Origin of the sequence: Microbulbifer salipaludis (genome assembly GCF_017303155.1) — a bacterium.
Taxonomy (GTDB): Bacteria; Pseudomonadota; Gammaproteobacteria; order Pseudomonadales; family Cellvibrionaceae; genus Microbulbifer; species Microbulbifer salipaludis.
The window spans coordinates 865,071-922,741 of the sequence record NZ_JAEKJR010000002.1; the positions used below are offsets into that span (position 1 = coordinate 865,071).

At 59.7% G+C, this 57,671-nt stretch carries 53 protein-coding genes and 2 pseudogenes (2 of these 55 cut by a window edge); 34 read left to right on the top strand and 21 right to left on the bottom strand.

Annotated elements, in window-relative coordinates:
- From JF535_RS09265 to JF535_RS09335, 15 genes are all read left to right on the top strand, one after another.
- Positions 1 to 347, top strand: the final stretch of a protein-coding gene (locus tag JF535_RS09265) for a motility hub landmark protein FimV (protein ID WP_207001437.1). The gene continues 2,872 nt to the left of window position 1, outside the view; 347 of the gene's 3,219 nt are visible here — the last part of the coding sequence; the start codon falls outside the window, past its left edge; its stop codon occupies positions 345 to 347.
- Positions 348 to 456: 109 nt separating this feature from the next.
- A complete protein-coding gene (gene truA, locus JF535_RS09270; protein ID WP_207001439.1) occupies positions 457 to 1,347 on the top strand; it encodes a tRNA pseudouridine(38-40) synthase TruA in 891 nt (296 codons plus the stop codon).
- A gap of 191 nt (positions 1,348 to 1,538) precedes the next feature.
- On the top strand, positions 1,539 to 2,192 hold the full coding sequence (locus JF535_RS09275) for a phosphoribosylanthranilate isomerase (RefSeq protein WP_207001441.1): 654 nt from the start codon (positions 1,539 to 1,541) through the stop codon (positions 2,190 to 2,192).
- Between the two features lie 3 nt (positions 2,193 to 2,195).
- A complete protein-coding gene (trpB, locus tag JF535_RS09280) occupies positions 2,196 to 3,416 on the top strand; it encodes a tryptophan synthase subunit beta (protein WP_207001443.1) in 1,221 nt (406 codons plus the stop codon).
- An 11-nt stretch (positions 3,417 to 3,427) separates the two neighbouring features.
- Positions 3,428 to 4,240: a tryptophan synthase subunit alpha gene (gene trpA, locus JF535_RS09285; RefSeq protein WP_207001445.1), complete on the top strand. Its 813-nt coding sequence runs from the start codon at positions 3,428 to 3,430 to the stop codon at positions 4,238 to 4,240.
- A 189-nt stretch (positions 4,241 to 4,429) separates the two neighbouring features.
- A complete protein-coding gene (gene accD / locus JF535_RS09290) occupies positions 4,430 to 5,284 on the top strand; it encodes an acetyl-CoA carboxylase, carboxyltransferase subunit beta (protein WP_207001447.1) in 855 nt (284 codons plus the stop codon).
- A gap of 141 nt (positions 5,285 to 5,425) precedes the next feature.
- Positions 5,426 to 6,697, top strand: a complete 1,272-nt coding sequence (folC, locus tag JF535_RS09295) for a bifunctional tetrahydrofolate synthase/dihydrofolate synthase (protein ID WP_207001450.1) — start codon at positions 5,426 to 5,428, stop codon at positions 6,695 to 6,697.
- Positions 6,678 to 7,382: an SPOR domain-containing protein gene (locus JF535_RS09300; protein WP_207001452.1), complete on the top strand. Its 705-nt coding sequence runs from the start codon at positions 6,678 to 6,680 to the stop codon at positions 7,380 to 7,382. The genes folC and JF535_RS09300 overlap by 20 nt, the downstream gene beginning before the upstream one ends.
- 130 nt (positions 7,383 to 7,512) lie before the next feature.
- On the top strand, positions 7,513 to 8,010 hold the full coding sequence (locus JF535_RS09305; protein WP_066965593.1) for a CvpA family protein: 498 nt from the start codon (positions 7,513 to 7,515) through the stop codon (positions 8,008 to 8,010).
- 68 nt (positions 8,011 to 8,078) lie between these two features.
- Positions 8,079 to 9,563 (top strand): amidophosphoribosyltransferase, encoded by a 1,485-nt coding sequence (purF, locus tag JF535_RS09310; RefSeq protein ID WP_207001453.1) that lies wholly within the window; start codon positions 8,079 to 8,081, stop codon positions 9,561 to 9,563.
- 303 nt (positions 9,564 to 9,866) lie between these two features.
- Positions 9,867 to 11,051, top strand: a complete 1,185-nt coding sequence (locus JF535_RS09315; protein ID WP_207001455.1) for an O-succinylhomoserine sulfhydrylase — start codon at positions 9,867 to 9,869, stop codon at positions 11,049 to 11,051.
- Between the two features lie 104 nt (positions 11,052 to 11,155).
- Positions 11,156 to 12,067 carry an AAA family ATPase gene (locus tag JF535_RS09320; protein ID WP_207001457.1) on the top strand — a complete coding sequence of 304 codons (912 nt, stop codon included), beginning with the start codon at positions 11,156 to 11,158 and terminating at the stop codon, positions 12,065 to 12,067.
- Positions 12,068 to 12,074: 7 nt separating this feature from the next.
- Positions 12,075 to 13,109: a DUF58 domain-containing protein gene (locus tag JF535_RS09325; RefSeq protein WP_207001459.1), complete on the top strand. Its 1,035-nt coding sequence runs from the start codon at positions 12,075 to 12,077 to the stop codon at positions 13,107 to 13,109.
- Positions 13,106 to 15,166, top strand: a complete 2,061-nt coding sequence (locus JF535_RS09330) for a transglutaminaseTgpA domain-containing protein (RefSeq protein WP_207001461.1) — start codon at positions 13,106 to 13,108, stop codon at positions 15,164 to 15,166. The genes JF535_RS09325 and JF535_RS09330 overlap by 4 nt, the downstream gene beginning before the upstream one ends.
- A gap of 142 nt (positions 15,167 to 15,308) precedes the next feature.
- Positions 15,309 to 16,571 (top strand): MFS transporter, encoded by a 1,263-nt coding sequence (locus JF535_RS09335; RefSeq protein ID WP_207001463.1) that lies wholly within the window; start codon positions 15,309 to 15,311, stop codon positions 16,569 to 16,571.
- Positions 16,572 to 16,589: 18 nt separating this feature from the next.
- On the opposite strand, the gene JF535_RS09340 is transcribed toward JF535_RS09335, so the two are convergent.
- The 7 genes from JF535_RS09340 to arsC all read right to left on the bottom strand — a co-directional run bounded on the left by JF535_RS09340 (position 16,590) and on the right by arsC (position 24,143).
- Entirely contained in the window at positions 16,590 to 18,344 is a 1,755-nt protein-coding gene (locus JF535_RS09340; protein WP_340674155.1) for an alpha-amylase family glycosyl hydrolase, read from the bottom strand.
- Between the two features lie 66 nt (positions 18,345 to 18,410).
- Entirely contained in the window at positions 18,411 to 19,634 is a 1,224-nt protein-coding gene (locus JF535_RS09345; RefSeq protein WP_207001465.1) for a glycosyltransferase family protein, read from the bottom strand.
- 25 nt (positions 19,635 to 19,659) lie between these two features.
- Positions 19,660 to 20,538, bottom strand: a complete 879-nt coding sequence (locus JF535_RS09350; protein WP_207001467.1) for an HAD-IIB family hydrolase — start codon at positions 20,536 to 20,538, stop codon at positions 19,660 to 19,662.
- A 376-nt stretch (positions 20,539 to 20,914) separates the two neighbouring features.
- Entirely contained in the window at positions 20,915 to 22,783 is a 1,869-nt protein-coding gene (sppA, locus tag JF535_RS09355) for a signal peptide peptidase SppA (RefSeq protein WP_207001469.1), read from the bottom strand.
- Positions 22,784 to 22,817: 34 nt separating this feature from the next.
- Positions 22,818 to 23,201 (bottom strand): DUF2069 domain-containing protein, encoded by a 384-nt coding sequence (locus tag JF535_RS09360; protein ID WP_207001471.1) that lies wholly within the window; start codon positions 23,199 to 23,201, stop codon positions 22,818 to 22,820.
- Positions 23,194 to 23,799, bottom strand: coding sequence for an NAD(P)H:quinone oxidoreductase (gene wrbA / locus JF535_RS09365; protein WP_207001473.1), 606 nt, complete (start codon positions 23,797 to 23,799; stop codon positions 23,194 to 23,196). The genes JF535_RS09360 and wrbA overlap by 8 nt, the downstream gene beginning before the upstream one ends.
- Positions 23,799 to 24,143, bottom strand: a complete 345-nt coding sequence (gene arsC / locus JF535_RS09370) for an arsenate reductase (glutaredoxin) (RefSeq protein ID WP_207001475.1) — start codon at positions 24,141 to 24,143, stop codon at positions 23,799 to 23,801. Before arsC ends, wrbA begins: the two co-directional genes overlap by 1 nt.
- A 183-nt stretch (positions 24,144 to 24,326) precedes the next feature.
- On the opposite strand from arsC, the gene JF535_RS09375 reads away from it, so the two are divergent.
- The 12 genes and pseudogenes from JF535_RS09375 to JF535_RS09430 all read left to right on the top strand — a co-directional run bounded on the left by JF535_RS09375 (position 24,327) and on the right by JF535_RS09430 (position 33,186).
- Positions 24,327 to 25,688 carry a YihY family inner membrane protein gene (locus tag JF535_RS09375; protein WP_207001477.1) on the top strand — a complete coding sequence of 454 codons (1,362 nt, stop codon included), beginning with the start codon at positions 24,327 to 24,329 and terminating at the stop codon, positions 25,686 to 25,688.
- Positions 25,689 to 25,710: 22 nt separating this feature from the next.
- Positions 25,711 to 26,148 carry a TlpA family protein disulfide reductase gene (locus tag JF535_RS09380; protein ID WP_207001479.1) on the top strand — a complete coding sequence of 146 codons (438 nt, stop codon included), beginning with the start codon at positions 25,711 to 25,713 and terminating at the stop codon, positions 26,146 to 26,148.
- A 124-nt stretch (positions 26,149 to 26,272) separates the two neighbouring features.
- Entirely contained in the window at positions 26,273 to 27,646 is a 1,374-nt protein-coding gene (locus JF535_RS09385) for an L-cystine transporter (RefSeq protein ID WP_207001481.1), read from the top strand.
- A gap of 106 nt (positions 27,647 to 27,752) precedes the next feature.
- Positions 27,753 to 28,133 carry a hypothetical protein gene (locus JF535_RS09390; RefSeq protein ID WP_207001483.1) on the top strand — a complete coding sequence of 127 codons (381 nt, stop codon included), beginning with the start codon at positions 27,753 to 27,755 and terminating at the stop codon, positions 28,131 to 28,133.
- A gap of 78 nt (positions 28,134 to 28,211) precedes the next feature.
- Positions 28,212 to 28,748, top strand: a pseudogene (locus JF535_RS09395) (RNA polymerase sigma factor); the annotation flags it as partial.
- Positions 28,745 to 29,170, top strand: a complete 426-nt coding sequence (locus JF535_RS09400) for a hypothetical protein (protein ID WP_207001487.1) — start codon at positions 28,745 to 28,747, stop codon at positions 29,168 to 29,170. The pseudogene JF535_RS09395 and the gene JF535_RS09400, both read left to right, overlap by 4 nt.
- Entirely contained in the window at positions 29,154 to 29,423 is a 270-nt protein-coding gene (locus tag JF535_RS09405; RefSeq protein WP_207001488.1) for a hypothetical protein, read from the top strand. The genes JF535_RS09400 and JF535_RS09405 overlap by 17 nt, the downstream gene beginning before the upstream one ends.
- Before the next feature lie 19 nt (positions 29,424 to 29,442).
- Complete coding sequence (locus JF535_RS09410; RefSeq protein WP_207001491.1) at positions 29,443 to 29,931, top strand: DUF3106 domain-containing protein; 489 nt, start codon at positions 29,443 to 29,445, stop codon at positions 29,929 to 29,931.
- A gap of 131 nt (positions 29,932 to 30,062) precedes the next feature.
- The gene (locus tag JF535_RS09415; protein ID WP_066965536.1) at positions 30,063 to 30,647 is read left to right on the top strand and encodes a glycine zipper 2TM domain-containing protein; all 585 of its coding nucleotides are present in this window, start codon (positions 30,063 to 30,065) and stop codon (positions 30,645 to 30,647) included.
- A gap of 36 nt (positions 30,648 to 30,683) precedes the next feature.
- Positions 30,684 to 31,043: a PepSY domain-containing protein gene (locus tag JF535_RS16945; protein WP_207001493.1), complete on the top strand. Its 360-nt coding sequence runs from the start codon at positions 30,684 to 30,686 to the stop codon at positions 31,041 to 31,043.
- Positions 31,044 to 31,091: 48 nt separating this feature from the next.
- Positions 31,092 to 31,769: a response regulator transcription factor gene (locus JF535_RS09425; RefSeq protein WP_207001495.1), complete on the top strand. Its 678-nt coding sequence runs from the start codon at positions 31,092 to 31,094 to the stop codon at positions 31,767 to 31,769.
- A gap of 16 nt (positions 31,770 to 31,785) precedes the next feature.
- Positions 31,786 to 33,186, top strand: coding sequence for an ATP-binding protein (locus JF535_RS09430; protein ID WP_340674156.1), 1,401 nt, complete (start codon positions 31,786 to 31,788; stop codon positions 33,184 to 33,186).
- Between the two features lie 56 nt (positions 33,187 to 33,242).
- Here JF535_RS09430 and JF535_RS09435 read toward each other — a convergent pair whose 3' ends face one another.
- The 5 genes from JF535_RS09435 to JF535_RS09455 form a co-directional block, all read right to left on the bottom strand.
- Positions 33,243 to 34,367: an MJ1255/VC2487 family glycosyltransferase gene (locus JF535_RS09435; RefSeq protein WP_207001497.1), complete on the bottom strand. Its 1,125-nt coding sequence runs from the start codon at positions 34,365 to 34,367 to the stop codon at positions 33,243 to 33,245.
- A 26-nt stretch (positions 34,368 to 34,393) separates the two neighbouring features.
- Positions 34,394 to 34,921 (bottom strand): phosphatase PAP2 family protein, encoded by a 528-nt coding sequence (locus JF535_RS09440; protein ID WP_207001499.1) that lies wholly within the window; start codon positions 34,919 to 34,921, stop codon positions 34,394 to 34,396.
- A gap of 115 nt (positions 34,922 to 35,036) precedes the next feature.
- Positions 35,037 to 36,104: a saccharopine dehydrogenase NADP-binding domain-containing protein gene (locus tag JF535_RS09445; protein ID WP_207001501.1), complete on the bottom strand. Its 1,068-nt coding sequence runs from the start codon at positions 36,102 to 36,104 to the stop codon at positions 35,037 to 35,039.
- 95 nt (positions 36,105 to 36,199) lie between these two features.
- On the bottom strand, positions 36,200 to 36,424 hold the full coding sequence (locus JF535_RS09450) for a DUF1653 domain-containing protein (RefSeq protein WP_207001503.1): 225 nt from the start codon (positions 36,422 to 36,424) through the stop codon (positions 36,200 to 36,202).
- Positions 36,425 to 36,478: 54 nt separating this feature from the next.
- Positions 36,479 to 36,799: a DUF3301 domain-containing protein gene (locus JF535_RS09455; protein ID WP_242523777.1), complete on the bottom strand. Its 321-nt coding sequence runs from the start codon at positions 36,797 to 36,799 to the stop codon at positions 36,479 to 36,481.
- Between the two features lie 55 nt (positions 36,800 to 36,854).
- On the opposite strand from JF535_RS09455, the gene JF535_RS09460 reads away from it, so the two are divergent.
- Positions 36,855 to 37,550: an SDR family oxidoreductase gene (locus tag JF535_RS09460; protein ID WP_207001507.1), complete on the top strand. Its 696-nt coding sequence runs from the start codon at positions 36,855 to 36,857 to the stop codon at positions 37,548 to 37,550.
- Here the strand turns inward: JF535_RS09460 and JF535_RS09465 are convergent.
- Complete coding sequence (locus JF535_RS09465) at positions 37,523 to 37,834, bottom strand: GIY-YIG nuclease family protein (protein WP_207001509.1); 312 nt, start codon at positions 37,832 to 37,834, stop codon at positions 37,523 to 37,525. The two genes, JF535_RS09460 and JF535_RS09465, sit on opposite strands and share 28 nt — an antisense overlap.
- Positions 37,835 to 37,849: 15 nt before the next feature.
- A complete protein-coding gene (locus JF535_RS09470; protein WP_207001511.1) occupies positions 37,850 to 38,938 on the bottom strand; it encodes a PA0069 family radical SAM protein in 1,089 nt (362 codons plus the stop codon).
- 159 nt (positions 38,939 to 39,097) lie between these two features.
- On the opposite strand from JF535_RS09470, the gene JF535_RS09475 reads away from it, so the two are divergent.
- The 3 genes from JF535_RS09475 to JF535_RS09485 all read left to right on the top strand — a co-directional run bounded on the left by JF535_RS09475 (position 39,098) and on the right by JF535_RS09485 (position 43,124).
- Positions 39,098 to 40,639, top strand: coding sequence for an FMN-binding glutamate synthase family protein (locus JF535_RS09475; RefSeq protein ID WP_207001513.1), 1,542 nt, complete (start codon positions 39,098 to 39,100; stop codon positions 40,637 to 40,639).
- A 45-nt stretch (positions 40,640 to 40,684) separates the two neighbouring features.
- On the top strand, positions 40,685 to 41,929 hold the full coding sequence (locus JF535_RS09480; protein ID WP_207001515.1) for a cation:proton antiporter: 1,245 nt from the start codon (positions 40,685 to 40,687) through the stop codon (positions 41,927 to 41,929).
- 472 nt (positions 41,930 to 42,401) lie between these two features.
- Positions 42,402 to 43,124: an esterase/lipase family protein gene (locus tag JF535_RS09485; protein ID WP_242523778.1), complete on the top strand. Its 723-nt coding sequence runs from the start codon at positions 42,402 to 42,404 to the stop codon at positions 43,122 to 43,124.
- Between the two features lie 45 nt (positions 43,125 to 43,169).
- Here JF535_RS09485 and tdh read toward each other — a convergent pair whose 3' ends face one another.
- The 5 genes from tdh to JF535_RS09510 form a co-directional block, all read right to left on the bottom strand.
- Positions 43,170 to 44,195 (bottom strand): L-threonine 3-dehydrogenase, encoded by a 1,026-nt coding sequence (gene tdh / locus JF535_RS09490; RefSeq protein WP_207003687.1) that lies wholly within the window; start codon positions 44,193 to 44,195, stop codon positions 43,170 to 43,172.
- A 103-nt stretch (positions 44,196 to 44,298) separates the two neighbouring features.
- Positions 44,299 to 45,498: a glycine C-acetyltransferase gene (gene kbl, locus JF535_RS09495; protein WP_207001517.1), complete on the bottom strand. Its 1,200-nt coding sequence runs from the start codon at positions 45,496 to 45,498 to the stop codon at positions 44,299 to 44,301.
- A gap of 263 nt (positions 45,499 to 45,761) precedes the next feature.
- On the bottom strand, positions 45,762 to 45,977 hold the full coding sequence (locus tag JF535_RS09500) for a hypothetical protein (RefSeq protein WP_066965494.1): 216 nt from the start codon (positions 45,975 to 45,977) through the stop codon (positions 45,762 to 45,764).
- Between the two features lie 282 nt (positions 45,978 to 46,259).
- Positions 46,260 to 47,690: an aldehyde dehydrogenase family protein gene (locus JF535_RS09505; RefSeq protein WP_207001519.1), complete on the bottom strand. Its 1,431-nt coding sequence runs from the start codon at positions 47,688 to 47,690 to the stop codon at positions 46,260 to 46,262.
- 102 nt (positions 47,691 to 47,792) lie between these two features.
- Positions 47,793 to 49,442, bottom strand: coding sequence for a 5-guanidino-2-oxopentanoate decarboxylase (locus JF535_RS09510; protein ID WP_207001520.1), 1,650 nt, complete (start codon positions 49,440 to 49,442; stop codon positions 47,793 to 47,795).
- Between the two features lie 239 nt (positions 49,443 to 49,681).
- Between JF535_RS09510 and pdxH the strand changes: the two genes are divergently transcribed.
- The 3 genes from pdxH (at position 49,682) to JF535_RS16740 (ending at position 54,259) form a co-directional block, all read left to right on the top strand.
- On the top strand, positions 49,682 to 50,320 hold the full coding sequence (gene pdxH / locus JF535_RS09515) for a pyridoxamine 5'-phosphate oxidase (RefSeq protein WP_207003689.1): 639 nt from the start codon (positions 49,682 to 49,684) through the stop codon (positions 50,318 to 50,320).
- A gap of 545 nt (positions 50,321 to 50,865) precedes the next feature.
- The gene (locus tag JF535_RS09520; protein ID WP_207001522.1) at positions 50,866 to 53,166 is read left to right on the top strand and encodes a TonB-dependent receptor; all 2,301 of its coding nucleotides are present in this window, start codon (positions 50,866 to 50,868) and stop codon (positions 53,164 to 53,166) included.
- 115 nt (positions 53,167 to 53,281) lie between these two features.
- A complete protein-coding gene (locus JF535_RS16740; RefSeq protein WP_242523937.1) occupies positions 53,282 to 54,259 on the top strand; it encodes an NAD(P)H-quinone oxidoreductase in 978 nt (325 codons plus the stop codon).
- Positions 54,260 to 54,497: 238 nt separating this feature from the next.
- Here JF535_RS16740 and JF535_RS09525 read toward each other — a convergent pair.
- Both JF535_RS09525 and xseA read right to left on the bottom strand, forming a co-directional pair.
- Positions 54,498 to 56,489 (bottom strand): annotated as a pseudogene (locus tag JF535_RS09525) (transporter substrate-binding domain-containing protein); the annotation flags it as partial.
- A gap of 113 nt (positions 56,490 to 56,602) precedes the next feature.
- Positions 56,603 to 57,671 carry the 3' portion of an exodeoxyribonuclease VII large subunit gene (gene xseA / locus JF535_RS09530; protein WP_207001526.1) on the bottom strand. It continues 287 nt past the right edge of the window, so the window shows 1,069 of its 1,356 coding nt (coding positions 288-1,356); its start codon lies beyond the right edge, outside the window; the stop codon is at positions 56,603 to 56,605.

A 57,671-nucleotide genomic window follows, 5' to 3' on the forward strand; every position in this document is an offset into this window, starting at 1 on the left:
AGGCCGACCCCTCGTCAGCCGAATTTGAGCTGGAGAGTGAGCTGGACGGCGACCTGGATATTGCGGTTGCCGAAGAATCTGTTGCGCAGCCGGCGCAGTCTGGTACCCAGCCTGCTACCGAAGAGGCGGAACTCAGTGACCTGAGTTTCAACCTGGAGAGCGATCTGGACTCGGAGTTGAACCTGCTGGAAGGCAGCGATGAAGTCAGCACCAAGCTCGAGCTGGCACAGGCTTACCTGGATATGGGCGATAAAGAAGGCGCTCGCGAAATCCTGGGTGAAGTCGTCGAAGAAGCGGCGGGCGAGCACCAGCAGCGCGCCAAAGACATGCTGGAACGCATGAGCTGATACCGATTTTCCACGCTATCTACAGCGACAACACTTTGACCCCGCCTTGTGCGGGGTCTTTCTTTTATGGGGATCGCTCTTTTTTGATCGAGGTGTAAAATTCCTGCGCATGACCAGCACAACTTATCAGTACAAGCCAAACGGTGAAGTCCCCCCGGGAGAGAGTTTGCCCGAGGGGCTGCGGCGAATTGCGCTTGGTGTGGAGTACTGCGGTACCCGCCTGCGCGGTTTTCAGAAGCAGAAACATGACCCACTGACGGTGCAGGAAACCCTGGAAAAGGCCATTTCCACCGTGGCCGCGGAGCCGGTAACTCTGGTGTGCGCCGGGCGCACCGATGCCGGGGTACACGCCACCGGTCAGGTGGTGCATTTTGACACCCGTGCCCAGCGCCCCACCAAGGCCTGGATACAGGGCGTGAACACCCAGATGCCATTTGATGTGCGGGTGCACTGGGCGCAGGAAGTGCCAGCGCAGTTCCATGCGCGTTTTTCTGCGCGCAACCGGACCTATCGCTACCTGATCCACAGTGCGCCGACACGCACGGCCCAGGCCGCCACCGAAGTCACCTGGACCGAGCGCACCCAGGATCTGGCGGCCATGCGCGAGGGCGCGCAGCACCTCATTGGTGAGCACGATTTCAGCAGTTTCCGTGCGGCCCAGTGCCAGGCGCGCTCGCCGGTACGACGGCTCACCCGGCTGGATATCGGTCGAGTGGGCGAGCTGATTGTGCTCGAGGTCAGTGCGACCGCGTTCCTGCATCACATGGTGCGTAACATTGCCGGAGTGCTGATGGCCGTGGGGCGCGGTGACCGTGCGCCGGAATGGGTGCGCGAGGTGCTTGCAGCGCGGGATCGAACCGCTGCGGGTGTGACGGCGCCGCCCCATGGGTTGTATCTGGTGGATGTACAGTATCCGGATGCCTTCACCCTGCCCAAGCGGGCGCCGGGTCCGTTGCTGGTGCCCCGGCCGTTGGGCACCATTGGCCGGGACTCCACCTGACGATAGTGGGCCACTGGTGATGTCTGCGTTTCGTCAAATCCCCTGATCTGCTAGTATCGCCTGCTCTCCGAAATTTCTCTGCTGACCGCGCTTACGGCATTTTTCTGATGATTGTCCGAGGAGCGGTGCCTTTTCCGGGTCAGGTGGGTTTCGGGGCAGATCTGTTTGGCAGTCTCGGCGGTATATGGATCATGCGCGTAAAGATTTGCGGAATCACCAGTGTTGAAGATGCTCGCTTGGCTGTGGAAGCCGGTGCCGATGCCCTCGGCCTGGTGTTTTATCCGCCAAGCCCGCGCAATGTCACCCCCGAGCAGGCGGCAGAAATTGCGCGCGCGGTATCGCCGTTTGTCGTGCTCACCGGTCTTTTCGTGGATGCCCATCCACAACAGGTCGAAGCGGTGCTGGACCTGGTGCCGCTCAATCTGCTGCAGTTTCACGGCGGTGAAAATGCCCCTTACTGCCGCCAGTTTCGCCGTCCCTACATCAAGGCTTTGCGGATGAAGCCCGGGTTGAATCCGCTGGATGCCATGGCCGCTTTTCCGGATGCCCGCGGTATTTTGCTGGATGCCTACCGCAAGGGGGTTCCCGGCGGTACTGGCGATACTTTTGACTGGCAGCGGGTGCCGCAAGCCAGTGAGCGCCAGATCATCCTCGCCGGTGGGCTCAACCCGCACAATGTGGCCGCAGCGATTGCCGAGGCGCAACCCGACGCGGTAGACGTCAGCGGTGGCGTGGAAGCTGCCCCCGGCCGCAAAGATGCCGTAAAAGTCCGCGAATTTATCCGCGCCGTACGCGCCGCTGCGCCCAGTGGCGCCAGTCCTACAGAATTGACCCAAGGAGTTTGAGCTGTGAGTAAACCCACATCCCCCATTGATTACGCTGCCTTTCCCGACGATCGTGGGCACTTTGGCGAATTCGGTGGACGCTTCGTATCGGAAACACTGATCAGCGCCCTGGATGAATTACAGGAAATGTACCAGCGCCTGAAAAACGACCCGGAGTTTCAGGCTGCCTTTGATTATGACCTGGCGCACTATGTCGGGCGTCCATCCCCGCTGTACCTGGCGGAGCGGTTAACGGCGGAAGCGGGCGGTGCACGCATCTGGCTCAAGCGTGAGGACCTCAATCACACCGGTGCGCACAAGGTGAATAACACCGTGGGGCAAGCGCTTTTGGCCAAGCACAGCGGCAAGCGCCGGGTGATCGCCGAGACCGGCGCCGGCCAGCACGGTGTGGCCACGGCGACCGTGGCTGCGCGCCTGGGCTTGGAGTGTGCTGTGTACATGGGGGCGGAGGATGTTAAGCGCCAGTCGCCCAACGTGTACCGGATGAAACTACTGGGTGCGGAAGTGATCCCGGTGGAGTCCGGGTCCAAGACCCTGAAAGACGCCATGAACGAAGCCATGCGCGACTGGGTCACCAACGTAGACGACACCTTTTACATCATCGGCACCGTTGCCGGCCCGCACCCGTACCCGCAGCTGGTGCGTGACTTCAACTCGATCATTGGCCGCGAGGCGCGCCGCCAGAGCCAGGAGCAGTTTGGGCAGCTGCCGGATGCGCTGGTGGCCTGCGTGGGTGGCGGCTCCAATGCCATCGGCCTGTTCCACGCATTCCTCGGTGATGCCTCGGTGAAAATGTACGGCGTCGAGGCCGGCGGCGACGGGCTTGAAACCGGGCGCCACGCCGCTCCGCTGAACGACGGTGTGCCGGGTGTGCTGCACGGCAACCGCACCTATCTGATGGAAGACGAAGACGGCCAGATTATCGAGACCCATTCCGTATCCGCGGGCCTGGATTATCCGGGGGTGGGCCCCGAGCACGCCTGGTTGCACGATATCGGTCGCGTGGACTATGTCACCGCCAATGACCAGGAGGCGCTGACCGCTTTCCGCACCCTGACGCGCGCTGAGGGCATTATTCCGGCGCTGGAATCCAGTCATGCGGTCGCCTATGCCATGAAGCTGGCGGCAACCATGGCACCGGACCAGAACATTGTCGTGAACCTTTCCGGTCGCGGCGATAAAGATATATTCACTGTGGCCGCCATCGACGGCATTGAAGTGTAGGGAGAGACACGGTGACCGAAGCACAGAATAGAATTGATCGCCGCTTAGCCGAGCTGCGCAGTGAGGGGCGCAAGGCTCTGGTAACCTACATCGTTGCCGGCGACGGCGGCCTGGAAAATACCGTGGGCCTGATGCACCAGCTGGTGGCCAGTGGCTCCGACCTGATCGAGCTGGGGGTGCCGTTTTCGGATCCCATGGCCGAGGGCCCGGTGATTCAGAAAGGACATGAGCGCGCGCTGGCAAACAAGTGTTCCCTGCGCAAATGCCTGGCAATGGTGAAAGAGTTTCGCAGCCAGGATGCCGATACCCCGGTGATCCTGATGGGCTACGCCAACCCCATCGAAAAAATGGGCGCCGAGGTCTTTGCCGATAATCTGAAAGAGGCGGGTGCCGATGGTGCGCTGACGGTCGATTTGCCGGCAGAGGAGGCGGGCCCGCTGAGTGAACTGTTGAATGCGCGGAATCTGCGCAACATCTTCCTGCTGACTCCCACCACCAGTGACGAGCGAATCCGGCAGATTACCGAGTTGGCCAGTGGCTTTGTCTACTATGTATCCCTGAAAGGGGTCACCGGCGCTGGAAATCTCGACCTGGATTCGGTCCGCGAAAACCTGGCGCGCATCCGTCGTTACACCGAACTGCCGCTGTGCGTGGGTTTTGGCATCAAGGATGGCGCTTCCGCCAAAGCGGTGAGTGCCGATGGCGATGGTGCGGTGGTGGGCAGTGTGCTGGTCTCGGCGGTCGCCGAGTCCAATGATGGCGCTGCCGCGAAAGATCGCATTGGCACCCTGGTGTCTGAAATGCGCAGCGCGCTGGATAGCTGACGGGGCATCGGGCGTTTGGCCAGAACGCCTGATTTTGCGGCTTATCTGGCCAAGAGCAATGTTTTTGAAAGTGGTTTAATTCGCGGTTTTAGAATTGCTGGTCATATACCCTTGGCTCCCAGGTAGCGGGTAGTGACCCGGCAGGTGAAGACTCAAGCAAGCCTCAGATTATCGGATTTTGGAAACAGAATGAGCTGGTTAGAAAAAATTGTCCCCTCGGTGATTCGCACCGAGCGTCGCGCCGGTTCCAGCAAGGTACCGGAAGGGGTGTGGAAAAAGTGCGTGAAGTGCGATTCCACCCTCTACTTGCCCGAGCTGGAACGCAATCTGGATGTGTGCCCCAAGTGTGAGCACCATTTCCGCATCGGTGCCCGTCGCCGGCTGGATATGTTCCTGGATACGGAGCACCGCGAAGAACTGGCCACCGATGTGGAGCCGGTTGACCGCCTCAAGTTCAAAGATGTAAAGAAATACAAGGATCGCCTCACCCAGGCGCAGAAGGCCACCGGCGAAAAAGATGCCCTGGTGGCCATGCAGGGCCTGCTGGAAGGCAAGCCGGTGGTGGCTGTAGCGTTTGAGTTCGCGTTCCACGGTGGCTCCATGGGCTACGTGGTGGGTGAAAAGTTCACCCGTGCCGCGCAGCGCGCGTTGGAAGAGCGCATTCCCCTGGTGTGCTTCTCCGCCACCGGCGGTGCGCGCATGCAGGAAGCACTGATCTCGCTTATGCAGATGGCAAAGACTTCTGCGGTGCTGGAGAAGATGCGCATGGCCGGTGTGCCTTATATCTCGATCATGACAGATCCGGTGTACGGTGGGGTTTCTGCGTCGCTGGCGTTGCTGGGCGATATCAACGCGGCAGAGCCGGGCGCGCGTGCCGGATTTGCCGGCCCGAATATTATCGAGCAGACCATTCGCCAGAAGCTGCCAAAAGGTTTCCAGCGTGCGGAGTTCCTGCTGGAGCACGGCGCTATCGATATGATCATTCCGCGCAAGGATATGCGGAATACGGTTGGGCGCCTGTTGGGCAAACTGTCCAACAACTAATACTCTCCTGATGCACTCTGTAGCCCCGCCATGTTCCTGTGGTGGGGCTGCATTCTGCTCGCATGCGTCCGCACCTCTTTGTTCCCCTTCTTTTTGTTCACGACTAAAATTTCCCTCACCTGATTAATCGGCGGTGACTTCATGCGTGATCTTCAGTCCTGGCTCTCCCGTCTGGAGCAGTTACACCCCACAGAAATCGAACTCGGCCTGGAGCGGGTGGCTTCCGTAGCCGATGTCCTCGATGTGCGCACACCTGCGCGGCGCATCGTGACCGTGGCGGGCACCAACGGCAAAGGCAGTTGTGTGCGCACCATGGAGGCGCTGCTGTGTGCCGGAGATCACTCGGTGGGGGCGTATAGCTCTCCGCACTTGCTGCGTTTCAATGAGCGCATCCGGATTGATGGGGCGGAGGTGGATGACGCGCTGCTTGTGCGTGCGTTCGAGGCGGTGGAGCAGGCGCGGGGCGGGATCAGCCTGACTTATTTCGAGTTCACCACACTGGCGGCATTCTGGCTGTTCAAACAGGCGGACGTGGAGTTTGCGCTGCTGGAGGTGGGCCTGGGTGGACGCCTGGATGCGGTCAATATCGTGGATCCGGATATCGCCATGATCACCAGCGTGGCGGTGGACCACGAGGCCTGGCTGGGCAGTGACCGGGAAGTGATCGGTCGCGAGAAGGCGGGCATTTTGCGCGCGGGCAAGACGTTCGTGTGTGCGGATCCCCGGCCGCCGGCGTCGGTCATCGATGTGTCCGGCAAGCTCGGTTGTGACAGTTACTTTATTGACCGGGATTTTTCCCTGCACGATGGCGAGTATCGCCTGGATGCCGAGCCGCGGCTGGTATTTGGCATGCCCGAACTGCAGTTGCCCCCGGCCAGTGTGGCGGCGGCGGTAACGGCACTGGCCCTGGCGGGGGCTCTGCCCGGGGTGGAGTCTGTCTGCGAAATTCTCAAGGGGCTGCAGATGCCCGGGCGCTGTCAGCAGATTCACTGGCGGGGCCACGATCTGCTGCTGGACGTGGGGCATAACCCGGCGGCCGCGGAATACCTGGCGGACTGGCTGGCACGCCATCCGGTGGCGGGACACACCCATGCACTGGTAGCGGTGATGGCAGATAAAGACCTGGCGGGGCTCGCGGCGCCCCTCAAGCCGGTTGTTGACCGGTGGTATCCGGCGCTGTTGCCGGATAACCCTCGTGCGGCAGACGTCGAGCAGCTTGTGGCGGGATTGCATGCCGCCGAGGTGCCCGAAGAACAGGTTGCAGGGCCCGTTGTGCCGGTGGCCGCGCAGCTGGAGCGGGCCCTGGGGCAGTTGGGGGCGAGCGACAGGTTGCTTGTATTCGGTTCTTTCTTTACCGTTGCAGCAGTACTGCAGCTTACAAGAGAGCAACACGATGGCCAGCCGGGACAGTGATACTGACGCTTACGCCTCGAAAAACCCACGCGCTTCCCGCCGGCTGAACGACGGGGTCAAGCAGCGTATTGTCGGTGCGCTGGTGTTGGCCGCGCTGGCGGTGATATTCCTGCCGAGCCTGTTTGATCGGGAGGGCGCGCGCTATATCGACGTGACCAGTCAGATTCCTCAGGCACCGGATATCAAGCCCATCGCGATTGCCGAACCCAGCCCGGTGGAGGATATCGAGCCAGCTCCGCCGGTCGACGAGGTGTTCCAGCCGGAGTTCGTGGAGCAGACGGCACCAGCGCCCGTACCGGAAACGGTTGCATCGGCAGCTGATCAGGCGACGCCGTCGCCCTCAGTGGCAGCCGCCAAGCCGCAGCCCAAGGCGGAACCCGCCGTCGAACCCGCCCCATCTGTTCAATTGCCCGCGGAAGAAACCCAGCTGGATGACAAGGGCCTGCCCGAGGGCTGGGTGATTCAGGTTGGGGCTTATCGGGAGCCCGCCAGTGCCGAGCGCATGCGCGCGAGGCTCATGGATGCGGGCTTTCGCGCTTACACCCGGGCCGTCGACACACCCAAGGGCCGCCTGGTGCGGGTGTTTGTCGGTCCCAAGTTGAGCCGTGTGGACGCTCAGTCAGACAAGCAGAAGCTGGATAAGCTGCTGAAGGCCGAGACTCTGATTCTGCGCTACCGTGCCTGATACCACTGGGTTCGTGCCCACCTTAGTATTCCTGCTTTGCATGGGATTGGGCGAACTGCTTCACGGGCTCCGGTCGGTAAGTTAGAATGCGCGCTCTTCGCGGCAGCCGCCGCGTAGCAGGTAGGGTTGAATGAACTGGGCTGACTGGACCATTCTGGCAATCGTCGCCATCTCCACGCTGATCGGCTTGAGCCGAGGCTTCGTGCGCGAAGTCCTGTCGCTACTCACCTGGGTGGCGGCATTCGTTGTGGCGATGATGTTTCGCGATCAGCTGGCACCACTGCTCTCCAACCTCGTCGATACGCCTTCACTGCAGGCCATAGCCGCCTTTTCCATCCTGTTCATCTTTACCCTGCTGGCGGGAGCCGGCCTGAACATGACCCTGTCTGCGTTCGTGGAGGCCACAGGCCTTTCCGGTACGGACCGGGTATTGGGAATGGTGTTTGGATTGTTCCGCGGCGGCATCATCGTGATGGCGCTGCTGATCTTCGCCCCGGCGCTGGCGCCGGTGAATGAGGATGGCTGGTGGCAGGAATCGGCGTTGATACCGCATTTTCTCGAGTTTGAAGATCGTGCGCGCGAAGCGGCTGGCGCGATCAAGGATTTCTTCGCAGGGCAACTTGACTGATCGCTGGGCAGCGGGACGCGGCGCAGGGTCACCATGACCATTTCGAAATGACTGGGGTTATCTGAAGTATGTGTGGCATCGTTGGAATCGTCGGCAAAAGTGACGTCAATCTGCAGTTGTATGATGCGCTTACCCTGTTACAGCACCGGGGCCAGGACGCCGCGGGTATCGTCACCTGTGATGGTGACCGCCTGAATCAGCAAAAGGCCAATGGCCTGGTGCGCGACGTGTTTCGCGCGCGCCATATGCAGCGTCTTACGGGTAATTTCGGTATCGGCCATGTGCGCTACCCCACCGCCGGCAGCTCCGGCCCGGCACTGGCCCAGCCCTTCTATGTAAACTCCCCGTACGGCATTGCCATGGCCCACAATGGCAACCTCACCAATGTCGATGACGTGAAGGAAGCCATCTTCCAGCAGGACCTGCGCCACATCAACACCGACTCCGATTCCGAAGTTCTGTTGAATGTGTTTGCCCACGAGCTGCACAAGCAGCACAAGCTGCAGCCCAAGGCCGAAGACATTTTCACCGCGATGCGCGCTGTACATAAACGTGTGCGCGGCGGTTACGCCTGTGTGGCCATGATCGTCGGTTACGGCGTGGTTGCCTTCCGCGACCCCAACGGCATCCGCCCGCTGGTGTACGGCAAGCGTGAGACCGACAAGGGCACGGAATATATGGTGGCCTCCGAGTCCGTTGCGCTGGACGTTCTGGGTTACACCCTGGTCCGTGACGTGGCGCCGGGGGAATGCATTTATATTGAGCTGGATGGTACCGTGCACTCCGAGCAGTGCGCGGAAGACCCGCAACTGCGCCCGTGTATTTTCGAGCATGTGTATTTTGCCCGTCCGGATTCCATCATGGACGGTGTATCGGTGCACAAGGCGCGTCTGCGCCAGGGCGAGCACCTCGCGGAAAAAATTCTGCGCGAGCGCCCGGATCACGATATCGATGTGGTCATTCCGATCCCCGATTCCTCCCGTTCTGCGGGCCAGATGGTGGCGCACCGTCTGGGGGTGAAGTTCCGTGAAGGTATGGTGAAGAACCGCTATATCGGCCGTACCTTCATCATGCCGGGACAGAAGCAGCGCAAGAAGTCGGTGCGTCAGAAGCTGAACCCGATTGAGCTGGAGTTCCGCGGCAAGAATGTGTTGCTGGTGGATGACTCGATTGTGCGCGGTACTACGTGCAAGCAGATTATCCAGATGGCCCGTGAGGCTGGTGCCAACAAGGTGTATTTCGCTTCTGCTGCGCCGGCGGTGAAGTACCCGAATGTGTACGGTATTGATATGCCTTCGGCCACTGAGCTGGTGGCTCATAACCGCACTACCGAAGAGGTGTGTGAGGAGATCGGTGCAGACTGGCTGATCTATCAGGATCTCGATGAACTGATCGTTTCCTCCGCCGACGGTAACAGCGCGATCAAGGAGTTTGATTGTGCGGTATTTGATGGCAAGTACATCACCGGTGATGTGACCCAAGAGTACCTGGAGAGCCTGCACGCGGCGCGCAATGACAATGCGAAAGGCAAGGGCAACGATAGCTCTCTGTAACTTTCTTTCCTGACTTCTGCCCCTATAAGTGGCCCGCCTGATGGTGGGCCATTTTTTTTAGTCCAATGCTTAAGCGTCGATACCGATTGTTGTTTGCGAGACCGTCTGCGGCCAGGACGGCCGCAGCCGAGCCCCCACGGATGGGTTTACGGCGTGTCTCGCAAACAACAATCGGTAGCGGTGCCGCCACCGAGCTATTTACGAAGCTTCATGATTCGTGCCTAGGAGCTTTCGGTCTGTCAAAACCGCCTTCTTAGGTTAAGATTACCGGCTCAACTATTTCTAACCCGGGACGGTTACTCCATGTTTGAAGACGACGGCTACGCACTGGAAACACTGGCGGTAAGGGCAGGCCAGAGCCGGTCGGCGGAAGGCGAGCACGCCGAGCCTATCTACACCACGTCCAGTTACGTTTTTCCCTCAGCGGCCGAGGCCGCAGCGCGCTTTTCTGGGGAATCCCCCGGCAATGTCTACTCCCGTTACACCAATCCCACCGTGCGTATGTTCGAAGAGCGCATCGCCGCGATGGAGGGGGGCGAGGCGGCCGTCGCTACGTCCAGCGGTATGGCCGCGATTCTCAGCCTGTGCATGACGATGCTGCAAAGCGGCGACAAGGTCGTCTGCTCGCGCAGTGTGTTTGGTACCACCACCGCGCTGTTTACCCGCTACATGATCAAGTTCGGGGTGAAGGTTGCGTTCGTCGAGCTGACGGACGTCCAGGCCTGGAAAGACGCGATGGACGGCGATACCAAACTGCTGTTTATGGAAACACCGTCCAACCCCCTGTGCGAAGTGGCGGACATCCGCGCGATGGCCGATCTTGCCCACAGCGCGGGTGCGCAGCTGGTGGTCGACAACTGTTTCTGCACGCCGGCCCTGCAACGCCCACTGGAACTCGGTGCGGATATCGTGGTGCACTCGGCCACCAAATTCCTCGATGGCCAGGGGCGCTGTGTCGGCGGTGTGTTGGTGGGCAAAAAGGAAGTGATGGATGAAGCGGTCATCTTCCTGCGCACCTGTGGCCCGAGCATGAGCCCGTTTAATGCCTGGGTATTCCTCAAAGGGCTGGAAACGCTCAACCTGCGTATGCGCGCGCACTGTACCAGCGCCCTGGATATTGCCTGGTGGCTCAAGGAGCAGCCACAGGTGGAGAAGGTCAATTATGTGGGGCTGCCCAGCCACCCCAACCACCAGCTTGCCGCCGCGCAGCAAAGTGGTTTTGGTGCAGTGTTCAGTTTCACCGTGGCCGGTGGGCGCGAGGCCGCCTGGAAGGTGATCGACGCGTGCCATATCTTTTCGGTGACCGCCAACCTGGGTGACGCAAAAAGCACCATTGTGCACCCGGCGACCACTACTCACGGCCGCCTGAGTGAAGAAGACAAGCAAAAGGCGGGGATTACCGAGAACCTGATCCGGATTTCGGTCGGGTTGGAACACGTGGAGGACCTGAAAGCAGATCTGGCGCGAGGCTTGTCTGCGCTCCCATAAAACCGTCACAATGGCGCGGAATGTGACATGATGTATGGCCCAGCCTGAGGCGGGGCCTATCATTGATAGCTAGTGAAGAAAAAACGAGCAGTAATGGATTCGCCGTGCAAAAAATCATTTCCGCGATTGTCGCCGATATCGGCAAAGTCCTGTTGGGTAAAGAGCATCAGGTAAAACTGGCGCTGGCGTGTCTGTTGGCGCGCGGCCATCTGTTGATCGAAGACCTGCCGGGTATGGGCAAAACCACCCTGGCTCACGCCCTGGCACAGGTGCTTGGCCTCAGTTACAAGCGTGTCCAGTTCACCAGCGATATGCTGCCCGCGGACATCCTCGGCGTGAGTATCTTCGAGCGCGAGTCGGGCCAGTTCCGTTTCCATGAAGGGCCGGTCTTCAGCCAGCTGCTGCTCGCCGATGAAATCAATCGCAGCTCCCCCAAAACCCAGAGCGCGCTGCTGGAGGCGATGGAGGAGCGCCAGGTCAGTATTGATGGCGAAACCCGTCCACTGCCTGAGCCATTCTTTGTGATCGCCACCCAGAACCCGCTGCAGCAATCCGGCACTTTCGTGCTGCCGGAATCCCAGCTCGACCGCTTCCTCATGCGCATTAGCCTCGGTTACCCCACCCGCGAAGCCGAGCGGGCGCTGTTTCAGGGCGTCGATCCCCGCGCGCAGCTGGCGCAGCTCAAGCCCCGTATCAGCGGTGAAGGGCTGCGCAAACTGCAGTCACTGGTAGGGCAGGTCAAGGCTTCCGAGTCGCTGCTCGACTATTTGGAGCGCCTGGTGCTGCATACCCGCCAGAGCCCCGAGTGTGGTGTCGGCCTGTCGCCGCGCGGCGCGCTGGCCCTGCTGCACGCCGCCCGCGCCTGGGCGCTGATCCACAACCGCGGCCACGTGCTGCCGGAAGACCTGCAGGCGGTACTGCCGTCGGTTGCCGGCCACCGGTTGCAGAGTGATGGAACCGATGGCACTCAGCTGGTGGAGCGCATGATGCACCAGGTGGACATCATTGCCGCCTGAGACTGACGTGTCGGTACAACCCCTCAACAGCAACCCGGCATCTGGCCAGACGCGGCAGCAGGCGGGTACGGCCGGCGCAAAGCCTTTGCTGCGCGCGCGCTGGCTGCGGTGGCTCAATCGGCGCGTGCCGCCGGCGCAATCCCTCACTCTCGATCACCGCACGCTGTTCATCCTGCCCAGTGGCGCAGGCATGGGGCTGCTGCTGGTGATTTTTCTGTTGTGGCTGCTGGGCACCAATTACGAGAACAATCTGGTGCTGGCGCTTGCCTTTCTGCTGGTGGGCTTGCTGGTGATCCTGCCGGTGCACACCATTGCCAACCTGTCCGGTCTGAAGCTGCAACTGCGGGATACACAACCCGCCTATGCCGGCGACTACGGCCAGGCCAGGATCGCCCTGCGTAAAACCGGCAAGCGACATCACGAGCGCGTGCAGCTCGCATGGCCACCGGAGGAGGGCGTTGAGGTTGATGTTGTGGATGGCGATGCTCATGAAATTCGCCTCGACCTCCCACTATTGCAACGCGGACGCGTCAAGGCGCCGCGTATACACGTGCAGAGCCGCTTTCCGCTGGGGCTGTTTCGCTGCTGGACCTGGGTGGACCTGGATGCGGAGTTTCTGGTGTACCCGCAGCCCAAGTCTGCGGGTCCGCTGCCTTTTGGCGCGAGTGTCGGGGAAGGGGATCAGCACAGGACGCTGACCGCCGGTGGTGATGATTTTGCCGGCCTGAAAAGCTACCAGCCTGGCGACTCGCTGCGCCATGTGGCGTGGAAGCAATACGCCGGCGGCCGGGATCTCTACAGCAAAGAGTACGCCTCGGGTAGCGATACCCGGCTGTGGCTCGACTGGGACCTGCTGGGTGGGCGCGATGTGGAGACCCGGCTCAGTAACCTCTGCGCCTGGGTGCTCGACGCCGAGCGGGCGCAGGTTCCCTATGGCCTCCGGCTGCCGGGGCACACCATTGATCCGGGGCTGGGTACGGTGCACAAGCACAAGGTACTGAGTACGCTGGCACTGTTTCCAGTGCAGGGAGTGAGCCAGTGAGCGCTTCGACCAGCCAGCTTCAGGCGCTGTTGCCGCGGGAGAGCCTGCTGTGGATCTTTGCCGCCCAGCTGGCGGTATTGCTGCCACATACGATCCACCTGCCCATCTGGCTACTGGGTGCCTGGGCGGTGGCGGTGTACTGGCGTCTCGAGGTATTTCGCGGTCGCCGGGAGATGCCCGGGCGGCTGGTCAAACTGGTGGCTGTTGCGCTCGTGGTCGCCGGGTTGGTGCTTACTTACCGGCGCTGGTTTGCGCTGGAGCCCATGGTGGCGCTACTGGCGGTTTCTTTCACGCTGAAAAACATTGAGCTGGTGAGCCGGCGGGATGCGCTGCTCAGCCTTATGCTGGCCTATTTTCTCGCCGCTACCCTGTTCGTATTTGAGCAGACCATCCCCTATGCCCTGTATGGCATTGTCTGTGTGGTGATTATTACGGCGGCACTGGTGGCCCAGTTGGGACGGCGCAGCGCGCGCCCGGGCCGGGCGCTTGGCTTGTCGGTAAAGCTGCTGGCGCAGGCGATACCGGTGATGCTGGTGCTGTTTGTGGTGATGCCGCGTCTGGGGCCCCTGTGGGCCGTACCGCAAAATACCCAGGCCGCGTCCACCGGAATCAGCGACTCGATGAGCCCGGGGGATTTCAGTGAGCTGTCCAAGTCAGACAAGCCGGCCCTGCGGATTTCCTTCAACGGGGCGGTGCCACCGCCAGAGCAGCGGTATTGGCGGGGTTTGGTATACACGCACTTTGACGGCCGCCGCTGGAGCGAGCCCGGGGCGGCGGATGGCTATCCCCGCTGGGGCCGCGGCCGCAGCAACCAGCGTCCCTTTGGCGATGATGGTCATGGGGACAGCGCCGAACGCGCGCTGCCGGCGGTCGGCCCGCGCTACCGCTATCAGGTGATTCAGGAGGCCAGCCACAATCCCTGGCTGTTTGCGCTGGCCCGTCCTCACTCGGAGACCCGTGGGGTGCGCGAAACCGGTGACGACACCCTGGTGTACCGAACGCCGGTGGGCAGCCGCTTGGCGTACGAAGTCCGCTCATGGCCGCGCGATACCGTGACCGACGGTGTGCGCCTGAGTGCCTCGGAGCAGCGCCGTCACCTGCAGTTGCCCGCGTCGGGAAACCCGCGGGCGCGCGCCTGGGCGCGGGCCCGGTTTGAAGAGGGCCTGGATGGCGCGGCGATCTCGCAGGCGCTGCTGTCACTGTACAACCGAAGCTTCACCTACACCCTGAAGCCGCCGCCGCTGGGCCGGGACACCGTGGATGAATTCCTGTTTTCCACCCGCCAGGGCTTCTGTGAGCATTTTGCCAGCAGCTACGTCTTTACCATGCGCGCTGCCGGGGTGCCCGCGCGGGTAGTGGCCGGCTATCAGGGCGGGGAATGGGTGGAACAGCAGGAGTACCTGCTGGTGCGCCAGTACGATGCCCATGCCTGGGCGGAAATCTGGTTGCCGGAGCGCGGCTGGGTGCGGGTAGACCCCACTGCGTCGGTGGCACCGGAACGTATCCGCGATGGCCTGCAGAGTGCTGCAGCGGAAGAATTTATGCAGGACGCCTTTCTGCCATTGCACAAAATCGCGTTTGTTTCACGCCTGCGGCTGCAGTGGGACATGGTCAATTATCGCTGGTACCAGACCGTGGTCAGCTTTGACAGCCAGCGCCAGGAAGGCCTCCTGCGGCGCCTGATGGGCGAGATCTCGCCGCTGCGCATGGCAATGTTTATCGGTATCCCTGTGCTGGGTGCTCTGCTGCTGTTGCTGGTTTGGCTGAAATTGTCCAGCCGGGGGCCGGCGCTGCCCGCAACGAGCCGGCTGTATCTGCGTTTCTGCCAGCGTATGGCGCGGGCCGGATTGCCGCGTATCCCCGGCGAAACACCGGGGGATTATGCCCACCGTATTGCGCGGGAGTTGCCCCGGCTGGGACCGATGGCGGCGCGGATTACCGCGGCGTACGAGCGAGCGGCGTATGCCGACGATGGGCTGGCCGAGAAACAACTGCGGCGACTGGTGCGCGGCTTCTGGCCGATGCGATTGTCCGCCCAGCCGCGCAAGCCCGTCTGACGGGCCCAAACCACCATATTCTGTGGGACAATGTCGCCCTTTTCTGGATGGGCTGGGTGCCCGTCCCGCCGGCAGCATCGGCGAGAGCGGCGACCGCGCTTCTCCGCCGGTGGCCGTGCAACAGGTTTTCCGGATTCAATAAATGGCACTTCCCGCACAGGTGGCACGCCTGCGAACATTTTTGCTTGGTTACAGCGGCACCTCGCTGGCCACTGGCCTGCAGGTGATCCTGTTGCCATGGATTGCCGTGGCGTTAATGGAGTTGCCTGCGTTGCAGCTGGGCTGGGTTCAGGCGTCGGTGCTGCTGCCGAACCTGGTTTTTCTTCTGTTTGGCGGTGCGCTGGCGGACCGGTTTGATTCCGCCCGGGTGGCGGCCGTGTCCTGCCTGGGCCTCGGTCTATGTCACGCTGCGCTCGCGTATTATCTGTTGTACCAGCTGCCCAGCCTCGGGCTATTGATTCTGTACGGTGTCAGCCTCGGTATTTGTACCGCCTTCCTGCAGCCCGCTCGGGACAACCTGGTGCAGCGCTGCGCCCGTTCCCCCGAGGACAGCAATACCCGGCTCAGCGAAGCCCGGGTACAGCACACCGTGACCTGGATGATGCTGGCCCAATACGGGGGCCAGGCCATCGGCATGCTACTGGCGAGCCGTTTTGACAGCTGGGGCGCAGAGTTGCTGTTGCTGATTCAGGTGGGGGTGCTGTTGATCGCCGCACTTTTTTTCTTCTCCATGCGCCACTTGCGTCTGGCAAAGCCCACAGCGCGCCTGACACTTCCCTCTGCGCTGCTGGAGGGGTTTGCCGAAGTGCGCAACAGCCGCGCCATCCTCGAACTGGTATTGCTGGTGGGATTCAATGGCCTGGTGCATATCGGGGTATTTCTGGTGGTGCTGCCGCTGATGGCGGAAAGCTACGGCCGCGGCGCCAGCTACTATGCCACCCTGCAGATTGCGTTTGTGCTGGGCACCGTGACCGCGACGGTGGCCATGCTGCGGCGAGGGCAGGGGGATACGCCGGGGCGTGGCGTGCTGATGTGTCTGCTTTACAGCGCGGCGCTGTTGATTGCCATCAGCTTTGGCCCTACGCCGTTCGGGCTGATGTTCCTGTGTGCCTGCTGGGGCGCGGTGGCTGCGGCTTCCGCGGGGCTCGGCCGGTCGATCATCCAGCTGCTTGCCCCTGAGCAGGTGCGCAGCCGGGTAATCTCCATTTACCAGCTCTCACTGTTTGGTTCCGCGGCAATCGGTGCGTTGTTGGCGGGGACCATCAGTGAATTTTCCGCACCGCTCACCACCCTGTTGTGGGCCGGTATTTTCAGCCTGGTGGCCTTTGTCTTTGCCTGGCTGAGTGGCGCCCTGCGCAAACTGCACATTCCCAATACCGAAACCAGCGAATCTCCCGAGCCGTGAATGTCACGCCCCCTGAGGTTACCAGCGGTTACTGATCCAGAGCGTCTGGTAGGGATCCAGGGTAACCGTTGACAGCATGTCGTCGAAGGTCGCCTCGCTGATCAGATCTTTCCACTGATCCGTACCAATCAGGTTAATCGCATTCAGGTGGATGGTCTGAGGCGTGTCGGAGATGTTGTTCAGACAGAAAATGCTCTGTCGGCGATCCAGACTCTGGCGCCAGAAGGCGAAGACCTGGTCACCGAGGTGCAGGGTAAACTGCGTTGCGTTGGGGTGGAACGCGGGCTGCTCGCGACGCAGTTGGATCAGTTTGCGCAAATGCTGGAACACGTGATGGTGGTGGCGGTCGGGGTCGGCCAACACATCATCCAGTTCCTGCTCGTGCCACTGGCGGCGGTTGATGGCGCGGTTGTGACCGTGTTCTTTCATCCGCTCGTAGTCATTAGTGGTGCCCATCAGACTGTGCAGATAAAACGCGGGCAGGCCTTCCAGAGCCAGCATGATGGCGTGGGCGCAGATGAAGCGTCTTAGTTGCCAATCATCTTCGCCCGCGATGGTTCCCTTGAGGGCATCAAACAGGGAAATATTGATTTCGTAGGGTTTGTTGCTGCCGTCATCCAGCGCGCGCCAGGAAATCTGGCCGCCGAAATTCTCCATGGTCTGGATCAGTGCTTCCAGTTCACTGTCATCCAGCAAACCCTCTACCGGCCGCAGGCCGATCCCGTCGTGCGAGGCGATGAAGTTGAAATAGGTGGTGCCGTTCTGTGCCGGCGGCATACCCATCAGCCAGTTCTTCAGGTAGCGGCAATTACCGGTAACCAGGGTATTTACCAGCAGCGGCGGCAGGGAAAAGTTGTAAATACAGTGGGCTTCATTGGCATTGCCGAAGTACGACAGGTTTTCCTGATTGGGGATATTGGTTTCGGTAATGATCACCGCATTGGGATTGGCGTGCTCGATCAGCGTGCGCAGCAGACGCACGATCTCATGGGTCTCCTCCAGATTCAGGCAATTGGTACCGAGCTTTTTCCAGATAAAGGCCACGGCATCCAGGCGAAAAACACGCACACCCATATCCAGATACAGGCGAATAATATCGACGATCTTCGCGAGCACCTTCGGGTTTGCAAAGTTCAGGTCTACCTGATCGTGGCCGAAGGTACACCAGACGTGCTTGGTTCCCTCGGGGGTGGTGGTGGGGCGCAGGAGTGGTGTTACCCGCGGGCGGACCACCGCGCTGAGATCTTCCTTCGGATCTGCTTCCACGAAAAAGCCAACGCCGGGCTCGCGCCCCTCCTGATAGTTCACAAACCACTCGTGCCGTGACGAGCAGTGGTTGATCACCAGATCCGCCATCAGGTGAAAGTCGGTACTGATGCGCAGGATATCGTTCCAGTCGCCCAGTGGCGGATCCACCTGTTTGTAGGCAGAAACGGCGAAACCATCGTCACTGGTGTAGGGGAAGAACGGCAGTATGTGCACCGTATTGATCAGCATTGGGAAGTGCGCCTGCAGAAAATGGTGCAGGGTTTTCAGGGGCGGCTGATGGTCACTGATGATGCTGTTGCCGTAGGTAATTACCGCAATGTCGGTCTGGTCCCACAGGTTTTTATGGGCCAGGGGACTTTGGCAATCTTCGTCGAGCCGCATGGTATGCACCAGTTCCTGGGCGATCGGTTCGATCTCCAGGTCCGGGTAGATAAACGTCAGGTGGTCCACCACCTTCTGGTGCAGTACCTCCTTGATCGGCAATGGCGCGTTTGAATGGCTCACGGTCTCCCCCGGTTTCCCTGCAGTGATTGAGTCTGGTTAGTTGGCACCCGATAACAGGTTGGGCAGTTACCCGTTGTACTCCTCATAATCCGCCTCGACCGCCTGTTTCAGCCGCTCGAGAAAACCGGGCTCGGCGCTGGTGATCCGGTTCCAGCTGGGAATAAACGGGGTTTCCATGGGGTTGTCGAGAAATGCTTGTCCCGCCTTAACCAGGTTGCTGGCGAAGAGCTCCACGGTCTGCTCCTCTTTATGAATATCAAAATTCAGGCCATTTATGATGGCATCGTTGCGGTAGGTTTCGACAAAGTCGAGCGCGATGCGGAAGTAGGTAGCCTTGATACTGCGGAAGGTCTCCGAAGAAAACACGGTGCCCTGGGTGGCGAGCTTGCGGAAAAACGACTTGGCAATATCGATGGACATCTTCGACAGGCCACAGTCCTCATCGTCAAAGGAAACATCCTGGTGTTTGTGGTCGTAGGCGTGGGCGATATCCACCTGGCACAGTCGGTTGGTGGAGTAATTGCGGTACATTTCCGACAGTACGCCGATCTCCAGGCCCCAGTCACTGGGAATGCGCAGGTCGTTGACCACGTCGCGGCGGAAGGAAAACTCACCGGCGAGGGAATAACGGAAGCTATCCATGTATTCCAGGTACTTGGTGTGTCCGTAGATTTTTTTCAGGGTACGGATCAGTGGCGTGACCAGCAGCCGGCAGACGCGGCCATTGATTTTCCCGTTAGCCACGCGGGAGTAATAGCCTTTACAGAATTCGTAGCTGAACTGGGGGTTGGCGACCGGGTAGAACAGGCGCGCCAGCAACATGCGATCGTAAGTGACGATGTCACAGTCGTGCAGGGCGATGGCTTCGCCGCGGCCGGAGGCAAGAATATAGCCGAGGCAATACCACACATTGCGCCCCTTTCCCGCGTCCATGGGTGCCAGGCCATCCCGTTGCAGTTGCGCGTCCAGTTCGCGCAGGCGCGGGCCATCGTTCCACAGTACCCGCACATGCTGCGGCAGAATGCTGAACTGTTTGAGGGCATCGCGGTACTGGGATTCATCCGCTCGATCGAGGCCGATCACGATCTCCGACAGATAGGGCACTTCCGCAAGAATCTTGAGGATGCGGGGCAGGGCTTCGCCTTCCAGTTCTGAATACAGGGAGGGCAGCAGCAGGGACATGGGGCGTTGTCTGGAAAAACGCATCAGATCCGCTTCCATATCTTCCAGGCTGCGGTTGGAAAGGTTGTGCAGGGTCGTGATGTCGCCATTCTGAAAAAAGTCGGTCACGGATTGCTTCCTTTTGTACGTCTGGTTAGTTGCGCATCTGCGCGGGGTAGGGCGAGTCGGCTGCGAAGATGTCTCCAATGGCGTCCGCCCACCCCTGAGGTCCGGTCTCGCGCGTGACGAGCAGAGATGGGTGATAGGGCAGGTCCGGTGGCGGATGCGCCGGAGAGCGGACGATGATGGCGATATCGGCAACATTCAACATGTCGAGATCGTTTGGTCCATCGCCGCTGGCAATCAGCCGGCATTCGCGCCGGGTGTAGTTCTGGTAGGTTTTCTTCAGCAGGTTGGTGGCGCGCCCCTTGTCGGTCTGGCCGAGCACGTGCAGGAAGCGGCCGCCCTGCAGGGTGGAAAACCCTGCAGCATTGGCGCGGGCAGCAAACGCCAGCTTCTGCTGCTCGTCCCCTTGCCATAACAGCGGCTCGGAATAATCGCGCTGGTTGGCTCTTTCCGCTTCGTGCGTGGCCAGGCCGGTGGCGGCAACAATTTCCTCTGTGCTGGCGCTATCGAAGTTGAGGTAGGGTGCACCGTTTTTTTCCGCGTCCTTGGCCAGGAACGCGAGAATATCCTGGCGCCGTGCACCGGGCTCAAGAATCCAAAATTCGGCGTCTTCCCGTGCCAGTTCGGGCTTGTTGGGGAAATATCCCCGGGGAATGAAAATGGCCGAGCCGTTTTCCACAATAAATGGATGCTGGTTGTTGAGGGCCTGCCGCAGGACGAGCATCTCGTCGCGGGTTTTACTGCTGTTGAGGATAACGGGGATGGCGTTCACTTCCAGGGCGGCCAGGGTTGCGTCAGCGGGTTGATGAGAATAGCTGAAGTGGTCCAGCAGGGTGCCGTCGAGATCACTGGCAATAAGCCACTGAATGTCTGTTTCGGGGTGTGCCTCGCTGTGTAATTGTGTCATTCGATTCCGGGTTGATGTGTGCAAGTTATCGCTCAGTGGGCTGTACGTCAGGGCCCGCGCTTTACTATGACAATCCAAAAATAGTGCCAGACGGAAAAAAGTGAGCTATGGCGGTGCTTGTAGCCGGCTGACTGGCAAGAAATTCATCCCGTCACGTCAATGGGTGCGGTAATCCGCCTCAAAACGCCTCAAAATGGTTCGCTGCCTGCCCGTTGCAATTTTAGCTGCACAAGTTTAGTGCGGCGAGGGTGGTGCGGTCTCTGTGGGCCCTTGTATCCGGGGCGGAAGCGGCAGAGGAGGAGGGAGAGAAAGAGAAAGAGAAAGAGAAAGAGGGGGAGGCTCCGCTGCACCACAGGGTACAGCGGAGTATTTTCAATCAGGGTGCGATGCAGTGCATGCAGCGCACGTACAGCGCGCGTGGATCCTGGAAAGTTTTCAGTTCAGCCAGGGGCTGCAGGGCCGGCTGCAGGCTGCTGAACCAGGCCCCCAGCGGAAGGTTCTGCTCAACGCTGGCGGCGATTCTCGCATCGACGTTTTCCGCCAGTGCCCGCATGAGCTTTTCACCGGGGCTCAGCTCCCGCTGGATTTCCACCACCTCGTATTTTTCCAGTTCTGCCAGCTGCGCGGCATCCGCGATGGCATCCTTGAGGTTGCCAAGCTCATCCACCAGGCCCAGTTTGTGGGCGGTGCGCCCGGTCCATACCTGGCCCTGGGCAATTTTATGGATTTCCTGCGGGGTGCTGTTGCGGGCTCCCGCCACCAGCTGCAGGAACTGGGCGTAAGTGTGCTCAACACCCTGCTGCAGGATATCGGCGGCAGCCTCGGGCAGCGCGCGGTCCAGGCGCATGGTGCCGGCGAGTTCCGTGGTGCCGACGCCATCGTTGAAGATACCCAGATGCTCAAGGGAGTCTTCGAAGGTGGGGAAGGCGCCAAATACACCGATCGAGCCGGTGATGGTGGAAGGGGAGGCCCAGATGCGGTCGCCGCCTGCGGCGATCCAGTAACCGCCGGAGGCCGCCACACTACCCATGGAAATGACCACCGGGATGCCCGCTTCGCGGGTGGCCAGCAGTTCCTGGCGGATGGCTTCGGAAGCAAAGGCTGAGCCGCCGGGGCTGTCGATGCGCAGTACCAGTGCCTTGACCTCTTTCTCCCGCGCCTCCGCAATCAGTTTGCCCAGGGTAGCGCTGCCGATTTGTCCGGCGGGAGCCTCGCCATCCATGATGGCGCCGGCGGCACTGATCAAGCCAATTTTGTCGGCCTGGTGGCGCGGGTCGGGCAGGTCGGTCAGCTTGGCCTGGCGCAAGTAGTCCATTGCATTGATTGCTTTGTACTGGGACTTGTCGGCGTCACTGACGCCGACCAGCTCCTGTACTTCTGCCACTGCGGCGCGGCGGGTGAGCAGTTTGTCGACAAATTTATTGGCCAGTGCCGCATCCGCCCAACTGCCGCCCTGGGCGCGCAGGTTTTCCGGCAGGTCGGCAATGTAGCTGTCGATCGCATTGGGGGGCAGGTTGCGCAGGCCGGTCACCTGTTCGGTGTATTCGGTCCACAGCTGGTGCAGCCAGCGGGCATTGTTTTCCCGCGAGGCCGGGGACATGTCATCGCGGGTGTAGGGCTCGATAAAGTCTTTGTAATCACCGACGCGGAATACGTGGAAGTTGATTTTCAGCTTGTCGAGTGCGCTTTTGTAGTAATTGCGATAGCTGCCAAACCCGGTGACCAACAGAGAGCCCATCGGGTTCATGTACACCTTGTCGGCGTGACTGGCGAGAAAGTATTGTCCCTGGGTGAAGTTGTCGCCAATGGCATACACCGGTTTCTCGGTGGCCTTGAAGCGCTGTACGGCTTCACCCACTTCTTCAAGCTTGCTCAGGCTGGCGCCCGCCAGATAGTCGAGTTCGAGCACCAGCGCGCCAATACGATTGTCATTGGCCGCGCGGTCGATGGCTTCTACCAGGTCCTTGACGCGGGTTTCCTGTGGCCTGGACGGACCGCCAAGAAAACCGGGCACACCGCTGGGCTGGCTGACTTCATCCACCAGGAATCCGGCGGGGGCAACCCTGAGGGCGCCACCCTGTGGCACGGTGATGCGCTCTTCACCACCGAAGATGGCGATGCCGATAAACAGCAGGATCAACAGGAACAGCAGGTTGGTAACGACCCGGCGTAGCCAGGTGATGGCGCCGCCAATGCTGCTAAAAAAGCGGCGGATGGGGCCGCGTTGTTGGGTTGCTTCGGTCAAACCTGAAACTCCTTGTGACGGTCTGTTGGTGTTATTAGCGTTTGGCGTTGTGTAGTTGAACCTGCCAGCGGCTGGTCATCATGGCGGAAACAAACAGGATAAGGCTCAAGGCCGTCAGAGCGCCATGCTGCCAACCGCGTGTAGGCATCATTACGTCGACGATACCGGCGGTGATGTACAGCAACAGGATAAAACACAGCCACAAATAGCTGCGTTGATGTTGTTTCAGCATGCCGGGTAAAACCAGCAGCAGGGGGATGGTCTGCAGTAGCCACCACTTGATGGAACCGTCGAGAAACAGGTTCCACACCGCAAACAGCACCAGCAGCCCGGCGTAACACACCCAGTTGAGCTTGCGGGCAACGGCCAGTTTGCCGGCAACGGCGGCGGTGTCGATGGTCTTCGGGTTTTTAGCCATGGTGGTCTCCGAGCTGGCGAGCGAGAAGAGCAATGCGTTTGCCCTGTGCCCGGCACAGGCTGGTTTCATCGTCGCTCAGTCCACCGGCAGGACTGCCGGACCAGTGGGACGCGCCATAGGGCGTGCCACCGGTGGTGGTGTGCATCAGCGCCCCTTCGGAATAGGGAATACCGGCGATCAGCATGCCGTGGTGCAGCAGGGGCAGCATCATGGAGATCAGGGTACTTTCCTGGCCACCGTGCAGGCTGCCGGTGGAGGTGAAGACAGCCGCCGGTTTGCCGGTCAGGCTGCCATCGAGCCACATATCACTGGTCTGGTCGAGAAAGTGGCGCAGTGGTGCGGCCATATTGCCAAAGCGGGTGGGGCTGCCCATCAGCAGGCCGGCGCAATGGCGCAGGTCGTCCGCTGTGCAATAGGGTGCACCACGATCGGGAACCGGTGGCAGGCTGGCTTCGGTATCCGGGGAAACCGGTGGCACGGTGCGCAGGCGGGCATGTCCGCCAGCCTGTTCGACGCCGCGCGCCAGTTCCGCTGCCATGGCAGCGGTGGTGCCGCCGCGGCTGTAATACAGGATCAATATGTAGGGCTCGGCGGCCATTAAATCAGCTCCAGAACATTTTCCGGTGGGCGGCCGAGCACGGCCTTGTCGTTTTTGACGACAATGGGGCGCTCGATCAGCTTGGGGTGCGAAACCATGGCCTGCACCAGTGCATCCTCGCTGAGGCTGGTGTCCTTCAGGTTTAGTGCCTTGTAGTCGTCTTCGCCTTTGCGCAGCAATTCGCGGGCATCGATGCCGAGCTTGGCCAGCAGGTTTTTCAGGGTGTCTGCATCCGGCGGCGTCTCCAGGTAGAGTACGACGTCAGGATCAATATTGTGCTCTTGCAGCAATTGCAGGGTCTGGCGTGATTTTGAACAGCGCGGGTTATGATAGATCGTCCACATCGAAGGGGTATCCTGTTAAGGTTTGGCGTATTCTAACAGGTGACTGTTGGCCGTCCATGAGCCTGTCTGAATCCTGGGCTACGCTGGGGTATGGCGTACTTTTTAGACAGATTGCACGGCGTTTGCGCACGGATTCAGAATAGAGTCCGGCACACGTGGCTATATAACAAACTGAGAAGACCCATGACTGAAATGGTGCACCGCTGGCGTCGCTTTTTTGCCTCTCTCTGGTCCGTATTCAACGAAAAGAACTGTCGTCAGCACGCGGCCGCCCTCACCTACATGACCCTGTTCGCGATAGTGCCGCTGGTAACCGTGAGTTACGCGATGCTTTCCCTGTTTCCGGACTTTTCCGGGCTGGAAAGCAAAATCCAGCAGCAGATCTTTTCCCACTTCGTGCCGGAGAGTGGTCGTGAGGTGCAGGAATACATCAATAATTTTTCATCTCAGGCCCAGCGCCTGACCGGTGTCGGTATTGCCATACTGCTGCTCACCGCAGGCATCATGCTGAAAAATATTGAAACGACGTTCAACGCCATCTGGGATATCCCCAAGGGACGCACCGGTGTTTCGAGTTTCCTGTTGTACTGGGCCATTCTCAGCCTGGGGCCGATCCTGCTGGGCGCCGGTATGGCGACGACCACGTATCTGTTTTCACAGAAAGTCCTTGCCCAGAATGACAGTCTGGGCCTGTTGCCGGTGTTTTTGCGGATACTGCCATTCATATTTACGGCGGTGGCCTTTACCCTGCTGTTTGTTGCGGTGCCCAACTGCCGTGTACCGCTGCGACACGGGTTTGCCGGGGGCGTGATTACCGCCATTGCGTTTGAAGCGGCCAAGCATCTGTTTGGCGCGATTGTCGCGCGCAGTTCGGTGCAGGCCATCTACGGCGCTTTTGCCTTTGTACCGCTGTTTCTGATCTGGCTTTATACCCTGTGGATGATTGTGTTGGCCGGTTGTGTGCTGGTGCGAACCCTGTCCGCCTACCATGCGGCTGCACAGGGGCGAAAGTATTCGGATCTGGTGGCAACGCTGGTGTTGATGGCCAAATTCTTCAGCAATTACCAGAAGGGGATATCGGTCAGCGACCAGGATATTTCCCGCGCGGGTATCCGCCCTGCGCAGTGGCGGCGTATCCGTGAAATCCTGCAGTCGCAAAAGGTCATTGCGCAAACCGATCGCACCGAACATGTCCTGGTGCGGGACCTGGATTCGATTACCCTGGAGCAGCTGCGCGACTGGCTGCACCCGGGGCCGGTGCCAGAGAGTGGCCACCGGGAACTCAATGCCCGCCCCTGGTTCCGGGAAGTGAATGCCCGTTTCCAGGAGTCGAAAGAGTTCTCCCATGAGCATCTCTCAAAATCCCTCGGCGATCTGTTCCGGGAGTCTATGGCAAAGGAAATGCTGGAAAAGTCGGTGGAGCCCGTGGACGAGGTCGCGGAATCACCGGAGCAGGAAACCGATAACAACGATAACAAGTCTTCCAGTAAAGGACGTAGCCGAAATGCCCGGACCAAGTCATCGAGCCGTACCGCGAATTCCTGAGCGGCCCCAACTGTACCTGCTGTTGTCGCTCATTTTGCTGTTCGCCAGTGGCTGTGAACAGCGCGCTGGCGGCCTGCAATCCCTGGAGGGGGGCACCCTGCCCACAGAGGGCAGAATACTGCTGGTGAATTACTGGGCCGAGTGGTGCGCGCCCTGTCGCGAGGAAATCCCCGAGCTGAATCGCTTTTACCAAGAGCACAAAGCGGATGTGCTGGTGCTGGGCATCAATTTCGATCGTTTGCCGGTGGAACAGGTGCGCCGGCAAGCCGAGCGCTTTGGGATTGAATTTCCCCTGCTGGCCGGGGCGCCAGCGGATCACTGGGGGCAGCCCGTGCCTCAGGTGTTGCCATCGACGCTGATTATCGATGCCAACGGCCAGTGGCAGGGCACCTTGGTGGGACCACAGACGGCAGAGACACTTGCCGAGGCAATTCAGGCCACTCGCAGAGCTGCACAATAGCTCGCAGTAGCCGCAGTGCTGTTTCTATATCTATAACCAAAGTGTCTTTAAAGGAAACACGCGCCAGCTGTTAGCATGCGTGCATTTTTTTACGGCAAAGTTTGCAATCGGGGACTCGTAACGCATGCAATTGAGTGCACTACTTCTACTGGCCATTTACCTGCTCCTGATCTGGCCACTGGCTCGCTGGCATCGCAGCCGCAACTCCCTGGCACCGGCGGTATTTGCCGGCCTGCTGCTGGGTTTACTGTTCGGTGGTGTGATGCACATTGCCGAGGGCTGGGGGGTAAATACGGACTGGGTGCTGGACTGGGTGGGACTCATTGGCGATGGCTACGTCAATTTACTGTACCTGCTGGTGATGCCGCTGGTGCTGGTCTCCATTCTCGGTGCGGTGGTCAAAGTCAGTGACACCCGGTCACTGGGCAAGATCAGCGGCTCGGTGCTGGCGGTCCTGCTGGGGACGACGGCCATTGCCGCTTTCATCGGGGTGATGATTGCCTGGTTGTTCGGTCTTTCTGCCGAGGGGCTCGTCGAAGGCGCGCGGGAAGCGGCGCGGGTAGAAGTCTTGAATGAGCGTATCGGGCGGGTCAGCGACCTGAGCATTCCGCAAATACTCACTTCATTTATCCCGCGCAATATTTTTGCGGACCTTGCCGGTCAGCGCGATACCTCGGTGATCGCGGTGGTGATATTTGCGGTGCTGCTCGGGCTGGCGGCGCTGGCTGTGCGCCGTGAAAATCCGGAGCAGGGCGCGGCCATCGAGCACTTTGTGTCTGTTGCCCAGACCTGGGTGATGAAACTGGTGCGCCTGATCATGGCCTTCACCCCCTATGGCGTTATGGCGCTGGTCACCGCGCTGATTGCCAAATCCAGTTGGGCGGATATTTTCAATTTATTCAATTTTGTCATTGCCTCGTTTGTCGCCATCGCCCTGATGTTTGTGGTGCACGGGATACTGTTGCTGGTGAACGGCATCAGCCCGATACACTATTTCGCCAAGGTCTGGCCGGTACTGGTGTTCGCCTTCAGCTCCCGCTCCAGCGCGGCCACGATTCCGCTGAATGTGGAAACCCAGATCGATGAGCTGAAAAATTCGCCGGCCATTGCCAACTTTTCCGCCTCCTTCGGGGCCACGATTGGCCAGAACGGATGTGCCGGAATCTATCCTGCGATGCTGACGGTGATGGTGGCGGTGCCGCTGGGTATCAATATTTTTGATCCGGTATGGCTGGCGTCTCTGATTGCGGTGATTGTGATCAGCTCCTTTGGTATTGCCGGTGTCGGCGGCGGGGCCACTTTTGCTGCCCTGGTGGTGCTGCCGACCATGGGGCTGCCGGTCCAGATCGCCGCGCTGCTGATCTCCGTCGAGCCATTGATTGATATGGCGCGTACCGCACTGAATGTGAACGGCGCCATGACCGCCGGCACCCTGACTCAACACTGGGTTGGGCCGGAACCCCAGGAACCCGAACCCCAGGAAGCAGCAGCCAGCTGAGCATTTTTTTTTAAATTCTTGTCAACCGATTCGGTTTTCGCACGTTTTTATCAATGAGCCGGCGAGTTGTATTCGCCCATCATTGACTACAACAGGGAATCCATCGATGAAATTGATCAAAAACCAGGCTGTTGTTCTGGCCATTGCACTGCTCTCCTTTTCCGCAATGGCGGACGATGGCGAGCAGCGCGCTCAGTTCCTGGACAACAAGGGTGACCGGATTGAAAACCGCATGGATCGCCGCGGCGACCGTATCGACAAGCGTCTGGACAACAAGGGGGATCGCATCGACAGCCGCCTGGACCGGGCATCGGAGCGGGCGGAAGCGCGCGGCAACGACAAGCGCGCGACCCACCTCGACAACAAGGGAGACCGTATCGAGCGCCGTCTGGACCGCAAGGGCGATAAAATTGACCGCCGCCTGGATCGCAAGGGCGATCGTGTTGATCAACGCCTCGACCGCCGCGGTGACCGGCTGCGCAAGTAACCCCAAGCCCAATGCGGCTCCTGAACCGGGGAGCCGCGGGTTTTCCCCCTCAATAAAAAGAACCCTGCGCAACGGGCTGCTACACACTGCATGGAACAGTTTCTCGCTTCGGTAGAAAAACGCGCCTTTTCCATGGCCGCGATGGCGGTGGGGAACCGTGACGACGCTCTGGATATCGTGCAGGATGCGATGTTCGCGTTGGTGCGTCGCTACCGGCACAAGCAGCGGGATCAATGGCGCCCGCTATTTTTTACCATTCTCAACAATCGCATCACCGACTGGCATCGTCGTCACAAGACCGTTTCCCGGTGGCAGTTGCTGAGGGAAAAGTTTGCGGGTGACGACGAGGACGACGGTTTTGACCCGGGTGTGCTGGAAGATACGGCTGGGCCGCAGCCGGAGCACCTGGTGTTTTCCCAGCATGCACTGGAGCAGATCGAGTCGGCCGTCAGTGGATTGCCACCGCGGCAGCAGCAGGCTTTTATGCTGCGCTGTGTCGAAGGATTTGATGTTGCAGAGACTGCCAGTGCCATGTCCTGCAGTGCTGGTAGTGTAAAAACCCACCTTTCCCGGGCGCTTGCCGCCCTGCGTACGCAATTGGAGGAAGTGCGATGACACCCCCGAAGAATCCGTCGCCCGGTCGCGATGCGGCGAAACCCAGCGACGACGGCACGAGACGCCCTGGCGAGCGCGACCTGGTGGCCGGCGCACGTGCCGCGATGGATCGTCGCGACGCGTCTCTGGATGGGGAAACCCTGTCTCACTTGCGGCGTGCGCGCGCTGCCGCACTGGATGCGAACGACACCAGCGTCGGCCCAACGGTAGCGCCATGGTTGCCGGTGGGGTTGGCCAGCGCCGCAGTGGTTGCCATTGCGATTGCCGTTGTTTGGCCGGGGACCTTCACGCAACCAGCGAAGCCCATCGACATGTTGGCCGACGCCTGGATTCTCGACGAGGAAGCGGAGCTGGAAATGATCCAGGACGTGGAGTTTTACCAGTGGTTGGCGGAGGAGGCGCCGGATGGCTATTCATCCTGATCTCCCGGGAGGATGTGACTCCAGACTGCGCGGGACAGCACTGGCTCTGATGCTGTTGGTACTGCCTTCCGCCATTGCCGAAGAGCCACTGGATGAGGAGTTCTTGATGTTTCTTTCCGACTGGAGCGATGACACCGGCGAGTTTATCGCCCCCAGTGACGTGGAAGATACCTGGACGGAAGATGTGCTCCCGCAACCGGCGGTGGAGACCGAAACGGATGCGCAAAGTGAAGAGGGTGAGCAAGATGATTAGTGCCACAGCAAAACGCAGGTTGAAACGCGCTCTTCAGCCCTGGCTGGCGCGGGGGATTGCCCCGGTGTTGCTGTTGTTGTGCTCGCTTGCCAGTGTGGCGCGGGCCGATACGCCAAACTGGCAGGATCTGAGTGACAGTGAACGCCAGCTGCTGCAGCGCTTCGAACAGCGCTGGGAGCAGTTTACGCCAGAGCAGCGCACTCGCCTGCGCGAAGGGGCAGAGCGCTGGACGGCGATGACCCCCGAGGAGCGCAAACGCGCCCGTCAGGAGTTCGGCAAATGGCAGCGTCTCAGTCCCGAGCAGCGCGAGGCACTGCGCGAAGCGTACACCCGCTTCAAGGCGCTACCGCCGGAGCAGCGCAAGAAGATCCGTGAGGCGCGTGAGCGGTTCCGGCAGCTTCCCCCGGAGCGCCAGCGTCGCCTGCGAGAGCGCTGGCGCAAGATGAGCCCAGATCAGCGCCAGCGCTTCCGCGAGCGCTGGCGCAAGCGTCGCGGCATGTCTGACTGACACGGGCAGGTGATTCCTACTGGGGCCTGGCAAGTTCAGGATAGATTCAGCCAGTTGGGCGTAAAGTGCTCTCATCGGTTCAATTGGGCGGTCAACAGACGCCGAGTTTCGGGTCTCAGGGAGCAAACAATATGGTTAAGATGCAGAAGTTTTTCCAGCAGCTGGCCTTCGCCGGCCTCACGGCCAGCCTGGTGGGGTTCAGCGCGCAGGGTGTGGCCGGTCCGAGCGGCTACTACGAGGGGCAGGACGGCTATGACTACGCCATTGTCACTGGCGTTACCCCCATTTATAACGATATCCAGATAGTGGAACCGCGCACCCAGTGCTGGGACCAGCCCGTTACCTACCAGCGACCCTCTCCGGCAGGTGCCATTATCGGCGGCCTGATTGGCGCGGCGGTGGGGCGCGATGCGGCCCGGGGCTACCGTCATGGCTATGGTCGCCACCGCCACTACCATCGCGGTAACAAGGGTGCGGGCACCCTCGCCGGGGCCGCAGTTGGCGCGGCCATCGGTAGCGCCATCAGCCAGCAAACGGCGCCGGTGCAGTACGGCACCCAGCAGCAGTGCCGGGTGGTTGAGGAAGTCAGTACCCGTCGGGAATTGGTAGGATATGACGTAAACTACCGCTATAACGGTCAGGAATATCTGATTCGCACCGACCGCCATCCCGGGGATAAAATCCGGGTGCGCGTGGACGTCACGCCGGTTCTTTGACACCGCCGGCGATTCAACGATAACAGGAGCTGCATTGTGAAATTTCCCGCTACCCCAACCGCTGCGATGGTTTTGGTGATCGGCCTGTGTGCCACTCTGCTCGCCTCACCGCTCCATGCGGGGCAGCGTGCCGAGGATCGCACTTCCGGGGAAAATTCCGTGCGCGGACTGGGTTACCTGAATGTCCAGCCCATCGCCAGCATGCGCGTGCAGGACCGCGGTGTCTCCCGCGATCAGGCGGCGGCCCTCGTGAAAAAACGTTACGGCGGAAAAATCCTGGCAATCAGTGAAGTGCAGCGCAATGGCCGGGCCATGTACCGGGTTAAGGGGCTTTCTGACAAGAGTCAGGTCTATGTGGTGTTCGTAGACAAGAAAAGTGGCCGCATCTCCCGTTAACGCTCTGGGTGAGTGTTCCGGCCATCGATAACAGGTAGAGGAGATTTTATGCGCGCACTGTTGGTTGAAGACGAGCATGCCCTGCGGGAGCAGCTTGCGACTTCCCTGCGCAAAGCGGGCTACACGGTAGACGAGGCACCGGATGGCGAGGAGGCGTTGTATCTGGGGCGTGAATTCCCGTACGACGTGGCGGTGATGGATCTTGGGTTGCCCAAGGTAGACGGTATCCAGGTGATCGAAACCCTGCGCAAGGAGTCCCGCCATTTTCCTATTCTGATTCTGACCGCCCGCGGCCATTGGCAGGAGCGGGTGCGCGGCCTGGAAGCCGGTGGCGACGACTACCTGACCAAGCCTTTTCACACCGAAGAGCTGCTGGCGCGCCTGAATGCACTGGTGCGTCGCTCCGCGGGTTTTTCCTCGCCGACCATCAACGCCGGCCCCATCGAGATGGATACCAGTGCGCAGCGGGTGAAGGTATCGGGGTGCGAGCTGGAACTCACATCGTTTGAATATAAAGTCCTCGAATATCTGATGTTGCATCCCGATGAGGTGGTATCCAAAACCACGCTCACCGAGCACATTTATGAACAGGACTGTGACCGCGACAGTAATGTGATAGAGGTCTTTATCGGCCGATTGCGTAAAAAAATTGATGCCGCCGGTGGTGCCAAGCCGATCGAAACCCTGCGCGGTCGCGGCTATCGATTCAGTGTTGCCGCGGGCTAAGCGGTTGCCGTCTCGCGTGCGCTCCGCTCAATGGTGGCCGGCGATACGTCGCTGGTGGTATTCGCTCACCGGTCGTCTCTCCCTGATGGCGACCCTGGTACTCCTGGTGTTTCTGGTTGTGCTGTCCGGGGTCCTCGAGCGAGCCTACCGCACCTCCCTGGACGAAGCCAAGGCGCGGGAGCTCCAGCTGCATGTGTACACCCTGCTGGCGGTAGCGGAGCCGGATGGGGATGCACTGCAACTGCCCCTGAACCTTCCGGAGCAGCGTTTCAACCAGCCCGACTCGGGACTGATCGGCGCGGTCATGGATGCCCGTGGGCGTGTCATCTGGCGCTCACAATCGGCACTCAGTTTGCCGAATTTTTCTGCGTTACCGCTACCCCTGCCATTGCGACAGGGACAGCAAGTCTATGCGGAGGTCCGTCTGCCGGAACTCGATACTCCCTACAGCAGTTTTCGCCAGGGCATTGCCTGGGGGCTGGAGAACGAGCGGCAATTCACCTTTGTCATTCTTGAAGACGCCGCACCGTTGTATGCGCAGGTAAAGCAGTTCAGTGACACCCTCTGGCGTTGGCTGGGTATCGGCGCGCTGGCACTGATTGCGGTGCAGCTTCTGGTGCTGCAATGGGGGCTTGCGCCGTTGCGTCGAGTCACCCGTGCACTGCAAAAAATGCAACAGGGTGGTGCGGACACTCTGCAGGGAAATTTTCCGCGGGAGCTGGTGCCCCTCACCGACAACCTCAATCTGTTGATTGAAAACGAGCGTCGCCAGCGGGAGAAAACCCGGCACACCCTCGGTGACCTGGCCCATAGCCTGAAGACACCGCTGGCGGTCCTGAAGGGGCTCGACGTGGCCCGGGACCCGCAGGCCGCCGAAGCCGCGCTGGCAGAGCAGGTGCAGCGCATGGACAGCATTATCAGCTATCAGTTGAAGCGCGCGGTGGCGACCTCGCCAAAGTCCATCCTGCGCGGTGTCCCGGTACAGCCCCTGGTTGAGAAAATCCTCACGGCACTGGACAAGGTATACCGGGGCAAGACGGTGGATGCGGAATTATTGTGTGACGACTCGGTGCTGTTTTACGGTGACGAGGGCGACCTGATGGAAATGCTCGGCAACCTGCTGGATAACGGCTACAAGTATGGCGGCGGCAAGTTGCTGGTCCACGCGGCCAACCGGCCGGACCAGCGCGGGCTTGAGGTGTTGGTCGCGGATAATGGCCCGGGGTTGAGCGAGGCCCAGTGGCAGCAAGTGGTCCAGCGTGGGGTGCGCGCGGATCAGCAGCAACAGGGGCAGGGCATCGGACTCGCCGTAGTGGTGGACATCGTCGAGAGTTACCACGGTGAGATCGGTATTGTGCCGCCCGACGAGCGCGGTGATGAGGACCTCGGGGGGCTGACCCTGCGCATCAGGTTGTAACGCGCTTCTCCAACTTTCGAGCCGGTCACACAGCCCCTGCAATCGCTCAGGTACCGTCAGCTGGTTTCGCTTCCCTTGATACCCCCCACGCTGCTTTTCCCATTTTCCGTCTCCGGTAATTTGTCCTGCTGTGCTGTGGTCAATCCGGGCGTAACACCTTCCCAGAGACTCTGAGCCAGTTGTTGCGGACTGTCGCGGCGCCCATCGGCGATCCAGCCTGCGATAGCTTTGGCGACGTCGGGCCAGAGAATGCGAACGCCGCGCGGGTGCTCCTCGAGCCACCGGCTGATGGTAATGGCATCGAAATTTTTGACGACCCTGGCCAAGCGCAATTCCTCCAGGGCAAGGGCATTGGCTTCCTGTTCGAACTGGCCCTGCAAGGGACGGGTGAGTATGGGCTTGCCCACGGTGAGCGTTTCGGCGATCAGCTCGAACCCGCTGTTGCAGATCACCGCCTTGGCCGCGGCGAGATCGCGGCGAAAGCCATCCACCGACGGTGCCCTCAGGGTAATGTGATCGGCCTTTGGCAGGTCGACCGGCAGCCCGTAAACGATAAATCGCTGCTTAACCTGCGCCAATTGCTGCAGCAGGGCTGCGTGATGTTCAAACGGCAGGTAAACCAGCACGAAATCCCGTTGATCGTTAGCCGCTTCTTCGGCGACTCCGTGGGTTTGGGCGATGGGGGGCAAGATGGGCTGGTCAAAGTGATGCCAGTGCATGCCGAGGCCCACCTGTACCGGCGCGAACACCTTCATGATGGCGCGCGCGGCCCAGCCGAACGGCGGGGTGGGGATGTTGAAGTCGAAGGCGTACTGATGACCCAGCCCCAGGCTGGGCCGTTTATGCCGTTTTGCCGCCCAGGCGGTTACCGGCTCGAAATCACTGATGACCAGATCAAAGTCCCCGACCGGTAGGGTGCGCGTATCGCTCAGCAGTCGTGGCAGGTTGAGCTGGCGTAGGGTCGCTATCTGGTCGATTTTTCCGGCCTTGTGGGCGAAGGTGAGACCCTCGCGCCACCAGTAATCACCAAAGGCTTCCATCGCGAAAAAGCTTTCCGGCGCGCGGCCGCTGAATAGCCACTGTACGTCCAGTTCCGGGAATTGCTGAAACGCTTCTGCCATGGCCCGCGCGCGGGACAAGTGACCATTGCCGGTGCCCTGAACGCCGTAAAGTATTTTCAAAGTGCTTCTCCGATAAAGCAGGTGGGTTACAGCAGCACGCTGCTTGCCGCAAATCCCACGCAGGTGCCCAGAAGCGCGCCCGCGCAAACGTCGGTGGGGAAATGCACCCCGAGCCCCACCCGCGAGGTGCCCACCCCGGCCGCCCAGAAGTAGCCCAGGGCCCAGAGGGGGTTCACACATTGGCACAGCATGGTGATAAACAGGAAGGCACCAGAGGTGTGGCCAGAGGGCAGGCTGAAGCGGTCGTTGGCCACCACAATGGAGCGTAGCCCCGGAATGGCTTCCGGTGGGCGGTTGCGCCGGGTGGTGTTCTTGATGGTCCAGTAGAGCGAGCGTTCAATGGCAAAGGCCGCACCGCAGCTGTAAAGGAAGTGCAGTGCCAGCTGGGGGCTCGCCAGCGCGATCAGCAGCGGTGACACCAGATAAAGCCAGCCATCTGCAGACCGGGAGAGCAGCAGGTAGTTTCGGCGTGAGGTGGGCCGGGCTGCCCTTTCTGCCATGCGCAGAACGAGCGAGACATCGACGGTTTTCAGTGTGATAGGTAGGCTTCGCATGGGGTAAAAATACGAAGCCGATGTTGCGTAGACTTGAACAAATTGTGTCAGGTTTGTGAAATTGGCCCGCGGGGATCGGCGTCGATCACGCGCGGGCACACCCTGTGCGGATGTGTCAGTCGATCCCGATCTCAATCGCCCCGGAGCCCGGTAATTTTTCCACCAGCTCGTGGCCGCAGAGTTTTGAGGGCGTGAAGTAGCCGGCTTCCCCGGCGTACCCGAGCAGGAACTGCATCACCGCCAGGGATCCATGCACCGTCACATCATAGCCATTGGCGGTAACTACCCGGCCCACCCGGCGTTCACCGCGCCGGTCATTGCGTACCTCGCCCCACACCCAGGTCTTCTGTCCCGCGCGCTGCTCTGCGTTTGGACCGCGCACGCTTTTATCCACCTTGCCCTTGAGCCAGTTTTGCACCCAGCCCATCCGTAACAGCCAGCGGAATGCATTCAGCTTCTGCATCTTCTTGGCCCGGCGCGGGCTCATCGGGATATACACCTCGATATTGGGGATTTCGGTGGAATAGTAGGCGGTGGCAATGTCGCCCCAGGGAATCGCCACCGCAAATTTTTCGCCGCGGCCGAAATTGATCTTGCGGGTGAGTGCGGCATGCGGGGTGACTTCGATCTTGCCATTGCGGCGCACGGCGCCGCCCACACCGAGGCTTTCGATAGAGGTTTTGGCGGTGCCGGGGCTGAAGCTGGAGTCAGAGTCGAACCCCAGTGTCAGATGGGTGGCGCTGGTCATGGTCTTGTGCAGGGCGGCCGCCAGACAGTCGGTGGGAATGACATCGAAACCGGTGCCGGGGCAGAGCACCACACCGGCGGCCTTGGCTTCCGCGTCGAGGGCGTGGGCCTGCCGGTACACGGCCATTTCTCCGGTAATATCCTGATAGTGCGTGCCGCTGGCGATGCAGGCGCGCATCATCGGTTCCGCGGTGGCCGAGAACGGGCCCGCGCAGTGAATCACCACCGCCACACCTTGCAGGGAGCGCACCAGTGTCTCTTCGTCCTCCAGACTCACCGCAATCGCGGGTAGCCCGAGTTCATTGGAGAGCGGTTGCAGCTTGGCGGCGCTGCGCCCGGCAAGGATGGGCTTGAGCCCCTGGGCTACCGCCTGGCGGGCGATAAGCTCGCCGGTATAGCCGTAGGCGCCGTAAATCAGGATCTGCTTGTTGTTCACCGGTTGTCCTTATTGTATTCGAATCACAGCGGTTGGCCGCGGTGGCCGAGAGTGACGATTATTGTTTTAGTGGGCTGCAGCCCCTGGGCAAGCCGTTAGCCCAGCGGCTTTTCGAGCGCGAAGCGTGGGACGGTTGCTCCGTCTCTTTCTACATGCTCTGCAAACATTGCCAGGGGGCGTGCCCACACCCCGAAATCATCATACAGAGCTCGGTAGATCGCCAGTTGTTCACCGGTTTCACTGTGCGTAGCGATTTCCATCAGGTGATACTGCTTACCGTTCTTGTAGTGGCGATAGATACCTTTGGGGAGCGATTGCATAAATTCCTCTGGTCTGCACCTTTCTAATCCGGGTTCCTGTGTCTTTGGCCTGGTTCAGTCCAGGTGGAAGGGCGCAAGCTGGATTTGGGTAATCCGCTGTCCGTGCAATACCGCGATGCCGCTGTAGCGGCGCTCGCCGGTCGAGGTGAATTCAAACTCGTACTGGCGACGCAGGCGAATCTGGCCGCGCCGATCGCGTTTCAGGCGTGTGCGGTTGAGCATCACCGTGTCGTCCAGCAGCTGCACGCCGGTTTTTGCACAGTGATCTTTCACGATCCGGCGTACCCGGTCCTTGGCTGCCATGCCGGCCCAGAAGTACCAGGCGGCTGCCGCCAGTAAAAAAATCCAGAACAGGTCCCCAAGCGAGTAATACATAAAGTGTGCAGTTGCTATTATCAAACCGCGCAAGAATACCACCACAGGAGGAAACATGTCTGGCACGATTCTCATCACTGGCTGTAATCGGGGTATTGGCCTGGAAATGGCCCGCCAGTTTGCCAAAGATGGCTGGAAAGTGATCGCTACTTGCCGCAACCCATCCGCGGCCTGGGAGCTGAGCGAGCTGGCGGAAGCCCATAACAACCTGGAAATTCACCCTCTGGACGTAACCGACTACGGTCAACTCGCCGATCTGGCACATTCCCTGAAGGATTGCCCGGTGGATGTGCTGGTCAGTAATGCCGGGTACTACGGACCCAAAGGGGTGGCTCTTGGCAGCCTGGACGTGGAGGAGTGGCGCAAGGTGCTGGAGGCGAACACCATTGCCCCGTGCAAGCTAGTGGAAGCCTTTCTGCCCAATCTGGCAGCGGGCAGCCAGAAGGTCATCGGAGTGCTGAGCAGCAAGGTGGGGAGTATTGAGGACAACACTTCCGGTGGGGGGTATCTGTATCGCTCGTCCAAGACGGCGGTGAATCAGGTTGTGAAAAGCCTCGCCATTGACCTGGCCGACCAGGGGATCACGGTGCTGGCGCTACATCCGGGCTGGGTGAAAACGGATATGGGCGGCCCCAATGCGCTGATATCGGTACAGGACAGCGTGAAGGGATTGCGGCAGGTCCTGCTGGAGGCGGACGAGCGCAACTCGGGACGCTTTTACAACTACGACGGCTCGCCCATTCCCTGGTAATCCTCGCCCAATACCTCTGTGAGGAACGCCGGCCCGCTGGCAATCAACTGCTCTTTCCTGTGCTTGGGCCAGCGCTTGATCGTCACTTCCAGTTTCAACGCGTCGGATTTACTGCGCATGGCACAGTGAAAGGCGAGCACCAGTGGCCCGCGCCCGCGCAGCGCCTTGGCGGCTTTCGGGCCACCACTGTTGTGCTCCTCGAAGCGGCGAGCCACATCCCGGGTGATACCGGTATACAGGCTGCCGTTGTTGGTGCGGATGAGATAAACAAACCAGCCAGACAAAACGGGTTTCCAGTGTTAAAAAAGACTCTGCTGGTCGCCGGACTGTGGCGGCAGGGTGAACTGACTGCAATCCAGGTCGAGCTTACGCTGATTGAGGCCGAGTTTGCGGCAGGTTACCCGAAAGCGCTGCTGTAGTAACTGCGCGAATACGCCGGTACCGCGTTGGCGTAGTCCAAACTCGCTCTGATTGTCTTTGCCGCCACGGCTCTGCTGCACAATACTCATAACGTGTTCGGCACGCTCCGGGTAATGTTCCTGCAGCCATTGCCGGAACAGTGGCGCCACTTCAAATGGCAACCGCAGCAGTATATATGCCGCATGTATTGCCCCTGCGCCGTGGGCACTTTGCAGTATCTTCTCCAGCTCGGCGTCGTTCAGCGCGGGAATCATGGGGGCGGCCATCACAGCGGTAGGAATACCGGCGCTGGCCAGAGCCTCGATTGTACGCAGGCGGGCCGCCGGCCCGGCGGTGCGCGGTTCCAGCTTGCGCTTCAACGCATTTTCCAGTGTGGTGACACTGATCGCCACGTGCACCAGATTGTCCTGCGCCATTTCCGCCAGAATAGGTAGGTCGCGCTGGATCAGTTGTCCTTTGGTGACGATCGTCACCGGGTGGCGGTAACGCTGCAACACCTGCAAAATCTGCCGGGTGACCTGCTTGTCTTTTTCCAGCGGTTGGTAAGGATCGGTATTGGTACCCAGCGCGATGGGACTGCATACATAGTTGCTTTTGCGCAGCGCCCGCTCCAGTAGCTCCGCTGCGTTGGGCTTGTAAAACAGCCGGGTTTCAAAGTCGAGCCCGGGTGACAGGTCCATATAGGCGTGAGCCGGCCTTGCATAGCAGTAGATACAGCCGTGTTCACAGCCGCGGTACGGGTTGATCGACTGCGAAAACGGGATGTCAGGGGAGCGGTTGGTGGCAATAATGCTTTTGGCGTGTTCCGCCAGCACCTGCGTACGTGGCGCAGGGTTGGTTTCTGCCTCAGTGCGCCAGCCGTCACTCTCCAATGTGCTTGTGGTGGTGGCAAAGCGTCCAGCGATCGCGCTCGCGGTACCGCGCCCGCGGATGATGTGTGGAGCGGCCGGCGTGGAGTCGTCGTTCATGCTGCGATCAAACGGTAACTGTTCATTTGTACAGTATAAAGCCCGCTCAGGTCGGCGGACAAGCCTGGGTTTGCCCCTGCCCAGTGAATAGTGACAGCCCTGACCTTCCCCGCGATAATCAGGGTGGTCTCGATCGCCCCGGCCAAACAAGGACAATGTATGGATCTCGATGCCGTCGCCGCAATCAAGGGATTTGCAATCAGCGTATTGCAGGTTTTTGCCCTGGTATTTGCCTTTGCTCTGGTAATTCTGGCGCTGTATGTGGTGTATCTGTATCTCTCGGACATCAGCCAGTCAAAGCAGGCCATTCGGCGGAATTTCCCGGTATTGGGGCGTTTTCGCTATCAGTTCGAGCACCTGGGCGAGTTCTTTCGCCAGTATTTCTTTGCCCTGGACCGGGAAGAGATGCCATTCAATCGCGCCCAGCGCAGCTGGGTGTACCGGGCGGCGAAAAACGTCGATTCTACCCTTGCATTTGGTTCCACCCGGCCGCTGAATCAGCCGGGCGACATTCTGTTTCTCAACCATCCGTTTCCTACCCTGGCCAAAGATGCGGTGCCACCGAGTGAAGTCACGCTCGGTGAGGGCGTCGCGCGCAAGCCATACTCAACCCGCGCAATCTTTAATATCTCCGGCATGAGTTTTGGTGCCCTGTCGGTGCCTGCGGTGACAGCCCTGTCCAAAGGCGCGGCCAAGGCAGGGATTTGGCTGAATACAGGGGAGGGCGGGTTGTCGTCGCACCACCTGGTTGGCGGCTGTGACATCGTGTTTCAGATCGGGACCGCGAAATATGGCGTGCGTGACCCCGAGGGCAATCTGAGCGATGAAAAGTTGCGCAATATTGCCGCCCATGAGCAGGTGAGAATGTTTGAGCTGAAGCTGTCCCAGGGGGCGAAGCCGGGTAAGGGGGGTATTCTGCCGGGCATCAAGGTGACGCCAGAGATCGCGCAGGTACGCGGTATTCCGGTGGGGGAAGACTCCATCAGCCCCAATGGGCATCCGGAAATCCGGAATGTAGACAGTCTGCTGGATATGATCAACCACATTCGGGATGTCAGCGGCAAGCCCGCCGGCCTTAAATGCGTGATCGGCAGCAGTGACTGGCTGCATGAACTGTGTGAAGCGATTTTGCGACGGGGCGCCCAGAGTGCACCTGACTTTATCAATATCGATAGCGCCGATGGCGGAAGTGGCGCGGCGCCGCAGAGCCTGATGGATTACATGGGGTTGCCGCTGAACCGAAGTCTGCCACTGGTAGTGGACCTGATTACCGAGTACGGATTGCGCGATCGCATTAAAATTATCTGTGCGGGCAAGCTGCTGACCCCGTCGATGGTCGCCTGGGCATTGGCGATGGGGGCGGACTTTATCAATTGTGGGCGTGGGTTCATGTTTGCACTCGGCTGTATTCAGGCCATGCAGTGCAACAAAAATACCTGCCCGACCGGGGTGACTACGCACAATCCGGATTTGCAGCAGGGCCTGGACCCAATCGACAAGGCAGAGCGGGTGTATCACTACGCCCGCAACCTGAATTATGAGGTGGGTACCATCGCGCACTCCTGTGGTGTGCCCGAACCTCGCCAGTTGCGCCGAACGCATGTCGAGTTGATTAATGAGCGCGGTGTGCCGGTGCCAATAACGTCGCTTGCGCCAGAGGGCAGGCCCAGCACCGTGATCGGTACGGATCGTACCCGCTAGCAGGCAGGTCCGAGCAGACAGGTAAAAGAAAGGGAGCCGAATACCATGGAGGGAGTGGTTACACTGGTCGGGCAGGGGCTCTACATGGCGTTTGCCGCTGTGGTGGGGTTGGGAATCGCGCGCGTACTCCACCGGGACAATACCCTAGGCTGTCTGATTGCCGGTGTGCTCGCGGGCATGCTGTTGCCAGTACTGAATTACGACACCGGCTTGAGGGCCGAAAACCTGCACCAGCTGGTGTTCTTTGTCATCTTACCCGTGCTGATTTTCGGGTCAGCGTGGAAAATTGATCCGGATGTTCTGCTGCGCTGGCTCGGTCCGGTACTGCTGTTGGCGACTGTGGGTGTGCTCATCTGCGCGCTGATTACCGCGGTACTGGTGTACTACGGTATTCATCATCCCACCGGCTTCCCGTGGGTTGCCGCTTTTCTCACTGCGGCTATTCTCTCCGCGACCGATCCTGTTTCTGTGGTGGCGCGCTTGCGCCGCAGCGGTAGTGCCAACGAGGAATTACTCACGCTGGTGGAAGGTGAGAGCCTGTTTAACGATGCCGTGGCGATTGTGCTGTTTTCCTTTGTGCTTGGTATTGCCAGCCACAGTGTCATGGAGGGTTCCGTTGCGACGGGCGAGGCGTTAACGGGTATTGGTGGGTTTACGGCGTACCTTGGCACGGTGTTTTTTGGCGGGCTGGCCGTGGGCACCATCTGCGGTTTACTGACAGCCATTGTGATTTTGTTTCTTGGTTCCGCCGGCGCCGCACTGATGGTGTTGGTGCTGGCAGCGTTTGGCAGTTTTTATCTGGCCGAGCACGTTGTTGGCGTATCCGGAATACTGTCGGTGATGATCTGTGCGATTGTGGCACGGGCCTGTCTGCGAGAGCAGCAGGATACGTATCTGGCGCATGCTGCCCCAACCTGGGAGTGGCTGGGGTTGTTCTTCAACGCGCTGATTTTCGTGATCATGGGACTGGTAATCACCTTCCAGATGTTCACCGATCAGTGGCTGGCGATCATCGTTGCGATTGTGGCTGCTATCGGTGCCAGGGGGTTGGCGGTGTTTATGCTGGCACCGTTGGCGCGTTTTGTTGGCCCTCCCATTCCTCAGAGCTGGCGCCTGGTGTTGAGCTGGGGAGGCCTGCGGGGCGTGATCGCGGTGGCATTGGTGCTGTCATTACCCACCGAACTGCCTTACTGGTGGACGGTGCAGTCGATGGTGTTCGGCGTTGTGTTGTTTTCCCTTTTGGTGCAGGGCACTACAAGTACACGGTTGATCCGTAAGTTGGGGATCTAAGCTCACCTGCCGCGAGATGGTATTGCCGCTGGGGTTGGATTTGGCTGGTTTCGTTACGATTTTTATTCTTGTAAAACAGGTGGCCCGCTAGACCGAGAACGATCAGAGCGAAGACCAGTACGCCGATAATCCTGAGCATTATTTGGCTCCACGATATTGCGCTTGTTCAGCGTTAGCGGATACGACTCCGCCAGTTTTCTAAAAACTCGATAATCCCTGCCGTGACCTGAAGCGGGAGGGCCCCGCCTTTGCGGCCACTAAGCTGCCATTCCTGTCTCCCCGGATGAATAACGCGAAGTCTACTGGGACGACAAACTACGACCTTGGTCGGATACCGTCCGGAGTGCAGCTACGGGAAATTGTAGCAGTGCGAGTCTGGTTCGCTGAGCGAGGTAACGGCGACGTCCTCGGGCCGTAAAACAATAAAATGAAACCGCCCGTCAGGCGGGTGGCTACAGCGAGTGATGAATATATGAAGAATAACGATAACCTTTCCCGGCGGGTCCTCGCCTTCCTCCAGCCGTTAATGGTTGCGGCCTGCTTCCTGTTTTTCGGCACGGCCAATGCTGCCTGTCGTGACAGCGTGGTGCTGGTGCACGGCAATACCGGTGAGCCGGCAGACTGGGCTAATACCTACAACGAATTGCGTAGTCGAGGGTATGGTACTGGTGAGATTTATCGACCCAGCTGGGGATCCAAGTCCTGTGCTTCCTGTAACAATCACGATGGCGCAGAAGAGACCCCGGTACGCAACGCTATTCAGAGCGCCATTGCCAACTCCTGTACCGGCAAGATCGACGTGATTGGCCATTCCATGGGAGTGACACTGGCGGCGCAGCAGATTATCAAGCTGGGTGAGCAGGCGCGGGTGGATGCGTTTGTCGGAATAGCTGGGGCTTATCGCGGATTGTGGAGTTGCGGCACATACCCCTATAACGTGTGGAACAGCACTTGCGGCTATTATGGCCTGTCCGTGTCCAGTCCGTTCCTGGACTGGCTATACGGCAAGAGCATTGCCGGCCGTATATACAGTATCAAGAGTTGGTCGGATCAGATTGTCTGCGTCAGCGGCACCTGTACCGTAGGCGGCGTGCACTCCAGCCGCATTGCCGGAGAGCGTGCTACCTACACCTTTGGCTATGGCCATTTTGGCTTGCAGGAATACACCTACAGTCTTCAGGCAGACTTGTTGTAGTACGGGTCTCCCCGGCGGATCTGTGCGTTCCGCCGGGGCGATATGTTACTGCCAGTTGAGGATCACTTTGCCGGACTCACCCGAACCCATGGTGTCAAAACCCGTCTGGAAGTCGTCCACGGAAAACTGATGGGTAATGATCGGGGAGAGATCGAGGCCGGATTGAATCAGGCTCGCCATCTTGTACCAGGTTTCAAACATTTCCCGACCGTAAATGCCTTTCAGGATCAGGCCCTTGAAGATGACCTGGCTCCAGTCAATCGCCATTTCACCCGGGGGTATCCCCAGCATTGCGATCTTGCCGCCATGGTTCATGGCCGAGAGCATATCCCGGAAGGCCACGGCAACGCCGGACATTTCCAGGCCGACATCAAAACCTTCGGTCATGCCGATGTCTTTCATGACGTCGCTCAGCTTTTCCCTGCTGACATTTACGGTGCGGGTCGCGCCCATTTTCTTCGCCAGGTTCAGGCGGTATTCATTGATGTCGGTAATGACCACGTGGCGCGCCCCCACGTGGCGTGCCACGGCGGCGGCCATAATGCCGATGGGGCCGGCACCGGTGATCAGGACATCTTCACCCACCAGGTCGAACGACAGCGCAGTGTGTACCGCGTTGCCGAACGGGTCAAAGATAGAGGCCAGTTCATCGGAAATATTGTCCGGAATCTTGAACGCGTTCAGCGCCGGGATCACCAGGTACTCGGCAAACGCACCCTGGCGATCCACGCCAACGCCGTAGGTATTGCGGCACAGGTGACGGCGACCGGCGCGGCAGTTGCGGCAGTGGCCACAGGTGATATGGCCTTCACCGGAAACGCGATCGCCTACCTTGAATCCGGCCACTTCCTGACCCATGCCGACCACTTCACCCACGTACTCGTGGCCCACAACCATGGGTACCGGAATGGTCTTCTGCGACCACTCGTCCCAGTGGTAGATGTGCATATCAGTGCCGCAGATGGCGGTCTTGCGGATCTTGATCAACAGGTCGTTGTGGCCGGGTTCCGGAATCTCGACATCGGTCATCCAGATACCGGGTTCAGACTTGAGCTTGGATAATGCTTTCATAGTCATAGAAAAACTTCCGGGGTGGATGCGCTGCGCTTATCCACCCTACATCGTGATAGGTCGTCGTAGGGCGGATAAGCAAAGCGCATCCGCCGATTCAGCTTCAGATAATCTCGAGTTCTTTGCCGACTTCGATAAAGGCATCGATGCAGCGATCCAGCTGCTCGCGGGTATGTGCCGCAGACATCTGGGTGCGAATACGGGCCTGGCCTTTGGGCACCACCGGGTAGAAGAAGCCGACCACGTAGATGCCTTTTTCCAGCATCCTGTCCGCCATTTTCTGAGCCAGCGCCGCGTCGCCGATCATCACCGGAATGATGGCGTGGTCGGCACCGGCGAGGGTGAAGCCTGCTTCGGTCATGCGCTCGCGGAAATACTGGGAGTTTTCCTGTAGCTGTTCCCGCAACTCTCCGCCTTCTACCAGCATGTCCAGCACCTTCAGGGAGGCGGTGACAATGGCCGGCGCTACGGAGTTGGAGAACAGGTACGGGCGGGAGCGCTGGCGCAGCAGGTCGATAATTTCCTTGCGGCCGGAGGTGAAGCCACCGGAGGCGCCGCCCAGGGCTTTGCCGAGGGTGCCGGTGATGATGTCGACGCGCTCGACCACATCGCAGTATTCGTGGGTGCCGCGGCCGTGCTGGCCGAGGAAGCCGACGGCGTGGGAGTCGTCCACCATGACCAGGGCGTTGTATTTATCCGCGAGGTCGCAGATACCCTTGAGGTCGGCGATGACGCCATCCATGGAGAAGACGCCATCAGTGGCGATCAGTTTCGTTTTCGCACCGGCGGCGTCGGCGGCCTGCAACTGCGCTTCGAGATCGGTCAGGTCGTTGTTGGCGTAGCGGAAGCGCTTGGCTTTACACAGGCGGACGCCGTCGATAATGGAGGCGTGGTTGAGGGCATCGGAGATGATGGCATCGTCCGGGCCGAGCAGTGTTTCGAACAGGCCGCCGTTGGCGTCGAAGCAGGAGGTGTAAAGGATGGTGTCTTCGGTCTGTAAAAATTCAGACAGGCGAGACTCCAGCGCTTTGTGAATGTCCTGGGTGCCGCAAATAAAGCGCACGGAGGCCATGCCGAAGCCGTACTGGTCGAGGCCATCTTTGGCGGCCTGGATCAGGTCGGGGTGGTTGGCGAGCCCGAGGTAATTGTTGGCGCAGAAGTTGAGTACCTGGCTGTCGTTATTGACCTGGATCTCGGCACTCTGCTGCGAGGTAATGATGCGCTCGCGCTTGTAGAGACCGTCGGCTTCGATCTGCTTCAGTTCATCGCGCAAGTGCTGGAAAAATTGCTCGGGCTTGGACATGGCGTTGTTATTGGCTCCTGTAGTGCTTTTGGCAGAAGGGCTTCTATCCGAACTCCGTGGCGGTTGCGAAACCGGGGGCAGCTTTGTGAGACACGCCGTTAACCCATCCATGGGGGCTCTGCACCGCCATCCATGGCGGTGAAGGTCTCACAAAGCTGCCCCCGGCATCGCAACCTTCGCGTAAAGTCCGCGAGTAAATCAGCCTCAAGTGTAGGCTGACCAGTATTCGGTAACGATCTGATCAGCCGATGTAGTCAGCTGGTTTATCCCACCAGCTCACAGGCCTTGTGCGCCGTGACTGGTGCGTCGCTGGCTCGGCAGTGTGTGGCGAAGGCCAGCGCATCTTCCGTCGAGTCGAACAGCAATTGCCACAACAGTTGTCGATCGTTGCGTTTTACCGCCCGGACTGCCGTGCGACTGCGCTGCGGGGCAATCTGGATTTCGATAACGTCGGTGCTGGATAGCGTGTATTCGGACATGTTCCCTCCAAAAATTCTGGAGGGCTGACGGCGGAAGCGGGATGGGTATCAGGAAACCCATCTTATCCCGGTAGGATTGCAACGCTGTAACCTGTTCGGTTCAGCGAGAGCCCCATCCTCGACACAGGCCGTACCTTGGTACTTGTCTGTGAAGAGATACCACCTTGCCCCGGTAGGCAGGTTGGCGTTGGCGTCAGCCACTCTCTTGATGTCGGGGGCAAAGATAGCGATGCAGAAACAGTCAGTCAACCGCGCCGCCACGACTGGCGGCGCGTTGGAGTTTTATGCGGGAAGTTGTACGGATTTCAGTTCAATAAACTCGTCGAGGCCGGCTGCACCAAATTCGCGGCCATTGCCAGAACGCTTCATGCCGCCGAAAGGCGCGTCGTAATTGAACTCACCGCCGTTGACGAAGCAGAGCCCGGCTTCGATGCGGCGCACCACAGGCATGGCAGCCTCGGCATCCTTGGCCCAGACACCGCTGGACAGGCCGTATTCGCTGTCGTTGGCGATGGCGATGGCTTCGTCCATGTCCTTGTACGGAATCATACAGGTGACGGGGCCGAAGATTTCTTCGCGGGCGATGGCCATGTCATTGGTGACGTCGGCGAAGACGGTGGGCTTGACGTAGAAGCCTTTGCTGAAGCCCTCGGGCGCTTCGCTGCCGCCGGCAACCAGGCGCGCGCCTTCGGCGACGCCTTTATCGATGTAGCTGAGCACGATGTCGCGCTGGCGGGCGGAGGAGAGGGGGCCCATGAAGTCGTCGCTGCCGGTGCCGATGGCGACTTCTTCGGCGACTTTCTTCGCGATTTCCACGGCTTCTTCGTAGCGCTCAGCTGGTACCAGCATGCGGGTCAGCGCGGTACAGGTTTGTCCGGTGTTGATGAACACATCCTCACAGCCCCAGCGTACCGCGGCTTCGAGATCCGCATCCGGGGTGATGATGAACGGGGATTTGCCACCCAGTTCCTGGCACACACGCTTGACCGTGGGCGCGGCGGATTTGGCGACTTCGATGCCGGCGCGGGTAGAACCGGTGAAGGAGACCATGTCGATGTCCACGTGGCTGGACAGCGCGGCGCCCACAATTGGGCCTGCGCCCGGCACCAGGTTGAATACACCGGCGGGCAGGCCGGCGGCGTCGATGATTTCCGCCATCACGTAATCCTGCAGCGGGGTCATCTCGGAGGGCTTTTGGATCATGGTGCAACCAGCGGCGAGTGCGGGGGCCACTTTGCCCACGAACTGGTGCAGGGGGTAGTTCCAGGGGGTGATAAAGCCGCACACGCCCACCGGCTCTTTCATCACGACGGAATGGCCGGCTTTTTCGGTTTCTTCCATCAGTGCCGCGCGGTCGGCGTAGTAGCGCATGGAGTAAATCGGGCCGTCGATATGCAGCCATTCGGTGATATGCGGGGGGCAGCCGAGTGCCTGGGACACGGCATCAATCAGGTCCTGCTTGCGCGCTTCCATGCCGTCGGCGATGGCGTGCATCAGTGCCTGGCGTTTGGCGGCGCGGGTGTGGCGCCACTCTTTAAACGCCGCTTTGGCGGCGGCAACGGCGTCGTCCACGTCTTCCATGCTGCCCTGGATCACTTCACACAGGGTTTCTTCGGTAGCGGGGTTGATCACCGGGTGCAGGCTGCCCCCTTTGGAATCGCGCCATTCGCCGTTGATGTACAGCTGCTTGGTCTTGAGTTGTGTTAAATCCATTGCGTCAATTTCCGATAGTTGTCTGCGGGCCGACGCGAAAGCTAAGCACTATCGCAATCGGCGCGCAAAATAGATTCTATTTTTGTGCGTCGTTCAGAGGCATTACGGTGCGGTGATCTCGATCACGGTAGGGCCTTTGCGTTTGAAGGCTTCCGCTACCGCTTCGCACAGTTGTTCCGGCCGCTCGATGCGACACCCTTCGGCGCCGAAGGACCGTGCCAGTGCGACGAAGTCCGGTGCGCGCAGGTTCACACCCTCCTGTTCCACTGCGGCGTCGTCCATGAAATCGCGAATTTCACCGTAGCCGCTGTTATTCCATACCAAGATGGGCAATGCCAGCTGCTGCTCGACGGCTGCAGCCAGTTCACCCAGGGTGAACATGATGCCGCCGTCGCCGATCAGTCCGATCACCGGGCGCGGGCTGGCGAGGGCCGCACCGATGGCTGCCGGTAGGGCAAAGCCCAGGGTGCCGTAGCCGGTGGTACAGGTGATGTGGCTGCGCGGCTGGTGTAATGGCAGCGCGTGATTGGTGTTATAGGCCAGCTGTGTGGAGTCGGTTACCAGAATGCCGTCTTTGGGCAGGGCGTCGCGCAGTGCAAGCACCCAGGGAAAGCGTCCCTCCGAACCGGGCCACCACTCACTACGACAGGTGTGTCGCAGGGACTCCACTTCGGCAGCGGCCGTTTGGCGGCGGGATTCGCCCGCGTCGGGCACACCGGCTGCGAGCGCCTGCAGGGTCGCCCCGGCATCCGCGCAGATGGCAAGATCCGGCTGCGCATTGCACACCAGTTGTGCCGGGTCGATGTCGACCCGGATCAGTTTGCCGCTGAAGCGGTAATTTTCGCGCACCAGGTTACGGTCGGTTTCCGAGAGTTCCGTGGCAATCGCCAGCACGACATCCGCCGCTTCGACGCGTTCGCGCACACAGTCAAAGCTCAGGTTGGCGCCGCCACACAGAGGATGTTGCTCGTCAACGATGCCTTTGGCGGCGAGGGATTCGAACACCGGCGCTGCCAGTTTTTCTGCCAGCTCGGTAGCGGGCCTGGCGCAGTGCTGGGCGCCGCCGCCGAGCAGGATCACCGGGCTTTTTGCGGCCGTTAGCCACTTGGTCGCTGTCGCAACCGCCTCACTCCCGGCGCCTGGAAGGCTGGGAGCGGGTGCGGCCTGGTATGCATCGAGCTGCCCCGGCATGGGTGCGGGGAACAGGTCGATCGGAATTTCGATATGTACCGGCCCCGGTCGTCCACCGCGCATGAGCTGGAAGGCGCGGGCGAGTGTCTCGGGCAATTGTTCGGCACTGGTCAGCGCGTGTTGCCAGATGCAGAAGCCGCGGCTCACATCCTGCTGGCGCGGCAGCTCGTGTAGCCGGCCGCGCCCCATACCCAGGTCCTCGCGGCGATTGACGGCACTGATGACCAGCATGGGAATGGAATCGGAGTAGGCCTGGGCCATAGCCGTGGCAGCGTTGGTTACCCCGGGGCCGGTGATCAGAAAACACACGCCCGGTTTGCCCGTTGCACGCGCGAAGCCGTCTGCCATAAAAGCCGCGCCCTGTTCGTGGCGCGGAGTGATATGGGTCAAGCCGCTGCCCGGTAATCCCCGGTACAGTTCAATGGTGTGGACGCCGGGGATACCGAATACGGTATCAACGCCGTATTGACGGAGCAGGTGCATCAGCACCTGGGCACAAGAGGGGCTATGGGTTTCTCGTGGGGTCTGTGGAGATTTTGTGTGATTGTCAGTCGCTTGCATGGGGGATATCCCGGCTCACTCAAAGATGGATTGTTATCAGGATTGCGTCGCAGACTAACGGGCGCAATACGGCCCTGCAAGTGCCCGCAGAGTCTGCGTTTCCGTTGCAGAAAACGCCGGATAATTGAGTGTAGTCACCGACTGCGGCGGGGAAAATTGCGCAAATTGGGATTTGGCACGCAACTGCGTAAACTTGTAGGTAACCTTTTTTAAGAATCAGCGGTAAGGATATGACAGCGATGGAAATTGATCAGTGGCGAAGAGAGTATGTGCAGGGTGGGCTTCAGCGCAGTGATCTGGCAGAGAGTCCGGTTGAGCAGTTTGAGGCATGGCTTGGTGAAGTGGTAAAGGCCGGTATTTCCGACCCGAGCGCCATGTGCCTGAGCACCGCCGATGCCAGTGGTCAGCCCTCTCAGCGGATTGTTCTGTTAAAGGGCTTCGATGCGCGTGGGTTTGTTTTTTATACCAACCTGAAAAGCCAGAAAGCGTGGGACATTGCTGCCAACCCCAAAGTTTCTCTTTTATTCCCCTGGCATTTCCTTGATCGCCAGGTGATTGTCCGCGGCGTTGCAGAGCCGTTGAGTGACACCGAAGCGGATGAGTACTTCAGCAGTCGCCCGCGAGACAGCCAGATCGCGGCGTGGGCATCCCACCAGAGTGATGCGATTGTTTCTCGGCAAGTGCTGGAGGAGGGCTTCGAAACCTTCCGGCAGAAGTTCGACGGCCAGGATGTTCCCCGCCCGGAATTCTGGGGTGGCTACCGAGTGGAGCCTCACGCGGTAGAGTTCTGGCAGGGGCGGGCTTCCCGGCTGCACGATCGTTTTGTCTATCGCTCCATGGAAGGTGGGGACTGGCAGATCGAGCGCTTGAGTCCCTGAGCGCTACTACACAACCGGCTTAAGCAAGCGATGCGTCCTGTGTCGCTTGCCCGATTTTCCAGATTTTTCCTTTTGTTTTCGGGTTTTGCCGGTGCCTCACGCCTGTTTCATACGGAATGGCTGCGTTCAGGTTATTCCTCGGGCGAATGCCGGTTATTCAGCGAATGGATTGCGTACCGGGGCGGGCGTGTTACCTAAGGGAGCAAACCAGAGCGGGCCGATACGACTGGCGGAAGCGGAGGTGGAATTAGGGAACAAACTTTAATTGTCTTTTTTGTGACGCTCGGGTCACCGCATTGTTGCGAGAATTTCGTTATTACGTTTCGCATGCTGGCTCATTGATAGAATTAATCGCTGAAAAAAATTCGCTTTTTAAATGGAAAAACCTCTTGTAGTCTTTCCCTGACCGGCTCCGTTAAGGGGCGGGAAGGATGACAGTGCGGTTGCGGGTCGGATCGCGATAGTAAGCGGTGATGCGCGGTGCCGGCTGCGGTTGTCCTGTTGCAGAAACACATAAAAATAACTCAGTGCAATGGAGAGAAAACATGGGAAGTCAATCTGACGCGTTTAGCGTAAATCCCCCTCGTGCAAATACGGCGACTAACAAGCGCAGCAGCCTGGTGCTGGCCTCTGCCTGTTCTTTCGCGGCCATGTCATTGGCCTGCGGTGTGGGCAGCGCACAGGCGGCGGCTGGAGAAGGCTCTGTCAGTACTTTGATGGAAGAGGTACAGGTGACCGCACGGAAACGCGCGGATGCCGAAAAACTGCAGGAGGTGCCGGTAGCGGCCACAGCCTACTCCGGCGATCAGCTGGAGGCCTTGCAGACACGCGATCTGCAGAGCCTGTCTTTCAAGATGCCGAACGTCCAGCTGGAAGATATCGGCACCGTAAAAAATACCGCAAACTTTACCGTGCGCGGATTGGGCGTCAACAGCTCGATTCCTTCCATTGATCCCACCGTCGGCGTATTTGTTGACGGTATGTACATGGGGGTGAACGCCGGTGTGGTCACCGACATGTTCGACCTCGAGGGCATTGAAGTTCTGCGCGGCCCGCAGGGGCTCCTGTTCGGACGCAATGTGACCGGTGGTGCCGTGGTGATCAAGACCGCGCGCCCCACGGAAGAGTTCTCCAGCAAATTTAAGCTGTCCACGACAGACAACCTCGATACGGTTGCTGCGGCAACGGTAAACGGCGCTATTTCCGAGCGCGTCAACGGCCGCCTCACCGCCTACTACAACAATGACCAGGGCTGGTTTGAAAATGTTTACACCGGCAACGATGAGGCCGGTGGTTCCGATACCTGGTTTATTCGCCCGAGCTTCAGTGTTGCGTTGAGCGAGTCGTCCGAGCTGCTGGTGCGTATGGAGCACGGCCGTATGGATGCCGCAGGAGCGGTGGCACAGAACCGCGGAGAGCTCGCGCCGAACTTCCCTTTATATGCGCTGTTTGGTGTGGATGTGTCTGACTGGGATAACAGCGACGGCTCTTTCCAGGTGGCACAGAACGAAGAGGGCTTCCAGGAAGACGAGTGGTCGCAGGTCATTACCGAGTACAACCAGGATGTCGCCTTCGGTGATGGCACCATCACCAATATCCTGGCCTGGCGCGAGTACGCTGCGACAGGTCTGGCCGATATCGACTCTTTGCCGATCACCGCCTTCCACGCGGCCACCAGCATTGACCAGAGCCAGATCAGTAACGAGCTGCGCTACGCCGGACGCTTTGGTGCCACCGCCGTGACCACCGGACTCTACTGGTTCAGCCAGGATCTGTCCTATTACGAAAACCGCCTGTTGCCACTGAATGGTCTGGATATCACCGGTGGTGGTGAGCAGGAGCACACCGCAATGGGTGTATTCGCGCAGGCGGATATCGACCTGAACGAGTCCTGGGTGCTGACCCTGGGTGGCCGCTACTCGGTGGAAGACAAGGATGCGCAGGTAGCAACCATCAACCCGGTGGTGGTCGGCAATACCCAGTGTAACCAGACTGGTTGCGCTTTCTATGACTTCAATGACAGTGAATCCTGGAGTGCCTTCACCCCGAAAGTGGGCCTGCAGTGGAACCTGAGCGATGATGCGCAGCTGTACAGCTACTGGACCAAGGGCTTCCGCAGCGGTGGTTACAACATGCGTAATACCGGTCTGCTGTACCAGCCGGGCCCAACCGATCAGGAAGAGCAGACGACCTTTGAAATCGGCGGTAAGGCAGAGTGGTTCGATGGCCGTTTACGCACCAATATGGCCCTGTTCCATAACACCATCGACGATATGCAGCGCGAAGAAAACCTGGCAGACCCGGTCTTCTCGGTAGTGCAGTACATTCGCAACACCGCAGACGCCACCATTCAGGGTGCGGAGCTTGAGGCGATGGCCGTCGCCAGCGATAACCTGCTGTTTACTGCGAATATCGGTTACGTGGATGGCGCCTACGACAGTGTGCGTGGGGACATCAGCGGCGATGGCCTGGTCGATGCGACAGACCTCGGTCTGGATATTCCCCGCCTGGCCCCCTGGACCTACGGTGTCGGTGTCGTGCACGATCTGCAGCTGGGTAACCTCGGGGTGCTGACCTCGCGCATTAACTTCAATCATCGGGATGCCGCGCCGTATACCGATAACAATCGCGGTATGCTGTCCGAAGCCGACATGCTGGACCTGAGCTTTGGTTTCGTACCGGATTCCGGCAATTACCGCCTGGCGCTGTTTGGCAAGAACATGCTGGACGAGGTGACGGAAGGCAACAATACGCAGTTGCCCCCTACCTTGGGTGGTGCGGGTGCGAGCTTTACACCGCTTAATAAAGGCCGTGTTATGGGTGTGGAATTGACCTACGATCTGTAAGCGACCTTTGGTAGAAGAGCCCGGCTTTGCCGGGCTTTTTTTTTGCCATAAAAATTAGCTACAGTCTGCCTGCAGAAATGGAGTGGGAGAGCGAATGAATAGCAGAAAGAAAACCATGCGATATGTGGATTTACGGGAACATGGTGGGCCTGAAACACTGTTCATCGCCGAGGGCGAAATACCGGTGGCCGGAGATGGTGAGGTATTGATCCGGGTCACTGCCGCCGGCGTCAATCGTCCGGACATCGTACAGCGTGCGGGTTTCTATCCGCCGCCGGCTGGCGCTTCACCGGTGCTCGGGCTGGAAGTGGCCGGTGACGTGGTTGCGGTTGGGCCGGGTGTACAGCGCTGGAACGTCGGAGATCGTGTCTGTGCTCTGACCAATGGCGGTGGCTATGCGGAATATGCACTGGCCCCCGAGGGGCAATGCTTGCCAGTGCCCTTTGGACTGACGGATACCGAGGCGGCGGCGCTGCCGGAAACCTTTTTCACCGTGTGGAGCAATCTGGTACAGCGTGCCGAACTGCGTGCCGGCGAGGTGCTGCTGGTGCATGGGGGCTCATCCGGTATTGGCACCAGTGCGATACAAATCGCTGCGAATTTGGGGGCGCGGGTATTCGCTACCGCAGGCAGTGCTGAGAAGTGCGCGGCCTGTGAGCGATTGGGGGCGGAACGGGCGATCAATTACCGCGAGCAGGATTTTGTAGAGGAAATCCATGCGGCCACCGAGGGCAGGGGAGCGGACGTCATTCTGGATATGGTGGGTGGCGACTACGTCAATCGGAATATCCAGTGCGCCGCCCTCAATGGTCGCATCGTCAATATTGCCTTCCTTGCAGGCGCAAAGGTGGAGGTCAATATGCTACCGGTGATGCTGAAGCGCCTGACACTGACCGGTTCCACCCTGCGCCCCCAGTCTTTGGCGATGAAAGCGGCGATTGCCCGGGAGCTGGAGTCGCTGGTGTGGCCGCTGATCGAGGCGGGCAAAATTCACCCGCAGTTGGCTGCCACGTTTGCGCTGCAAGACGTGGCGGACGCACATCGACTGATGGAGTCGGGCCGGCATATCGGCAAGATTGTATTGACGCCATAATGCCCGGTAATGCCGTATTCCAGGGCGTAGCGGCTTTCGCGGTAATATCACCGGTGGCGACATTGGTGTAGGCCTGATAGAGCCGGCTGATCTTGCGCACATAGGCGACCGGTTCCGAGCCTCGCACATAGCCATAGCGCGCCTTCTGGAAATAGCGTGGTTCAGAAAGCTTGAGCATTGCCACCTCGACGTTGTCGAACCAGCGGTTGGGATCCAGGCCGAGCTTTTCCGCCAGGCGCTGAGCATCCAGCAGATGGCCGATCCCCGCGTTGTAGGAGGCAAGGGTGAACCAGAGTTGCTCAGCTGCAGGCAGTGGGTCTTTAAAGCGGTTGCGGACCCATTCCATATATTTTATGCCCGCCTTGACGTTTTTTTCCGGGTCGAAGAGTGGTGGCGGATAACCCATATCCTCTCCGGTACGTGGCATGACTTGCATTAACCCCTGAGCGCCCACCGGGGAGACCGCATTCGGGTTGAAATTACTTTCTTGCCACATTTGCGCCACGATGAGCCGCCAGTCAAAGTTGTGTTCCAGCGACGACTCTTGCACAAGCTTGTCGTAAGGCGACAGTGCTTCGCCCGGAATTACCCGTGCGGAAATCTTTTGTACCAGGTGTTTATCGGGCTTGAAATAGGCCTCCAGCAGTTTGTCGAACTCCTCGCTACGGCTAAAGCGTTTGAGAAAGCGGTTGACCTGGCGCAACAGGTCTTCATGCCCCTGTTTTACCATCCATCCCTGTGGCCGTCCCTCGCTCACCTGCAGTCCAATCACCAGCTCCGGGCGCAGAGCTGCTTGAATGTCTGCAATGTAGCCGTCCTCGATGGTGGCCTCAAACTCGCCTTCTGCGACCTTGTTCAGGATTTCCTCAAATGACATTCGCGCAGGCGCTATCTGGACTTTGACATCCACACCATGCTCGCGCAGCGTGTGCGCAGTCTGAATAAAGGATGAGTAGGCGCGCAGGGTGATAGTGCGCCCTTTCAGGTCAGCAAGTGTTTCTATTTTTGGCAGCTTGCGATTACTGATGATTTTTTCAGAGGTCTCGATAAAGGGTGAGCTGAATGCTACCCCGCGATCAATCCGCTGTTGGGTGATGGTGGTAGAGGCCCCGGCGATATCCGCACGACCTTTCACTACCCAGTCCACAAGGCTTTCCTCGTTGGGAACCACCACAACCTGCAGTTGCAGCTTGTGCTTATCTGCAAACGCCTTTGCCATTCCGTAGTCAAAACCACGCAGGACGCCCTTCCACAGATAATAACTGGTAGGGCCGTTATAGGTGGCGAAACGAATGACACCGGATTTTTTTATCGCATACCAGTGGGAGGTTCGCTCTGGAATGGCATTGACTAGCGTGCGGGTTAGAAAGCTGTTGATCCGGTTCTGCAGTCGAGTGGAATCCTTGCGAATGGCCCAGGCAATATTTTCTGGTGAGCCCACGGTTGCACCCTCTTGCAAATCATCGCGATATTTGAGCGTTTCCTCGGCCAGGTTCTTGTGCAAAATGGTAACGGCATTGTCGGACTCCGCAACCATATCAAACAGGGTGTCTCGCTCCTGGGTGAGGTACACCTCCCGCACCGAGAGTCCGGCTTGCGGGTGTTCCGCAACCAGTGTGTGTGCCAGGGTCGCGTACGTGCTGCCCGCGAGGACGATAAATTCCGTTCCCTTAAGATTTTCGATATTGCTGATGTCCGGCCCGTTCTTACCGGAAATCAGTACGTCGGACGTCTGTAGAATGGGAATGCTGAATGCGACGATTTCTTTGCGCTCTGGGGTGATGCTTATATTTTCCGCCACCACATCCGCTTCGCCATCATTCACCATCTGTAAGGCTTGCTCAGGGGTTTGCGCGACAAGCCAGCGTGTGGCAACACCGATTCGCTTGGCAAAGTCCTCGCCCATTTGGCGGTGTGTCTGGTTGACGATGGCTTCGCGGGGGAGTATTGGCTGGTTGTCGCCGGTCAGGCTGACGAAGCGGATCACGCCGCGATCCTTGATGGCTTTCAGGTCACCTTTATCGATGTAATGATTAGGGTCGGCGTCGCCGGATTCGGCGGTTGTGGATTCATTGCTGGTAGGCTGGCTGGCGTCGGTCCCGGCTGATGAGGAGCCGGGACCTGTATTCCCGCGGTTGCACGCAACAAGGCAGAGCGCGATAAATAGCGCAAAAAAAATAGCGGACGGTCGACTTAATGAGATTGCCTGAGCTGGGCTGCCTTTTTCCATAGTTACTTCCGAAGACCGGGTTGAGCACTATGTTAAGGTCTGACAGGCAATATCCGCTTATTAATCCTCATTGCCACTTACAAGCGTGAGGCAATCGCGGGTGCCCCGGGCGCTTATTCGACGACGGCTGTGATTTCGCCTTCTGCCAGGCGCGCGCGAATTTTTTGCCCCGAAACGACATCGCTCGAGCGACGAACGACGTGTTTCTGCTCGGTTTGGACAATGGCGTAGCCGCGCTCCAGTACTGCCAGGGGACTGACACTGTTGAGTAGCTGGCTGGAGTGAGCCACCACTTCCCGCTTGTGCTGGAGCATGGCGCGCACGGATTTGTCGAGGCGCTGGGCTTGCTGATCCAGTCGGGTGTGCGCCTGGCTTAACCGGTGTCGGGGGTGTACCTGTGTGAGGGTGCGTGCAAACAGCTCCAGGCGCCGGGCGCTGGCCGCTGTGTGGCTGCGGATGGCGGCTCGCAGGCGTATTTCCAGATGGTCCAGCCGCTGCGCACGATTCTGCAATTGCTCGCGCGGGTGGCGGATGCGATTGCTGACTAGCTGGACATGCTGTCGCAGATGCCGCAGCTGTAACTTCAGCGCGCGGGTGAGGCGTCGCTCGATGTTCTCTACGTCATCACGCAGGGCGGCCGCATTGGCGCTGGCAATCTCCGCCGCCGCCGATGGGGTTGGTGCGCGCACGTCCGCCACCAGGTCGGCGATGGTGGTATCGGTTTCATGGCCCACGGCAGAGATCGTCGGAATAGGGCAGGCCGCCAGCGCTCGTGCAACCACTTCTTCGTTAAAGGACCAGAGATCCTCGAGTGAGCCACCGCCGCGGCCAACGATCAACAGGTCGTGCCGTTGCAGGCGACCGGCGAGGGCAATGGCATCCGCAATCTGCTGTGCTGCCCCTTGCCCTTGTACCGGCACCGGCAGCAGTTCGATCCTGGCCGCCGGGTAGCGGCGACCCAGCACCTGAATCATGTCGCGCACGGCGGCGCCGGTAGGGGAGGTGATGATGCCGATGGTGGCGGGCAGGTAGGGCAGGGGCTTTTTACGATCCAGGTCAAACAGGCCCTCGGCCTGCAGTTTGGCTTTGAGCATCTCCAGCTGGCGCATCAAGGCGCCAAACCCCGCTTCCTCCAGGTGCTCGATGATCAGCTGAAATTCGCCGCGGCCTTCGTACAGGCTG

Coding starts and splice junctions, on each gene's coding strand:
- truA (WP_207001439.1), top strand. CDS start 457: ATGACCAGCACAACTTATCAGTACAAGCCAAACGGTGAAGTCCCCCCG.
- JF535_RS09275 (WP_207001441.1), top strand. CDS start 1,539: ATGCGCGTAAAGATTTGCGGAATCACCAGTGTTGAAGATGCTCGCTTG.
- accD (WP_207001447.1), top strand. CDS start 4,430: ATGAGCTGGTTAGAAAAAATTGTCCCCTCGGTGATTCGCACCGAGCGT.
- folC (WP_207001450.1), top strand. CDS start 5,426: ATGCGTGATCTTCAGTCCTGGCTCTCCCGTCTGGAGCAGTTACACCCC.
- JF535_RS09300 (WP_207001452.1), top strand. CDS start 6,678: ATGGCCAGCCGGGACAGTGATACTGACGCTTACGCCTCGAAAAACCCA.
- JF535_RS09305 (WP_066965593.1), top strand. CDS start 7,513: ATGAACTGGGCTGACTGGACCATTCTGGCAATCGTCGCCATCTCCACG.
- purF (WP_207001453.1), top strand. CDS start 8,079: ATGTGTGGCATCGTTGGAATCGTCGGCAAAAGTGACGTCAATCTGCAG.
- JF535_RS09315 (WP_207001455.1), top strand. CDS start 9,867: ATGTTTGAAGACGACGGCTACGCACTGGAAACACTGGCGGTAAGGGCA.
- JF535_RS09335 (WP_207001463.1), top strand. CDS start 15,309: ATGGCACTTCCCGCACAGGTGGCACGCCTGCGAACATTTTTGCTTGGT.
- JF535_RS09350 (WP_207001467.1), bottom strand. CDS start 20,538: ATGACACAATTACACAGCGAGGCACACCCCGAAACAGACATTCAGTGG.
- JF535_RS09360 (WP_207001471.1), bottom strand. CDS start 23,201: ATGGCTAAAAACCCGAAGACCATCGACACCGCCGCCGTTGCCGGCAAA.
- wrbA (WP_207001473.1), bottom strand. CDS start 23,799: ATGGCCGCCGAGCCCTACATATTGATCCTGTATTACAGCCGCGGCGGC.
- arsC (WP_207001475.1), bottom strand. CDS start 24,143: ATGTGGACGATCTATCATAACCCGCGCTGTTCAAAATCACGCCAGACC.
- JF535_RS09375 (WP_207001477.1), top strand. CDS start 24,327: ATGACTGAAATGGTGCACCGCTGGCGTCGCTTTTTTGCCTCTCTCTGG.
- JF535_RS09385 (WP_207001481.1), top strand. CDS start 26,273: ATGCAATTGAGTGCACTACTTCTACTGGCCATTTACCTGCTCCTGATC.
- JF535_RS09390 (WP_207001483.1), top strand. CDS start 27,753: ATGAAATTGATCAAAAACCAGGCTGTTGTTCTGGCCATTGCACTGCTC.
- JF535_RS09400 (WP_207001487.1), top strand. CDS start 28,745: ATGACACCCCCGAAGAATCCGTCGCCCGGTCGCGATGCGGCGAAACCC.
- JF535_RS09405 (WP_207001488.1), top strand. CDS start 29,154: ATGGCTATTCATCCTGATCTCCCGGGAGGATGTGACTCCAGACTGCGC.
- JF535_RS09415 (WP_066965536.1), top strand. CDS start 30,063: ATGGTTAAGATGCAGAAGTTTTTCCAGCAGCTGGCCTTCGCCGGCCTC.
- JF535_RS09425 (WP_207001495.1), top strand. CDS start 31,092: ATGCGCGCACTGTTGGTTGAAGACGAGCATGCCCTGCGGGAGCAGCTT.
- JF535_RS09440 (WP_207001499.1), bottom strand. CDS start 34,921: ATGCGAAGCCTACCTATCACACTGAAAACCGTCGATGTCTCGCTCGTT.
- JF535_RS09450 (WP_207001503.1), bottom strand. CDS start 36,424: ATGCAATCGCTCCCCAAAGGTATCTATCGCCACTACAAGAACGGTAAG.
- JF535_RS09455 (WP_242523777.1), bottom strand. CDS start 36,799: ATGTATTACTCGCTTGGGGACCTGTTCTGGATTTTTTTACTGGCGGCA.
- JF535_RS09460 (WP_207001507.1), top strand. CDS start 36,855: ATGTCTGGCACGATTCTCATCACTGGCTGTAATCGGGGTATTGGCCTG.
- JF535_RS09470 (WP_207001511.1), bottom strand. CDS start 38,938: ATGAACGACGACTCCACGCCGGCCGCTCCACACATCATCCGCGGGCGC.
- JF535_RS09475 (WP_207001513.1), top strand. CDS start 39,098: ATGGATCTCGATGCCGTCGCCGCAATCAAGGGATTTGCAATCAGCGTA.
- JF535_RS09480 (WP_207001515.1), top strand. CDS start 40,685: ATGGAGGGAGTGGTTACACTGGTCGGGCAGGGGCTCTACATGGCGTTT.
- JF535_RS09485 (WP_242523778.1), top strand. CDS start 42,402: ATGAAGAATAACGATAACCTTTCCCGGCGGGTCCTCGCCTTCCTCCAG.
- tdh (WP_207003687.1), bottom strand. CDS start 44,195: ATGAAAGCATTATCCAAGCTCAAGTCTGAACCCGGTATCTGGATGACC.
- kbl (WP_207001517.1), bottom strand. CDS start 45,498: ATGTCCAAGCCCGAGCAATTTTTCCAGCACTTGCGCGATGAACTGAAG.
- JF535_RS09500 (WP_066965494.1), bottom strand. CDS start 45,977: ATGTCCGAATACACGCTATCCAGCACCGACGTTATCGAAATCCAGATT.
- JF535_RS09505 (WP_207001519.1), bottom strand. CDS start 47,690: ATGGATTTAACACAACTCAAGACCAAGCAGCTGTACATCAACGGCGAA.
- JF535_RS09510 (WP_207001520.1), bottom strand. CDS start 49,442: ATGCAAGCGACTGACAATCACACAAAATCTCCACAGACCCCACGAGAA.
- pdxH (WP_207003689.1), top strand. CDS start 49,682: ATGGAAATTGATCAGTGGCGAAGAGAGTATGTGCAGGGTGGGCTTCAG.
- JF535_RS09520 (WP_207001522.1), top strand. CDS start 50,866: ATGGGAAGTCAATCTGACGCGTTTAGCGTAAATCCCCCTCGTGCAAAT.
- JF535_RS16740 (WP_242523937.1), top strand. CDS start 53,282: ATGCGATATGTGGATTTACGGGAACATGGTGGGCCTGAAACACTGTTC.